Raw genomic sequence first — 44,787 nt, forward strand, 5'->3', positions numbered from 1 at the left:
AACCCGGCCGGGTCGGAGATGAACCCGAACTGCACGTCGCGCTCTTTGCCGGAGTCTTTGACCCGCTTGCGCGCCCCGGGATCGTGTTTCTCCACGATCGCGTCGATGGCCGCTTTGGTCTTGTTCGCCGACAGCGCACCCCACCGGGTGATCTGGGCGGCCAGTTCGGCATCGACGGCGGCCATCAACGCCGGGTCTTTGATCAACGACGTGCGGTCCACGACCGCGCGGACCAGCAGATCGTTGATCAACCCCTCCGCGAACAGGGCGGCGACCTGGGGCAGCCGGTCGTTGAGAGCGACCGCCCGGTGGGTCTGGAACATCGCCAGCGCTTCGGTGATGTTCTGCGCCGCGGCAATCTCACTGACCGCGCTGGCCTCCGGATCGACGAACCAGCGGTTGCGATCGGTGGCCGTCTCGCAACCGGTGCGGCGGCGGAACATCTCGGCCATCGCGGCCATCTTGTGCGCGGCGGCCGCCGACTCGGTGCGAGCCCATCCGGCGACAGCGGCGATCAGCGCAGCATCGCTGAGCCCCCGCATGTCCCCGATCTCGGGCAACGAACCATCGCACATACCAATGACTCTCCGGAACACCCCGACAAGAGCGCCGTCCCACCCGCCGAAAACCCCACGCCTGTGGATGAATTCGCCGCTGGGGATAACTTGTCACGGAGTGGGGGCGGCGAGGTGCCAACAATGGGAGCGACGAGTCAGCGCATGCGTTTGGCGGTGATGAACACCGTGCCCGCGCCGATATCGGTGTCGCCGTGATGACCGCAGCGCCCGTACCGTGTCATCAGATCCTGAGCGCTGAGCGTGGTGACCTGCCAGTCGCGCGCGGTCAACCAGTCCGCCACCGCGGTCCCGAGCACTTCGACGGCCAACCGGCTACCGGGCGGGCTCAGCTCGTGAATACGGTCGAACAGCAGGTGCGGCCCGTCGGGGACATAAGGAAGCAGCCCCTCGACCGCCCACGCTGTCGGCTCAGAAGTATCGAATCCCGCGTCCTGCAACGCATCTGGCCAGCCGCCGTCGTAAAGGTCGGCCGGCACCGGCACATAGCGCGACACCGTCGGACTGTCCCCGTGCTGCTGCAGCGCCTCGTGCTTGAACGTCAAGACACCCGGGTGGTCGATCTCGAACACGGTCGTGCCGTTCACCCACGGCAGCCGCCACGCCCGCGCATCCAGCCCGGCCGCGAGGATCACCATCTGCTCGACCCCGTGGGCACCGGCGGCGATGAAGTACTCGTCGAAGAACTTCGTGCGCGACGAGGCGTAGTTTGCGAGGCTGTCCATCTCCCGGGACCCCTCGACCAGTGGGAGCTGACAACCCCGGCTCACGGCCGCGTCGATGAACACCTGCGCGTAGGGATCGTTGAACAGGGGACAGTCAGCGTGGGACTCACTCTGCCTGGCCTGCGCGACGGCCAGTGCGCTCACGATGCCGTCAGGGGTCGTCATGGCCGCGGGGTTCCCCATCCGCGGTCGTTTCAAGCATTTCGTCCCTGGTCAGCAGGTCGTCCCGGATGTTCTGCTCGCGGTAGGCCAGCGACCCGACGCGGTTGGCGATCACCGGGGCGGTGATGACCGTGAAAAGCCCGGCGAGGATGAGCATTCCGACGTCGGCGTTGCCGCGCAGCCGCAGCCCCGCGCCGGCGAGCACCAGCAGCAGACCGAGCACCTGGGGCTTGGTCGCGGCGTGCATCCGCGACAGGGTGTCCGGGAACCGGACGATGCCGATCGCGGCGGTCAGCGCCAGCGTCGAACCGCCCAGCACCAGCACGCTGGCGATGATGTCGAAGACGGTCACGGCGTTCTCCGCCTCTTGGTGGACTTCACGTCGGGCACGCGGAAACGGGCGACGCTGACCGACCCCACGAAGCTGATCAACGCCAGGGCCGTCAGGCTGTAGGTGACGGTGGTGTTGAGGCTGTACGCCGCCCACGTGCCGATCGCGCACATGGTCACCGCCACCAGGGTGTCCAGCGCGACGAGCCGGTCGAGCGTGCTCGGGCCCGACAGCAGACGGAACATCGTCGCGGCCGCGGCCATGCTCAGCATCACGCCCGCGATGATCCACACGGTATTCATGCGGGGTCGGCCTCCTCATCGCTCGACGGTTGCCAGTCGACGTCGCGTTCGAATGCCGCGATCAACAACCGCTCGAATTGCCCGATCTGACGGTAGAACCGGCTCAACGTCCGTTCCGAACCGACGTCGATGACGTGGACGTAGACCATGCGCCGCGACTGGTCGATCTCGAGCGCGATGGTGCCCGGCGTCAGGTTCACGATGTTCACCGCCAGCGCCAGCACCAGATCCGACTTCACCGCGAAGTGCGCCCGCAGCACGGCGGTCAGCGGCGGCGGGCCCGGTTTGATCGCCAACCACGCCACCTGCACCGACGACACCAGCAGGTAGTACGCCACGGTGGCGATCAGGCGGAGCAGCGACAACAGGTGCACCCGGCCCTCGACCGGCACCGGGGGCAGCGGCAGCAGCAGCGTGACCAACAGGGCGACGGCCAGACCGCTGAGGATGTTGGCCGCAGACAGCGTGCCCCACAACAGGATCCACACCAACGTCAGCCAGACCAGGATCCATGCGCGCAGGGCCAGTCGCCGCGGCGACCATTTCATCGCGTCGACTACCTTCATGGCCGCTCACCCACTACCGCGGTGATGTAGGTGTCGCGGTGGATGATCTCGTCTGCCGCCCGCCCGCTGTAGGCGAAGATCGGTCCCGCGGCGACGGTCAGTGCCAGGCCTACCGCGATCAGCACGCCCGTCGGCATCACCATGCCCGCCGGCATCCGGCCCACGTGATCGCGGTCCACGAACTGGATGTCGTCGGACTCCTCGGTGTCGTCGAGCAACGCCGCGGGCGCGGTCGACGCCAGGTGCCCCTCCGGCGCGTCCTCCCGCGACCGCCAGAACGCCTTCGTCCACACCCGGGCCACCACGTACAGCGTCAGCAGGCTCGTCACCACACCGCCACCCACCAGCACCCAGGCCAGCGGGGTGTCGTTGGCCGCACCGGCCTCGAGCAGCGCGACCTTGCCGATGAAGCCCGAGAACGGCGGGATGCCACCGAGATTCAGTGCCGGGACGACGAACACGAACGCCAGCAACGGACTGGCGGCGGCCAGGCCGCCCAGCCGGTTCATCGTCGACGCTCCGGCCTGCCGTTCGATCAGACCCACCACCAGGAACAGCGTGGTCTGGACGACGATGTGGTGGGCCACGTAGTAGATGGCGCCCGCCATCCCGAGGTCGCTGGACAGCGCGATCCCGAACACCATGTAGCCGATGTGGCTGACGAGCGTGAACGACAGCAGACGCTTGATGTCGCTCTGCGCGATCGCGCCGAGGATGCCGACGATCATCGTCAGCAGCGCCGCCCACAGCAGCACCTGGTCCATCCCGCCGCCCGGGAACAGCAGCGAGTGGGCGCGGATGATCGCGTACACACCGACCTTGGTCAGCAGGCCGGCGAACACCGCGGTCACCGGTGCGGGTGCGGTGGGGTAGGAGTCGGGCAGCCAGGTGGACAGCGGGAACACCGCGGCCTTGATGCCGAACGCGACCAGCAGCACCGCGAACAACGCCATCCGGGTGCCGTCGGAGACGTCGTCGAGGCGTACGGCCAGCTCGGCCATGTTGAGCGTGCCGGTCGCGGCGTACACCAACCCGATGCCGAGCAGGAAGATCAGCGACGACACCATCGAAACCATCACGTACGAGATGCCCGCGCGCACCCGTTCGGCGCTGGCCCCGATGGTCAGCAGCACGAAGCTCGCGGACAGCAGCACCTCGAACCCGACGTACAGGTTGAACAGGTCACCGGCGAGGAACGCCGTGCACACACCGGCCGACAGCACCAGGTAGGTGGGCAGGAAGATCGACACCGGCTGACGTTCGTCGCCGTCCCGGATGCCCTGCCCGATGGCGTAAGCGACCACCGCCAGCAACACGATCGACGAGACCATGAGCATCAGCGCCGACAACCGGTCGACGACGAGCGTGATGCCGAGCGGACCCATCCCGGGGATGCTCTGACTCCACCCGCCGACGTGGACGGCCATGGTGCCGTTGCGGTCGGTCAGGTAGACCAGCACGCCGCACACCGCGACGACGGCGACGAGTGCCGCCTGCGCGATCACCCGTTGCAGCACGGCCCGGCGACCGGCGAACAGGGTCAGCGCCGCGGCGATCGTGGGGATGAGCACCGGCAGTGGCGTGAGCACCGCGCCCAGCGTCACCGGGAGCCCTCCCGGCCGGGAAGTGCGTCGAGTTCGTCGGGCAGATCGGTGTCCCGCGTGGGATCCGCCTCGGCCGGCCGGTCCTCGTCGAGGGCGACGGACTCCTTGGTGGCCATCTCCGACACCCGCGCGTCCTCGGGGTCGTCGCCGACCTCCTCCACGGTGGTCAGGCGGTAGGACCGGTAGGTCAGGGCGAGGACGAACGCGGCGATGCCCATGCTGATGACGATCGCGGTGAGGATCATGCCTTGGGCCAACGGATCCGCGGTCGTCGTCTCCCCGGCGCTGGTGCGGCCGCGGACCGGGGGGTTACCCGACGGGCCCGCCACCGTGAGGATGAGCAGGTTGATGGCGTTGCCGATCAGCAACAGCCCCAACAGCATTCGGGTCAGGTTGCGCTCCAGCAGCAGGTACACCCCGACGCTGGTGAGCCCGCCGATGAGGATGAGGGGGACGAGATAGGTGGTCATCGCGCACCCACCTTCGCCGCCGACCGACCCGAACGCGGGGGCTGGGACAGCTCCACGTCGACCCGGGCGCCGAGGCTGCGCAGTACATCGAGGACCAGGCCGACGACGATCAGATACACCCCTAGATCGAAGAACAATGCGGTCACGAGTTTGACGGTGCCGAGCAGCGGCAGGTCGAATTCGAAAACGGCCGAGGACAGTGCGGGCGCCCCGAAGAACAGTGAGGTCACCGCGGTGCCCGCGGACAGGAAGAGGCCGACGCCGAGGATCTTGCCCGCATCCAGTGGCAGCGTCTCACCGAGTTCGTACCGGCCACCGGCGAGGTAGCGCAGCACCAGCGCCAGCCCGGCCGTCAACCCGCCGGCGAACCCACCGCCGGGGGTGTTGTGGCCGGCGAAGAAGAAGTACGCCGACAGCACCATGATGAGCGGGAAGATGACGCGGGTCGCCACCTCCAGGATCAGCGACCGGTGCCGCGGGTCGCGCAGTTCGCTGCCCCGCAGCCATGTGATGTCACCGGCGGCCGGGCTGTTGGTGAAGTTGCCGATGCGTCCGATGTCGGGCTGGCCGGCATCGGCGACGCGCGGGGCGATGCCGAAGCGGCGGTTGCGGAACACCAGCGACGCGACGCCGGTCGCGGCGACGAGCAGCACCGAGATCTCGCCCATGGTGTCCCAGGCGCGGATGTCGACCAGCAGCACGTTGACGGTGTTCGAGCCGTGGCCGCGGTAGTACGCCGCGTCGGGGAGCAGTTCCGCGATACCCGCGCGGCTGCGGGCCGCCATCGCGTACACCGCGAGCGACGTCACCGTGACGCCGACGGCCAGCGACAGCACCGCGCGCGGCAGCCGCTTGTGGTTGATGTGGGCCTTCTCCGCCTCGGCGGGCAGCGTGCGCAGTACCAGCACGAAGATCACCAGCACCAGCGTCTCGACGAGGAACTGGGTCAGCGCCAGGTCGGGCGCACCGTGCAGCGCGAAGATCGCCCCGCAGCCGTAGCCGGTAACGCCGATGAGCAGCACGGCGGCCAGTCGGTTACGCATCACCGCGGCGCCGAGCGCGGCGGAGAGCATGAGCAGCCCGATCACGACCTGCCACGACGAATCCCACGGCGCGAACTCCGGCCGGTCCCGCGCGCCGAGCGCCAGCGTCGCCGCGGGCAGCACCACCAGCGTGCAGAGGATCACCGACTGGGTGGCCGGGATGGAGCCGCGCTGCGTGGTCGCGGTGAGCCGCACCGACACCAGGTCCAGCCAGCGGATCAGCGCGTCGTACACATGGTCGGCGTTGCCCAGCGGCAGGTAGGCCACCCGCGCGCGGCGCAGCCGGGACCGCTCGAAGAACGCGGCGATACCGGTGCCGATCACCACCACCGACAGCAGCAGCGGCAGGTTCACGCCGTGCCACAGCGCCAGGTGGTAGTCCTCCCCGCCGGGCACGGTGTCGGCGTAGTCGTGCAGCACCTTGTCCAGCGGTGCGGGCCACAGCCCCGCGAGCAGGCCGGTCGCGGCGAGGACGGCGGGTGCGGTGAGGAATGCGACCGAGGGCCGGTGCATCTCGCGGACGCGGACGCTCGGCTCGCTCTGGCCCTTGCGGCTGAACGCACCCCACAGGAACCGGAGGCTGTAGATGGTCGTGAACACCGAGCCGAGCGCGATGCCGGCCAGTACCCACGGTGCGAAGGGGCCGAGAGCCTCACTGTGCAACACGGTCTCGAAGTCGGCCTCCTTGGCGATGAAGCCGAGGAACGGCGGCAGCGCTGCCATGCTCGCCGCGGCGCCGACGGCGATGATCAGCAGCGGTTTCTGCCGGTCACCGAGCCAGGCCAGGCGCCGGATGTCGCGGGTGCCGGTGGAGTGGTCGATGACGCCGACGACCATGAACAGCGACGCCTTGAACATCGCGTGTGCGACGAGCATGGCCAGCCCGGCCAGCATCATGTCCTTGCCGCCGGTGCCCACCATGATCGTGATGAGCCCGAGCTGGCTGACCGTGCCGAACGCGAGGATCAGCTTGAGGTCGTATTCGCGGACCGCACGCCAGCCGGCCATCAGCATCGTGGCCAGGCCGAGGACGATGATCATCGGCCGCCACACTGGGGAGTCCGCGAACCCCGGGGTCATCCGCGCGACCAGGTAGACGCCGGCTTTCACCATCGCCGCGGCGTGCAGGTACGCGCTGACGGGGGTGGGCGCGGCCATCGCCCCGGGGAGCCAGAAGTGCAGCGGGACCAGGGCCGATTTGGACAGCGCGCCGACCAGGATCAACGCCACGCCCACCGCGGCCGCGACCCCGGTCGGCGGTGCGGCGACCAGTTCGGACAGCAGGTACGTGCCGGCCAGGTTGCCGAGGATGATGATGCCGACCAGCATCGCCAGCCCGCCGAAGGTCGTGACCAGCAGCGCCTGGGTGGCGGCGCGGCGGCTGGTGGCGCGTTCGGCGTAGTGGCCGACCAGCAGAAACGACAGCACCGTCGTGGTTTCCCAGAACACGTAGAGGATCAGCGTGTTGTCGCTGACGACCAGGCCGAACATGGCGCCGGCGAAGGCGACCATCTCGGCGGCGAAGCTGGGCAACCGGTTCTCGATGCGACCGTCGCGGTGGTGGAAGTACGTCCCGCAGTAGAAGAGGACCAGCGCGCCGATCGCGAGCACCAGGACGCTCATGATCGCCGCGAGCGTGTCGAACCGCAGCGTGATGTCCATCGACAACTCGGGCAGCCAGACCAGGTTCACGGTCGTGGCGGTCCCGGGTTGCGGCCAGTTCAGCCCGACCCAGACCAGGGAGACCAGCGGGACGAGCGCCAGCGGATAGAAGGCGATGCGACCCCATCTGGCCACCAAGAGGGGCGCCAACGCGGTTGCGACCGCGTGGGCACAGAGGATGGCCAGCATGGCACTCCGATCTTGATTGGGGTCGGGGTGTCAGCCGTAGCTGCTTTGGATTGTATCCATTCTACGTGGGCCACCGACGGCGTCGGCGGCCCACTGCGGACCGCCCCGTTCAGAAGTACCGCAGCCACACGTACACCCAGGCCAGCGCCGTGCTGAGCAGCGTAACGAGGATTCCGTAGCGGGTGAACCGCCAGAAACTGATCGGATGCCCGGCCCTGGCGGCGATGCCGATGGCGACCACGTTCGCACTGGCCGCGATCGCGGTGCCGTTACCGCTGAAGCAGGCGCCCAGCGCGAAGGCCCACCACAGCGCCTGACCGGTGACGGGGTCGGGGGTCTGACCCACCATCGACTCGACGACCGGCGTCATGGTCGCGGTGTAGGGGATGTTGTCGACGAACGCCCCGAAGATCGACGAGCCGAACAGCAGTGCCGTCGCCGCACCCAACCAGTTGTCCCCGAACGCCGACTCGGCCACCGACCCCAGCGCGCCGATCACCCCGGTGTGGGTCAGCCCGGCCACCATCACGAACAGGCCCATGAAGAACACCAGCGTCGGCCACTCCACCTCGGGCAGCACCTCGGCCACGTCGATGTCGGTGACGAGCAGCATCGCGCCCGCCCCGAGCAACGCCACCACCGACGGGGCCACGTGCAGCACCGAGTGCAGCGCGAACCCGACGATGACGACGTTCAGCACGAGCAGCGACCGGACCAGCAGCCTGGTGTCCTTGATGGCCCGGCGCTCCTGCAGGGCCATCACCTCGTCGGTGTGCATGGCCCCGTCGCGCAGGTCTTTGCGGAAGAGGAACCGCGTGAAGACCACGAACAAGATGAAGATCAGCGCCACGATCGGCGCCATGTGGATGAGGAAGTCGTTGAACGTCAGGCCGGCCCGGCTGCCGATGATGATGTTGGGCGGGTCGCCGATCAGGGTGGCCGCACCGCCGATGTTCGACGCCAGCACCTCGGCGATCAGGTACGGCTGCGGCGCGATCCGCAGCCGGTCGCAGATGACCAGCGTGACCGGTGCGATCAACAGGATGATCGTGACGTTGTCGAGCACCGGCGACGCGAGCGCGGTGATCAACATCAGCATGACCATCAGCCGGTACGGGCTACCGCGTGAGCGTTTGGCGGCCCAGATCGCCAGGAAGTCGAACAGGCCGGTCTGCTTGACGACGCCGACGATGACCATCATCCCGAGCAGCAGGAAGATGACGTTCCAGTCGATGCCCTCGTGTTCGGAGTAGAACACCTGCTCGCCGGGGATCAGCCCGAGCAGCGCCATCAGCCCGGCGGCGACCAGCACGGTCTTGACCTTGTCCGCCCGTTCGGTGGCGATGAAGAAGAAGGCGACGACGAAGATCGCCAGGGCGAGCAGCGGGGCCAGCGAGGACATCACGGTCGGAGCTGCTGACACGTGCTCGCCGGGCTCAGGGTCAGTCGCCCGGACCCGCGACAGCCAGACTGGTCAGCAACCGTTCGAGGGTCACCGCACCGGTCAGGCGGCCGGCGCTGTCGACGATCGCGATGAGCGGGCTGCGCTTGGTCGCCATCACGGTCGCGACCTCGAGCAGGGTGGCGTCGGGTGCCACGGTCGCGGGCTTGGCGACGGGCGTGGGCAGGCAGTCGCCGACGGTGAGACGTCCCGGCCCGTGCCAGAACAGGTCGGCGTGGATCTCGTCGACGGTGCGGACCAGGGCCGGATCGTCGCGGTAGGTCTCGGGGATGGTCAGCCGCAGCACCTGGGTGCCGGGCAGCACCGCGACCGGGCGGCCGGCGTCGTCGACGACGACGAGGCCCGGCAACCGGTTGACGACCATCAGCTGCACCGCCTTGGACACCGGGTCGTCCATGCGGACGGTCGGGGGCGACACCGCGATCTCATGTGCTTGCATGGCGATTTCATTCCATCGGGTGGCTGCCGTTACCGTCATGATCCCCGTTCTCCGATCAATGCGTCGACCCGACGTTCCAGCGTCCGGACCCGATCGGCGATCGGTCGGCTGTGCAGGATCTCGGCCAGCCCGTCGGCTTCGTCAGGAGCGAGCAAGACCTCCGTCGCGGGTTCGTCCTTCGCGTCGTCGTAGACGAACACCTGACGGTCGCCGTCACGGCCGACCAGAACGGCCAGCCGAATGCCACCGCGGGTGACGATGTGGTGCAGCGTCCCGCTGCCGGGCACCGTCGTCCGATCGATGTGCATCGCAGCTCCTTGCAGGTCATCTCCAGCGTTCACGCCGAAGGGGCCCGGCACCATCGGGGCTGACACCCATTTCGCGGGGGTGGCGGCGTGTATGGACATCGGCCGATGGGAACGCCACGCTGTTGGTATGAATCGGGCGCGCACCCCCGCGGCCGCACTGTTTCGCCGGGTCTTCCTGATCAACGGCCTCATCTTCACGCTCGGAACCCTGATCCTGGCCCTGTCACCCGCCACGGTGTCCTCGCGCATCCGGCTCACCGAGATCCCGGTCCTGCTCGTCGGGTTGGCGATCATGTTGGCCACCAACGCTTTCCTGCTGCGTTCGAGCCTCGCCCCGCTGGACCGCCTCGCCGCCTCGATGCGGCGGGTCGACCCGCCGCGGCGCAGCGACCGCGTCGACGGCCGGGGCAGCGGTGACCTGCAGGAGGTGATCGAGTCGTTCAACAGGATGCTCGACCGGTTGGAGACCGAGCGGACCACGGCCAGTGCGTCCGCCCTGGCCGCGCAGGAGAACGAACGGCAGCGCATCGCCAGGGAGTTGCACGACGAGATCGGGCAGACGCTGACGGTCGCGCTGCTGACGCTCAAACGTGCGGTGGACCGGGCGCCCGCCGAGATCCGCGGCGAGTTGGAGCTCACCCAGGAGACCGTGCGGGCGAGCCTCGACGAGGTGCGCGACATCGCGCGCCGGCTGCGGCCCGACGCGCTCGAGGATCTGGGGCTGCAGAGCGCGATCAACGCGCTGTGCAGCGATTTCGCGCAGGCCACCGGGCTGCCGGTGGTCAAACACGTCGCGCTGCCGACCGCCCGGCTGGCCCCCGACGTCGAACTGGTCTGCTACCGCGTCGCCCAGGAGTCCCTGACCAACATCGCCCGCCACGCCGAGGCGGGCAAGGTGTGGGTCGACCTGCACGTCGCAGGGGATCAGGTGACGCTGCGCATCGCCGACGACGGTAAGGGCGGTGCGGGTGCGGCCGGGGAGGGTGCGGGGATCAGCGGGATGCGCGAACGTGCACTGCTGGTCGACGCCGTGCTGGCGATCGCGTCGCCGCCGGGGGAGGGCACCGAAGTGCGGTTGACGATCCCCTACCGGGAGGGGTCATGACTCCCGCCCGGATCCTGCTGGCCGACGACCATGCGCTGGTGCGCAGCGGACTGCGGCTGATCATCGACGCCGAACCCGATCTGCAGGTGGTGGCCGAGGCCGCCGACGGGCACGAGGCGCTGGAGGCGCTCGAGGGCACCCCGGCCGAACTGGCGATCCTCGACATCGCGATGCCGCGGATGACCGGGCTGCAGGCCGCCCGCGAGATCAGCCGCATGCATCCGAACGTGCGGATCCTGATCCTGTCGATGCACGACAACGAGCAGTACTTCTTCGAGGCGCTCAAGGCCGGGGCGTCGGGATACGTGCTCAAATCCGTCGCCGACCGCGATCTGCTGGCGGCGTGCCGGGCCACGCTGCGCGGGGAACCGTTCCTCTACGCCGGGGCGGTCACCGCGCTGATCCGCGAGTACCTGCACCGGGCGCGCAGTGGCGACGAGTTGCCCGAGACGATCCTCACGCCGCGCGAGGAGGAGGTGCTCAAGCTGATCGCCGAGGGTTATTCGACGCGGGAGATCGCGGGCACGCTGAGCATCAGCGCCAAGACCGTCGACCGGCACCGGGCCAACATCCTGGCCAAGCTGGGCCTGCGGGACCGCCTGGCGCTCACCCGATACGCCATCCGGGCGGGGCTGATCGAGCCGTGAGCCTCCCGCATACCGATCCGCCGACGTAGCGCATCGGGACGGCATGGCCCAGCAGGCCGAGTCCCGCGCCGAGGATCGGCCAGACCGGCCAGAAGTACCAGGACCCTGCGGTCAGTCCGACGGCCAGCCACACCGTCAGCACGATGACGACCATGGTCAGGTAGCCGGCCAGATGCCACTGCACGCTGCGGCGGGCGGCGCGGCGGCGTTGCGCCTGCCGTGCGGGATCGTTGCGCCGCAGGGTCGCGACCGGGAGATCCGCGGTCAGCGCCTGCAGTTCGGTGGTGGTCTGAGCGGTGTACGCCGACTCCATGCGCTGTTCGTAGGCGGGTAGGTCGAGGTAGCCCTGGGTCAGCGCGAGGCCGAGCAGGGTCGCGGTGCGGGTGCGGTCGTCGTCGCCGACGCGGACCGCGATGGGGACGGTCATCGTGCCTCCCGAGTGATCTAGGCAGTGGCTAGTTCGATGTCTCGACTGTCCCACCGCAACTAGGCACTGTCAAGATTTATCGGCGAAGGCGCGCAGCGCGTCGACCTGCATCGGATCCAGCGACGGACGCACCGCCTGCCGGGCGGCCTCCACGTCGGCGGCGGTGACGTCCGCGGCGTCGATCGAGCGCCGCATCGCCGTCATCGCCGCCTCGCGCAGCAGGGCCACACAGTCGGCGGCGCTGTAGCCGTCGAGTCCGGCGGCCAGCGCGTCGAGGTCGACGTCGTCCGCCAGCGGCACCGATTTGCCTGCTGTGCGCAGGATCTCGCGGCGCGCCTCGGCGTCCGGCGGTTCGACGAACACCTGCCGCTCGAGCCGGCCGGGCCGCAGCAGTGCGGGGTCGATGAGGTCGGGCCGGTTGGTGGCCCCGAGCACCACGACGTTGCGCATGGGTTCGATGCCGTCGAGTTCGGTCAGCAGCGACGCGACGACCCGGTCGGTCACGCCGGAGTCGGTGCTCTGCCCGCGCCGGGGGGCCAGCGCGTCGATCTCGTCGAGGAACACCAGCGACGGCGCCGAGTCACGAGCGCGCCGGAACAGTTCACGCACCGCCTTCTCCGATGCGCCGACCCACTTGTCCATCAGCTCGGCGCCCTTGACGGCGTGCACCGACAGCCGCCCCGAACTCGCCAGTGCGCGCACCACGAACGTCTTCCCGCAGCCCGGCGGGCCGTACAGCAGCACACCGCGCGGGGGTTCGATGCCGAGCCGTTCGAAGGTGTCGGGGTGTTGCAGTGGCCACAGCACCGTCTCGGTCAGCGCCTGTTTGGTCGCGGCCATGTCGCCGACGTCCTCGAGCGTCACCGAGCCCACCGAGACCTCCTCGGTGGCCGACCGGGACAGTGGGCGGATCACGGTCAGCGCGCCGGTGAGATCGGCCTGGGTGAGCTTCGGGGGTGCGCCGTCGGCGCTGGCCCGCGCCGCCGCGCGCAGCGCCGCCTCACGGATCAGTGCGCACAGATCGGCGACCACAAAACCCGGTGTGCGCCCGGCGATTTCGTCGAGTTGCAGATCGTCGGCGGGAACGTCGCGCAGCAGCACCTCCAGTAGTGCCTTGCGGGTGGCGCCGTCGGGCAGGCTCAACCCGAGTTCGCGATCGCAGAGGTCGGGTTCGCGCAGCCGGGCATCGATGTTGTCGGGCCGGGCCGACGTCGCGACGAACGCAACACCGGGAGTGGCGACCGCCGTGCGCAGTTCGGTGAGGATCAGCGTGCCGACCGGTTCGGCGGTCGCGGGCAGCAGCGCGTCGATGTCGGTGATGAGCAGCACGCCGCCGCCGTCGCGCACCGTCGAGACCGCCGCCGACACCCTCCTCAACCGGTCCTCGGCGTGCAGGGCGCCCACCTCCGGACCGTCGAGTTCGACGAGCCTGCGCTGCGCGCAGACCGTCCGGACCAGGGTGGCTTTGCCGACCCCGGCGGGACCCGACACCAGAACACCGAGATTGGCCGTGGCGCCGAGTTTTTCGAGCAACGACGGTTCGTCGAGCGAGAGCTTGAGCCATTCGGTGAGCCGGCCGGCCTGGGTGTGACTGCCCTTGAGGTCGTCGAACGTGATCGCGGGCCGTTCGGTCGACGGTGGGGTGACGGTGGCCTCCCCGATCGGTGCGCTCACCGTCGCGTCTGAGCTTTCCATGGGCCCGGGCACTGGCCCGTCCCCCCAGGTGACCGACGAATTGGGTTGCACGCTCACGGTTCCGCTGGGGTCGACGCCGGTGACGGTGAGCAGTTCGGAGGTCCAGGTGATCCCGACCGACGACGCCAGCGCGGTGGTCGCCGCGGATGTCGACGTGCCGGGACCGAGGTCGCGGGGGAGCAGCGACACCGTGTCCCCGACGGACATCACCTTGCCCAGCAGCGCCTGCCGCAGTGTCGCCGGGGAGATCGAGTTGGTGGCCAGCCTGGACCCCGACACCGTCACCGACCGCGCCCCGTAGACGGTTACCGGCGCCACGAGGACCGTGCTGTTCTCCCGCAGCCCCGCGTTGGACAGCGTCACGTCGTCGAGCAGCGCGGTGCCGGTCGGGGTGCCCGGCGGGGCGGTGCCGACGACGGCGGCGGTGGTGCGGGAGCCGACGAGCGACACCGCATCCCACTCGCGGATGCCGAGTGCGGCGATGACCTCGGGATGCAGCCGCACCACCCCGCGCCTGGCGTCCAGCGCGGACGTGTTCAGCCGCGCGGTGAGCCGCAGATGGCTCAGGTTGGGTTCGTCGGCGTACACGTCGGCTTCGGTCATGTCACCTGCCGGGTTTGCGCAGCCCCAGCCGCGCGACCGAGCGGCGGTGCGGCTGGGTGCGCCGGATCTGGCGGACTTCGCGTCGGGTGGCGCGGCGGATCGCCCGGCGCTGGCGCGGTTTGTCCTCCCACGTCTCCGGGTGGGCGGCCAGCCAGCGGTTGGTCCGCACCGCGAACGGGATGTGCAGCACGTAGGCCAGGATGATCAGCAGGATCACCATGTAGCCGTAGAGGATCGAGGCGGCCACGCCGATCGCCAGCAGCGCCAGCAGGGGCGCGACCATGTTCGGCGACACCGAGAACGTGTGGATCTTGCGCATCGGGATCGTGCTGACCACCAGCAGCGAGACGCCGATCATCCAGACGACGACCGCGATCTCCGAGGTCCACCAGCCCTCGCCGAACTGCATCTTCGCCGCCAGCGGGCCGATCGCCCCGATCGCGCCCGCGGGCGCGGGCATCCCGACGAAGAACTCCTTGGTGTAGGCGGGCAGGTCCTCGGCGAGCATGGCATTGAACCGGGCCAGCCGCAGCACGATGCACACCGCGTAGAGCAGCACCACGATCCAGCCGATCCGCGATTGCGACAGCAATGTGCCGTAGACGATGAACGCCGGCGCGACACCGAAGTTCACGGCGTCGGCGAGCGAGTCGATCTCCTCGCCCATCTTCGAGGTGGCATTGAGCATGCGGGCGGTGCGGCCGTCGAGGGCGTCGAGGATCGCGGCGATCGCGAGGAACGCCATCGCCTCGGTCGGCCGGTCGTCGAGCGCGAACTTGACCGAGGACAGGCCCAGGCAGATCGCCGCGACGGTCATCGCGCTCGGCAGCAGGCGCAGGCTGACGACGCTTCGGCGGATGCGGGGCTGGATCACGACAGCTCCGCGAGGATCGTCTCGCCCCCGACCGCGCGCTGCCCCGGCAGCACTTTGATCTCGGTGCCCTCGGGCAGGTAGGTGTCCAGCCGCGAGCCGTAGCGGATCAACCCGTAGGTGTCGCCGATCGTCACCTTGTCGCCGGCGCTCAGTTCGCACACGATGCGGCGCGCGACCAGTCCCGCGATCTGCACGGCGATCACCTCGGCGCCCGACGGGGTGCGGATGACCACGCTGTTGCGCTCGTTGTCCTCGCTGGCGGCGGCCAGTTCGGCCGACCCGAACAGTCCGGGGCGGTGCTCGACGGCCACCACCTCACCGCTGATCGGGATGCGCTGGACGTGCGCGTCGAAGATCGACAAGAAGATGCTGACCCGAGGCACCGGCCGCGCGGGCAGGCCGAGTTCGGCGGGCGGTACGGCCTCCTCGACCAGGCAGATCAGCCCGTCGGCGGGGGCCACCACGACGCCCGGCCGCACCGGTGGCACGCGGGGCGGATGCCGGAAGAACGCGGCGTTGGCGCCTGCGGCGAGTAGCCCCGCGCCACGTACCCAGCGGTTGCGGCGGCCGGCGGCGGCGAGTGCCAGCCCGGCGCCGATGAACGGCAGCCCGGCCGGGTGCACCGGCGGCACGGTGGTCTTCACCAGCGCCATGAACCGCTCTGGGCCGGATTGCAGGTCGTCGGTGCGGGGGCGTCTGGCCATCGGCTGGATTCTACGTGCGGACGAGCTAGCCGAGGTCCCAGACGTCGAGTCGCGTCCCGGCAGGCAGCTCGGTGACGTCCTCGGCGATCTCGAGGAGACAGTTCGCCGACGCCAGCCAGCGCAGGTGATGCGAGGCCGGCGGGCCGTAGCTCATCACCTCGTCGGTGGTCGCGTCGAACACCCCGCGGCGGAACTGGCGCTTACCGCGCGGCGAGGTGAGGTTCTCGGTGAGCACGGCGCTGCGGCGCGGCCGCTGCGGTGTCGGGACACCCATCGCGGCGCGCAGCGGCGCCCGCAGGAACACCTCGAACGAGACCAGCGCGCTGACCGGGTTCCCGGGCAGCGTGACCACCGGCGTCCCGCCCACGCGCCCCGCGCCCTGCGGCATGCCGGGTTGCATGGCGACCTTGGCGAATTCGACCTCACCGGAGCCGCCGAGGGTGTCCTTGACGACCTCGTACGCACCGGCGCTCACCCCGCCGGTGGTGATGATCAGATCGGCCGTCCCGGCGTGTCGGTCCAGCGCCGCCCGGAACAGGCCGACGTCGTCCCCGCACATCGGGGAGGCGACGACCTCACCGCCGGCCTCGCGCACCGCGGCGGCCAGCATCACGGCGTTGGACTCGTAGATCTGCCCGGGCTGCAGCGGCGTGCCGGGGGCGACGAGTTCGGTGCCCGTCGACATGACCAGCACCCGCAGCCGGGGCACCACCGAGAGCTCACCGAGTCCGAGCGCGGCCGCCAGACCCAGCGCCGCCGGGGTCAGCGTGACGCCCGCGCGCAGCACCGTGGTGCCCGCGGTGACGTCCTCCCCGGCGGTCCGGACATGTTGGCCGGGCCGTACGGCGGCGCGGATCTCGACGGTGTCGATGGCCGCGTTCGTCGCCTCCACCGGGACGACGGCGGTCGCGCCGCGGGGCAGCGGTGCGCCGGTCATGATGCGGTGCGCCGTCCCCGGGTGCAGCACCAGCGGATCGGTGCGCCCGGCGGGGATGTCCTCGGCGACCGGCAGCAGCACCGGCCGGTCGGCGGTCGCGTCCGCGACGTCCTCGGCGACGACGGCGTAGCCGTCCATCGCGGAGTTGTCGAAACCCGGCAGCGACAGCGGCGCGACGATGTCCTCGGCCAACGTCAGCCCGAGGGTGTCGGCGATCGGCAGCCGGACGGCCGGGCGGCGTTCGATCAGCCCGGCGACCACCCGCTGGTGCTCTTCGACGGTCCGCATCGCTACACCGGGAACGTGACGCCGGTGAGTTCCTCGGACACCGTCCAGAGCCGGCGCGCGACGGCCTCGTCGCGCGAACGGCCGGACGAGCCCACGAGTTTGGGGTGCCCGCGCTGTTCGCCGACGCCGCTGGGGCCGTAGTACTGGCCGCCGCGCACCGCCGGATCGGTCGCCGCGCGCAGCGTCGGCAGCGCCCCCATCTCGGGCGACTGCGAGATCAGCCCCCACACCAGTTCGATGGGCATCCGCGCCACCGGCCACAGATTGCGGGTCAGCTCCGTACTCGAGGTGCCGGGATGGGCGGCGACGGCGATGGTGGGCGCACCCTTGGCCGTGAGCCTGCGGTCGAGTTCATAGGTGAACAGCAGGTTGGCGAGTTTGGCCTGGCCGTAGGCGTTGGTCCGGCTGTAGCCGCGTTCGGACTGCAGATCGTCGAAGTTGATCCGCCCCATCTTGTGGGCGTTGCTGCTGATCGTCACCACCCGCGAACCCTCGACCGGCAGCAGGTTGTCGAGCAGCTGTCCGGTCAGCGCGAAGTGGCCGAGGTGGTTGGTGCCCAGCTGCAGTTCGAAACCGTCCTTGGTGACGCCCTTGGGGGTCATCATCACCCCGGCGTTGTTGATGAGCAGGTCGATGCGCGGATAGTCGGCGCGCAGCTCGTCGGATGCCGCGCGGATGCTGTCCAGCGACGTCAGGTCGAGTTCGCGGACCGTCACGTCGGCGTGCGGCGTTGCGGCCCGGATGCGTTCGGCCGCCGCACGGCCCTTGTCGGTGTTGCGCACCGCGAGCACCACGTGGGCGCCCTTGCCCGCCAGTACCGCGGCCGCCTCGTAGCCGATCCCGGTGTTGGCGCCGGTAATGACCGCGACACGGCCCTCCTGGTCGGGAACGTCGGTCGCAGTCCATGTGGTCATGGGAGAAACCCTACCGAGATGGGCCATGCTCGAAGCATGGACAGTGTCATCCTGACCGATCCGCCCAACCGTCCGAGCGCGAAGGCGCCCCTGCTGTGGGCGGTTTCGGCAGCGGTGCCCTGGCTGGTGGCCGCGGTGGCGCAGATCGCGTGGTGGGCCGTCGATCCGCGGCCGGGGTGGGCGCACGCCGCCGCGGCGGTGGCCACGGTGGCCGGCCTCGCGCTGTTCGTCGGCGTCGTCCCGGTGTGGCGGTATCGGGTGCACCGCTGGGCGATCGACATGCAGGCGGTCTACACCCGCACCGGATGGCTGGTGCAGGAACGCCGGATCGCGCCGATCTCCCGGGTGCAGACCGTCGACACGCTGCATGGGCCGCTGGACCGGCTGTTCGGTCTGGCCACCGTGACGGTGACGACGGCGTCGTCGGCGGGTGCGGTGCGGATCGTCGCCCTTGACGCCGCGGTGGCCGAACAGGTGGTGGCGCAGCTGACCGATATCGCGGCGCTCGGCGAACAGGATGCGACGTGACCGCACCGGATATGCAGTGGCAGCGGCTGAGTCCGCGCATGCTGCTGGTCCACCCGGTGCACGAGGTGCTGCGGCAGGTGCCCGTGCTCATCGGGTCGGTGGTGGTGGGTTCGGCGACGGGCAACCCGCTGTGGGCGGTCGCCGCGCTGGTCGCCACGGTCGCACTGGGGGTCGCGCGCTGGTTCACCACCACCTACCGCATCGATGCCGAGGAGGTGCAGCTGCGTGCGGGGGTCCTGCAGCGCCGCGTGCTGTCGTTGCCGCGCAACAGGATTCGTTCGGTGTCGACCGAGGCGCGGCTGCTGCACCGGATGCTCGGGCTGACCGTGGTGCGGGTGAGCACGGGTCAGGCGGCGCAGGGGGACACCGCGTTCGCGCTCGACGCCGTACCGGCCGAACAGGTGCCGCGGCTGCGGGCGGAGTTGTTGTCGGGCATGCCGAACGCCGTGGCGGAGCAGGCAGCGCGGGGGCGGGTGCTGGCGCGGTGGCAGCCGGCGTGGCTGCGGTACAGCCCGCTGAGCTTCACCGGGCTGGCGATGATCGTGGCGGCGGCGGGTCTGCTGTACCAGGCGGGGGCCGGTGCGCTGCTGCGGAATTCGGAGCTGTCCTCGGGCGGCCGTGAGGTGGCCGAGCGGTTCGGGGTGACCGCCGTCCTCGCCGTGACCGCGCTCGGCGTGCTGATCGCGTCGGTGGTGCTGTCGGTGCTGCGGTCGCTGCTGACCTACGGCAACCTCCTGTTGGCCAGGGACGCGGACGTCCTGCACCTCGAGTACGGTTTGCTCCGGCGGCAGGAACACACCTACGACATGCGCCGGTTGCGCGGCGGCACTCTGCGGGAACCGCTGCTCGTACGCGCCTTCGGCGGGGCGCGACTCGATGCGGTGATGACCGGGGTGGGCGGTGCGGGCGAGGCGTCGCTGCTGTTGCCGCCGTGCCCGGCGCCGACGGTGCGGGCTGTGCTGCGCGACCTGATCGGCCGCGACGCCGAGGTCAGCGGACCGCTGCGCACGCACGGCCCCGCCGCGGCCCGGAGGCGGTGGACCAGGGCGCTGGCCGTACCCGCGGTGGCGGCCGTCGCGCTGGTGGTGGCGTCGGTCATGGCGGCGGCGCCGGTCTGGCTGTGGGCGGTGTGGGTGGTGCTGACCGTGTGCTGTGCGCTGCTGGCGGCCGACCGGGTGCGCTCGCTCGGGCACCGGGCGGGCGACGGCTGGCTGGTCGCCGGTGCGGGCAGCCTCGAACGGCGCCGGGACTGCATCGCCGGGCCCGGGATCATCGGATGGACCGTGCGGCAGACGTTCTTCCAGCGGCGCGCAGGGGTGGCGACGCTGATCGCCGCCACCGCCGCGGGCACCAAGGCCTACCGGGTCATCGACGTCCCCGCCGACGTGGCGTGGTCGGTTGCCGCCGCGGCGTCCCCGTGGGTGGCCGAACTGCCGTGGGCGCGGCGTTAGCCGGGTCCGAGTTGCGCGTCGTACCCGGCGGTTTACTGTCGGCGCATGGCAATCGGTGCAGTCCTGTTCGACATCGATGGTGTGCTGGTGACGTCGTGGCGCCCCATCGACGGCGCCGCCGAGACGTTGCGGGTGCTCGCCGACCACCAGGTCGCCCGGTCGTATCTGACCAACACCACCACCAAGACCCGCACGCAGATCGCGGACCTGCTCACCGACGCCGGAATGGACGTCACCGCCGACGAGGTGATCACCGCGGCGGTGCTGACCGCCGAATACGTCCGCGACCGATACCCCGGCGCCCGCTGCTTCCTCGTCAACAGCGGCCGCATCGGCGAGGACATGACCGGGGTCGACCTGGTGTACTCCGGCGAGTACGGCCCGGACCACATTCCCGAGACCCCGGACGTCGTACTGCTCGGCGGCGCGGGCCGCGAATACGACCACCTCACCCTCAGTTGGGTCTACGACTGGATGGCCCGGGGTGTTCCGGTGGTCGCGATGCACCGCAGCACGTCGTGGACCACCGACCACGGTCTGCGGATCGACACCGGCATGTACCTGATCGGGATGGAGGAGACCTCGGGCCGCAAGGCGACCGCGGTCGGCAAACCCGCACCCGAGGGGTTCCTGGCCGCCGCGGGCCGCCTCGGCGTCGACCCTGACGAGATGTACATGGTCGGTGACGATTTGAACAACGACGTGCTGGCCGGTCAGGTGGTCGGGATGACCGGCGTGCTGGTGCGCACCGGGAAGTTCCGGCAGGACACCCTGGACCGTTGGGCCGCAGACGAATTCGCGATGCAGCCGAACCACGTCATCGATTCCGTCGCCGATTTGCCGAATCTGCTCGGGTTGTAGCGCCCGCGACCATTCCGGCTGCGCGAGAGGATCTCAACCGTTCGGTTGAGGCGCGGAACCCTTTGCTGATGGTTGGGTTGAACCCTGACGCCGATCAGGGAGGAGCGATCGATGCCGAGAATCGGTCAGCATGCGGTGGTCTGCGGGGCGAGTATGGCCGGTCTGCTGGCGGCCCGCGTTCTCACCGACCATTACGACAGGGTCACCGTCATCGAACGCGACACCCTGGTCGACGAACCGGTGGCCCGTCGCGGTGTGCCGCAGGGCTGCCAGCCGCACGCCCTGCTCGCCCGCTGCGCCGTGATCCTCGATGACCTCTTCCCGGGCTTCCTCGACGAACTGGTCGCCGAGGGCGCACACCGCTGGGATGACGGGGACATGTCGCGGTTCGACATCAGCTTCGGCGGCCATAACCTCCTGCGCACCGGCAGGATGCCCGAACCCGAAAGCCTCGTTCAGCACTATTCGAGCCGGCCGCTGCTCGAACACCTCGTGCGGCGCCGGGTGCGTGCGCTTCCCGAGGTGACGATCCTGGACGGCCGCCACGTCGACACCTTGATGACGGAGGGGTCGCGGGTCACCGGCGTGGTGGTCAGCGGAAAAGAGGATGCCTCAACGCAACTCGCGGCCGATCTGGTCGTCGACGCGTCGGGACGCGGCTCGCGCACACCTGCCTTCCTCGCCGAACTGGGCTACGGACGACCGGAGGTCGAGGAGCTGACGATCAGAGTCGCGTACGCGAGCATGCCGGTGCGTCTCCCGCAGGAGGGGTTGCGGGAGAACATGATCGTTCGGATGTTCGAACCCGGACGGCCGCGGGGATTCGTCATGTTCCGCTGTGAGGGGGACGTCTGGTTGATCGCCGCTGGAACCCTGGGGGCGATCCGGCCACCGACCACAGCTGCCGAACTGCTCGACTTCGGCGAGGGTATCGCTCCCGCCTATGCGCTCGCCGCCGCCAGGGCGGCCGAACCGCTGGGCCCGGTGGCGGTGCACCAGTATCCGAGTAACCGCTGGCGGCGCTACGACAAGATGAAGCGGATGCCCGACGGATTCGTGGTGGTCGGGGACGCGGCGTGCAGTTTCAATCCGATCTACGGGCAGGGCATGACGATCGCGGCGATCGAGGCGACGGTGCTCGGAGACTGCCTGCGCTCAGGCGACGCCGATCTGCCGCACCGCTTCCACCGCACCGCGGCCAAATCGATCCGGGTGGCGTGGCAGACGGCGGTCGGCAGCGACCTCGCGCTGCCCGAGGTGCCGGGGCGGCAGTCGTTGTCGATGCGGATGACGAATCTCTACACCGACCGCGTGCTGCGGGCCGCCGAGGTCGACGCCCTGGTGACCCGCGACTTCCTCCGAGTGGTGGGGATGCTCGCCCCGCCCGCACAGTTGATGCACCCGGCGTTCGTGGCGCGGGTGATCCGCGGTCAGCGCCGCCGGGCGGCCACGGGTGCGGCCGCTGAAGCGGCACTCACGGCAACAGGGCGGTGAGAAGGCGGACCAGTTCGGCCTGCCGGTGGGTGTCGGTCTTGTCGAAGACGTGCTGCAGGTGGGTCTTCACGGTGGCGACCGACACCGACAGTTCCTCGGAGATCGGTGCCAGCCCCTGACCGTTGGCCACCCGCAACGCGACGTCGGCCTCGCCGTTGGTGAGCCCGAACAGGTTGCGCAGCATGGCCTTCGGTGGCTGTGGTCGGTTGTCCGGGTCGACGACCACGAGCAGCGCCCTTGGCTCACCTTCGCCGTGGTGGTCCCGGTTCGGAAACGGGAATGCGTGCGCGACGTACGCGCGCCCGCCTGAGGGCCGTGGGCACAGCACCGAGGTGCCGCTGCGCGCGCCCGTTTCGTTGTGCCCGAGCGCATCGGCCACCGCGCGCTGCAGCGCACAGTCCACATCGGGCCGCAACGCGCACAGCTTGCCGCCGCGCACCTTGAGCCCGTCGGCCTGGTGCAGCAGCCCGTCGCCGGCCAGATTGCAGTGCAGCACAATGCTGTTCGCGCCCACCACGAGCACGGCCTGACGCATGCTGTCGATGGCCCCGGCGAGATCGGCGGCGTCGCGCTTGAGGTCTTCGAGGTGTTTCTCGGTGCGCAGGGCGTGTTGGAAGTGGGGGATGAGGGCCGCGGTGAGTTCCGCGCGTTCGGTGGTGACGAACGGTTCGTCGCGGCGCGGATCGGCGAGGATGAAGCACGCCGGGTGGTCGCTGGCGGTCAACCGGACGAACAGACCGTCGTCCATGTGGTTTGGGGCGACCCAGTCGTTGTTGAACTCGGACTTCGGGTCGATGTCGATGAGTTGACGACCTCCGTGGATGTGCCCGACCGGACCGCGTTCGACGGCTTCGAGCACATAGTCGATCTGGTGGTAGTACTCGCGATAGGTGCGGTGGGCGTCCGGCGGCAAGCTGGCCCTTTCGGCGGAGCGCCCGACATCCTCGGCGATCAGCATGGCTCCGGTGATCGCGTTGAGGGAGTGCCGCACCTCGTCCATCGCGTTCACCCACTGCGCCGGGGTGACCGCCGCGTCGTGGATCGCGGTGACTAGGCGGGAGAACTCGCCGAGCGTGACCATCGCCGGTACCCCGTGCGGACAACGAACAACATCGCGACCCCCGTCTGTGTGTACACCGACTGTAATTCGCGAACCGCCCGGTCACAGCGCTCATGAAGCGCAGTGCTTACGTGATCAAAAGGCGTGGGGCCCTCACGCCTTGAGGGTGCGGACCGCCTTGATGCGGGCCTGCAACTGATCCGACGTCGCTGCGGCCACCGGTGGGCCGCCACAGATGCGGCGTAATTCGTTGTGGATCCACCCGTGCGGTTTGTTGAGCCGGTGGTGGGCCAGCGAGACCAGCGTGTTGAGCTCCTGGCGCAGTTCGCGGAGCTGACCGTAGGGCGTCACCGGTGGCGGCTCACCGGATGCGGTGCGCCGGGTCAGCTGTTCTTCCTGCCTGCGCCGCAACAGATCCCGCATCTGTTCGGCGTCCAGGAGCCCGGGAATCCCGAGGTAGTCGGCCTCCTCGTCGCTGCCCGCGGGGGTGGCGGTGCCGAACGACGCCCCGTCGAAGATGACCTGGTCCAGTTCGGCGCTGGCGCCGAGGGATTCGAATCCGCGATCCTCCTCGGAGGGCTCGGTGCGGCGGCGTTCGACGAGTTCCTCGTCGCCCATGGACTCCCGATGGGGTTTGCCGAGCACATGGTCGCGCTGGGCCTCCATCTGGCTGGCGAGGTCGAGCAGCGTGGGCACCGAGGGGACGAAAATGCTGGCGGTCTCGCCGGGTCGCCGCGACCGCACGAAGCGGCCGATCGCCTGCGCGAAGAACAACGGGGTCGAGGCGCTGGTGGCGTACACCCCGACCGCGAGACGCGGCACGTCGACGCCCTCGGACACCATTCGGACCGCGACCAGCCACGGACTGGTCCCGGCCGAGTACTCGGCGATCCGCGCCGAGGCGCCCGGATCGTCGGAGAGCACGACCGTCGGCTCCTCGCCGGTCATCTTCGTCAGCAGCTTCGCGTACGCCCGGGCGGCGGTCTGATCGGTGGCGATGATCATCGCCCCGGCGTCCGGGATACCGCCTTCGCGCAGCTGGCGCAGCCGGGTGTCGGCGGCCTTGAGCACCGCGGGAATCCACTCGCCGTTCGCGTCGAGCACGGTGCGCCACGCCCGGGCGGTCTGCTCGGCGTTCAGGGGTTCGCCCAGGCGGGCCGCGTGCTCCTCACCGGCGCTGCTGCGCCACCGCGCCTCACCCGAGTAGGCCAGGAAGATGACCGGGCGGACCACCCCGTCGGCCAGCGCGTCGGAGTAGCCGTAGGTGTGGTCGGCCTCCGAGCGCAGCAAACCCTCGGCGTCGGGCACGTAGGACACGAACGGGATCGGGCTGTCGTCGCTGCGGAACGGGGTGCCGGTCAACGACAGCCGGCGGGTGGCGTCGCTGAACGCCTCCCGCATCGCCTCACCCCACGACTTCGCGTCACCGCCGTGGTGGATCTCGTCGAAGATCACCAACGTCCTGCGGTTCTCCGTCCGCACCCGGTGCCGGGTCGGGTGACTGGCCACCTGCGCGTAGGTGATGGCCACCCCGTGGTAGTCCGACGACGTCTGGGAGTTCGAGTTGCTGAACTTCGGGTCGAGCGCGATGCCCAGGCGCGCGGCCGACTGCGCCCACTGGATCTTGAGGTGTTCGGTCGGCACCACGACGGTGACCTGCTCGACGGTCCCGTCGGCCAGTAGCTCGGCCGCGATGCGCAAGGCAAACGTGGTCTTACCTGCACCGGGGGTCGCGACGGCCAGGAAGTCGCGCGGCTTGGCGGCAAGATACCGCACCAAAGCCCGACGCTGCCAGCCTCGCAAAGCCTGGGTGTCGGGCGCTGCATATGCCCGCACCCAAGACTCCTCACTGATCGGACTGCAGTCTAAAGCAACGGATTCCGGCGACGCACATCCGCTGGGCGCGTCGTGGGAATCCGGTGTGTCGCCCGCGTGGGAGGGTCCGGCCGGGCCCCGTGACCGTCGACCGGACGCCGCCGCGGCGCGCCGAGGCGCAGGTGGAAGCAGCAAACGGCCGTATCGTGGGTACCCTGCTTCGCACCATGACCGCATCCGCCGCACCGCCGTCCGACGAGCACGACCCGTTTGTGCGAGTGTTCGGTACGCGGGTGCACAACCTCAAGGGTGTCGACGTTGCCGCACCGCGGGATGCGCTGGTCGCGTTCACCGGGATCTCGGGTTCCGGCAAATCGTCGCTGGCGTTCGGCACGATCTACGCCGAGGCGCAACGCCGGTACTTCGAGTCCGTCGCACCGTACGCGCGGCGGCTGTTGCTGCCCGCCGGCGCGCCCAAGGTCGACGACATCACCGGGCTGCCGCCCGCGGTCGCGCTGCAGCAGCGGCGGGGGACGGCCACGTCGCGGTCGACGGTCGGCACGGTCACGACGCTGTCCAATCTGCTGCGGATGCTGTTCTCGCGGGCGGGCACCTATCCGCGCGGCGCCACCGAACGGCTGGACTCCGATGCGTTCTCCCCGAACACCGCTGTCGGCGCGTGCCCGCAGTGCCACGGTCTCGGCCGGCTCCACGAGGTGACCGAGCAGACCCTGGTGCCCGACCCGTCGCTGACCATCCGGGAGGGCGCCGTCGCCGCGTGGCCGGGGGCCTGGCAGGGGCAGAACCTGCGCGACATCCTCATCACGCTCGGCTACGACATCGACAAACCGTGGCGCAAACTGCCGAAACGGCACCGGGATTGGATCCTGTTCACCGACGAGCAGCCGACCGTCGAGATCGACCCGGGGCAACACCCCGTCACCGCCGACTACTACTACAACGGGACCTTCTCCAGCGCCGAACGCCACGTGCGGCACACCCTGGCCAACTCGCAGAGCGCAACGATGCGCCGCCGCGTGCTGCAGTACGTCAACACCGTCGAATGCGATGTGTGCGGCGGATCGGGGTTGCGGCCGGAGGCGCTGAAGGTGACGTTCGCCGGGCGCACCATCGCCGACTACGTGGCGATGCCGCTGGCCGACCTCGCCGCCACGCTGCAGCCCGTCGCGGAGCGCACCGACGCCGTCGCGGCCTACGAGTCCACGGCCTCCGGGGAGCAGACCGAGGTGGCCACGATGATCGCCGCCGACCTGGTGGCCCGGATCCAGGTGCTCATCGATCTGGGCCTGGGGTACCTGACGCTGAACCGCCGTACCCCCACTGTGTCGCCGGGTGAACTGCAGCGCCTGCGCCTGGCCACCCAACTGCGCGCCGGCCTGTTCGGGGTGCTCTACGTCCTCGACGAACCGTCGGCCGGGCTGCACCCAGCCGATGCCGAACCACTGCTCGACGTGCTGGATCGCCTTCGCAGAGCGGGTAATTCGGTGTTCGTCGTCGAACACGACATGGACGTCGTGCGTCGCGCCGACTGGGTCGTTGACGTCGGGCCCGGCGCAGGTGAGCTCGGCGGCCGGATCGTCTACAGCGGACCCGTCGCCGGTCTTGCGGAGGAGGGCGAATCCGTCACCGGCAGATACCTTTTCGACGCCGCGCCGCGGGCGAAGCGGTCCCCGCGCACCCCGTCGGACTGGTTGCGGCTGCGCGGTGTCTCATCGCACAACCTGCGCGGCCTCGACGTCGACCTGCCGCTCGGCGTCTTCACCGCGGTGACCGGGGTGTCGGGTTCGGGGAAGTCCACGCTGGTGGTCAAGGTGCTCGGCGACGTGGTCAACCGGCACCTCGGCCGTGCGGTGGACGCGCCGGAGTCCGACAGCGCCGACGACGATCCCGACGCCGAGATCGCCGACCTCGACCACGATGCGTCGGTCGGGGTGAGCGCCGAGGGCGTCGAGACCATCACCCGGTTGGTGGTCGTCGATCAGCGCCCGATCGGCCGCACCCCGCGCTCCACGCTGGCCACCTACACCGGGTTGTTCGACGCGGTCCGGCGGGAGTTCGCCGCGACCCCAGCGGCCCGCCGACGCGGGTGGACTGCGGGCCGGTTCTCGTTCAACGTCGCCGAGGGCCGCTGCCCGACATGTCAGGGCGAGGGTTTCGTCTCCGTCGAATTGCTGTTCCTGCCAGGCACTTACGGTGTCTGCCCGACGTGCGGCGGTGCGCGGTACAACGAAGCGACGCTCGCCGTGCGATACCGCGACCGCACCATCGCCGAGGTGCTCGCGATGACCGTCGACGAAGCGTCGGAGTTCCTCGCCGACATCGCAGGCGCCGCACGGAGTCTGACGACGCTGCGCGAGGTCGGGCTCGGGTACCTGCGGCTCGGCCAGCCCGCGACCGAACTGTCCGGCGGGGAGGCGCAGCGCATCAAGCTGGCCTCGGAGCTGCAGCGGCCGCGGCGCGGGCACACCCTGTACGTGCTCGACGAACCCACCACCGGGCTGCACCCGTCGGATGTGGACCTGCTCGACGCGCAGTTGCACCGCCTCGTCGAGGCCGGTAACACCGTGGTGGTCGCCGAACACGACATGCGGATGGTCGCGGGCTCGGACTGGGTCGTCGACCTGGGACCCGGCGCGGGCACCGCGGGCGGCCAGGTGGTCGCCGCCGGCACCCCGGCGGACGTCAGCCGCGCCGAGGGCAGCCGCACCGCGCCCTACCTGGCCGCGCGGCTGGCTCACTCGACCCAGTAGTTGTCGTTGTTGACGAACCACTCACGGCGTTCGTCGTCGGTCATGTCGCCGAGCTGCGCGAGGCCTTCGAAATAGTGCTCACGCGGTGCCCCGGGCGCGAACAGCATGAGAATCGATGCGGGTTCGTCGGCCTCGTTACGGAAGCCGTGGACGCCGCCCGGCGGCACGTACAGGAAGTCGTTTCGGCGTCCGTCGACCCAGTCAGCGCCGTCGTACAGCCGGATGGTGCCGTCCAGCACGAAGAACGCCTCGGACATCGCGCGGTGGAAGTGCGGCCCCGGCCCGCCACCGCGCGGGGCGATCTGCACGCGGTAGAGGCCGTAGTCGCCGTCGGTCGCGTTCTGGTCGGCCAGGTAGTGGTACCGGACGAGTCCGAAGGAGTCGTAGTCCGGCGGCTCGTCCCCGCGTTTGAGCCACGCGCTCGCCTCCGGTTTGTCGGCGGTGTAGCGCGGTGGCGGATACGGCGGCACGACCAGCGACACGGTCCGAGCCTAGAGCGGGAACACCACGCCGGTGAGCTGTTCGGACACCGTCCACAGCCGGCGCGCCACCGCCACGTCGTGCGATTTCGCGCTCGACTCGATGAGCTTGGGATAGCCACGGATCTCGCCCAGTCCGTCGGGACCGTAGTACTGCCCACCTTGGACGTGAGGATCGGTCGCGGCCCGCAGCGTCGGCAGCGCTCCCATCGCGGGGCTCTGGGTGACCAGGCCGATCAGCGGGTTGAACGGGGACGGCAGATGCAGGTGCCGCATGAGTTCGGTGTTGGAGATCCCGGGGTGGGCGGCGACCGCGATGGTGTCGCGGGTGTCGAGGCGGCGCTGCAGTTCGTAGGTGAACAGCAGATTTGCCAGTTTGGACTGGCCGTAGGCGCCGACGCGGCTGTAGCCGCGCTCCCACTGCAGATCGTCGAAGTGGATGGCGGCCTGGATGCGGTGTCCCTGGCTGCTGACGGTCACCACCCGCGAACCCGGGACGGCGAGCAGGTTCTCGAGCAGCAGCCCGGTGAGCGCGAAGTGCCCGAGGTGGTTGGTGCCGAAGGTCAGCTCGAAACCGTCCTCGGTGGTCTGCTTCGGCGGATACATCACCCCGGCGTTGTTGATCAACAGGTCGATGCGGGGGAACTCGGCCTTGAGCGCCTCAGCGGCGTCGCGTACCGAGCGCAGCGACCCGAGGTCGAGGCTCTGCACGCGCACCGCGGCCGCCGGGTGGGCGGCGGCGATCTCGTCGGCGGCGCGTTTGCCCTTCTCGGTGTCGCGAACCGCGAGCACGACGTGGGCGCCACGTTCGGCGAGCGCCTTCGCGGTGGCGAGGCCGAGGCCGGTGTTGGCTCCCGTGACGACGGCGGTGCGACCGGACTGGGCGGGGATGTCGGCGGTGGTCCATCTGGTCATCGGGTTCTCCTACAATGTAAGCGGAACGGACGCTCCGGTTGACAGTCACTATACGGAACGTGCGCTCCGTTTCAAGGATTCCTGACAGATCGGAGCGAAATGGCCGGGAACGCGGCGGGGGAGCGGCCGCTACGGGCGGACGCCGCGCGCAACCGCGACCGCATCCTGGAGGTGGCGTACGAGACGTTCGCCGTCGACGGGTTGACCGTCCCCATCGACGAGATCGCCCGTCGCGCCGGGGTGGGTCCGGGCACGATCTACCGCCACTTCCCGACGAAGGAGGCGCTGTACACCGCCGTCGTCGAACACCGCCTGCACGAGATGACCGACCGGGGTAGGCGCCTGCTGGCATCCCCCGACCCGGGGGAGGCATTGTTCGCGTTCCTGCGCGCGATCGCGCTGGAGGGGTCCTCCGACCGCGTGCTGATCGACGGGCTGGCGGGCTGGGGGATCGACGTGCACACCGTCGCCCCGGAGGCCGACGCCGCCGCGCGCGCGATGCTCGGCGACCTGCTCGCCGCAGGTCAGCGGGCGGGTGCCGTGCGCGCCGACCTGACCGTGCTCGAACTCAAGTCGATCCTGGTCGGTTTGCAGGCCATCGGCGCGTACGACGCCGCGGTCGCCGCCCGCGCGACAGCCGTGGTGATGGACGGTTTACGCCCCCGCTGAAGGACCGGTGATGCCTTGCACTCTCACTGGTCGAGTGCTAAGAATGCAATTGGCACTCGCGACCGGTGAGTGCTAGGTCGGGACTGTGAGGCGAGGGTCCGCACCTGCGGGGCACACCCAAGCCGTCCGTCGCGGGCACTGGGTCCGACCGATGAGAACGTGCATCCGTTATCGGAGGAACACTTCGCAATGGCCAAGACAATTGCGTATGACGAAGAGGCCCGTCGCGGCCTCGAGCGGGGCCTCAACAGCCTCGCCGACGCGGTAAAGGTGACGCTGGGCCCCAAGGGTCGCAACGTCGTCCTGGAGAAGAAGTGGGGCGCCCCCACGATCACCAACGATGGTGTGTCCATCGCCAAGGAGATCGAGCTGGAGGACCCGTACGAGAAGATCGGCGCTGAGCTGGTCAAGGAAGTCGCCAAGAAGACCGACGACGTCGCAGGCGACGGCACCACCACCGCCACCGTGCTCGCCCAGGCGCTCGTGCGTGAGGGCCTGCGCAACGTGGCCGCCGGCGCCAACCCGCTCGGCCTGAAGCGCGGCATCGAGAAGGCCGTCGAGAAGGTCACCGAGACTCTGCTGAAGTCCGCCAAGGAGGTGGAGACCAAGGAGCAGATCGCTGCTACCGCCGGTATCTCCGCCGGTGACCAGTCCATCGGCGACCTGATCGCCGAGGCGATGGACAAGGTCGGCAACGAGGGTGTCATCACCGTCGAGGAGAGCAACACCTTCGGTCTGCAGCTCGAGCTCACCGAGGGTATGCGCTTCGACAAGGGCTACATCTCGGGTTACTTCGTCACCGACGCCGAGCGTCAGGAAGCGGTCCTCGAGGATCCCTACATCCTGCTGGTGTCGTCGAAGATCTCGACCGTCAAGGATCTGCTCCCGCTGCTGGAGAAGGTCATCCAGTCCGGTAAGCCGCTGCTGATCATCGCCGAGGACGTCGAGGGCGAAGCCCTGTCGACCCTGGTGGTCAACAAGATCCGCGGCACCTTCAAGTCCGTCGCCGTCAAGGCCCCGGGCTTCGGTGACCGCCGCAAGGCGATGCTGCAGGACATGGCCATCCTCACCGGTGGTCAGGTCATCAGCGAAGAGGTCGGCCTGTCGCTCGAGACCGCCGACATCTCGCTGCTGGGCCAGGCCCGCAAGGTCGTCATCACCAAGGATGAGACGACGATCGTCGAGGGTGCCGGCGACGCCGACGCCATCCAGGGCCGGGTCGCGCAGATCCGCGCCGAGATCGAGAACAGCGACTCCGACTACGACCGCGAGAAGCTGCAGGAGCGCCTGGCCAAGCTGGCCGGCGGTGTTGCGGTGATCAAGGCCGGCGCCGCCACCGAGGTGGAGCTCAAGGAGCGCAAGCACCGCATCGAGGATGCCGTGCGCAACGCCAAGGCCGCCGTCGAGGAGGGCATCGTCGCCGGTGGTGGCGTGGCTCTGCTGCAGGCCGCCCCGTCGCTCGAGGAGCTGTCGCTCACCGGTGACGAGGCCACCGGCGCCAACATCGTGCGCGTCGCGCTCGAGGCCCCGCTGAAGCAGATCGCCTTCAACGGTGGCCTGGAGCCGGGCGTGGTGGCCGAGAAGGTCCGCAACTCGGACAAGGGCACCGGCCTGAACGCCGCGACCGGTGAGTACGAGGATCTGCTCGCCGCCGGCGTTGCCGACCCGGTGAAGGTGACCCGTTCGGCGCTGCAGAACGCAGCCTCGATCGCGGCGCTGTTCCTCACCACCGAGGCCGTCGTCGCCGACAAGCCGGAGAAGGCCGCCGCACCCGCCGGCGACCCGACCGGTGGCATGGGCGGTATGGACTTCTAAGTCCTGTTTCGAGGAGGCCCCGGCTCGCTTGGCGAGCCGGGGCTTTCTCGTGTCTTGCGTCGCCGTCGCCGACTGTGCGGTTTCATACGCGACGCGCCGGGCTGGGCGTATCAGTCCGCACACTCGACGCCCGGTGGTTGTGGATAACCCGTCGGCGAGTAGGCCGGATCGTCGGAGGCCGTTGCGACGGTGCGCTCATGCAGCACATCAACGGTCCGTTCCTCGCGCGCGAGGCGCTTGACGACGGCCTCCTCACCTTCCGCGAACTGCGGCGCTTCCACCGCGCCGACTTCCCCGGCGTATGGATGCTCCGCGGTAGCGACCTGCCGATGGATCAACTGGCCCGCGCGGCATGGCTCTGGTCCGACCGCAAGGCGGTGGTCGCAGGTTTGGCGGCTTCGGCGCTGCACGGTGCCAAGTGGATCGAACCCGACGTCCCGGTCGAGCTCATCCACACCAATCGACGTCCGCCCGCCGGCATAGTCGTTCGCACCGAAAGCCTTGCCGCCGACGAGATTCGGCGAATCGGATCACTTCCCGTCACCTCGGCGAGCCGCACGGCCTTCGATCTCGGTAGACGTCTGCCCCTCAGCGACGGTGTCCAACGCATCGACGCGCTCCTGAACGCCACCGATGTCAAGATCGCCGACGTCGAAGCGGTGATCGCCAGACACCCCGGCGTCCGCGGCCTTCGGCAATTGCGTGAGACGCTCCCCCTCGTCGACGGGGGCGCCGAGTCACCCTACGAATCGCTCACTCGACTCATTCTCGTCCAGGCCGGCTTCCCGCCGCCGGAGACGCAGATCCGGGTTTGCGACGAGTACGGGTGCGTCTTCGCGCGCATCGACATGGGCTGGCGGGATTACCTCGTCGGCGTGGATTTCGAAGGCGCGCAACACTGGACGGACCCGCGGCAGCGGACCGGCGACGTGGTGCGCTACACCCGTCTGGCAGAAATGGGATGGATCGACGTCCGGTTGACCAGCGGCATCCTGCATACCCGACGTCAATGGTTCCTCGACCAGGTCGGCGCGGCCCTCGAATCCCGCGGATGCCCGAAGACTTGGTGAGTGTGCGGATCGATACGTCGGCAGCGGCGTGTCGCGTATGAAACCGCACAGTCGGCGAGCGGGAGGCGGCGCTCGAATCCCGCGGATGCCCGAAAACGTGGTGAGTGTGCGGATCGATACGCATGCAGCGGCGTGTCGCGTATGAAACCGCACAGTCGACGAGCGGGAGGTCGGCGCGGCCCTCGAATCCCGCGGATGCCCGAAGACTTGGTGAGTGTGCGGATCGATACGCATGCAGCGGCGTGTCGCGTATGAAACCGCACAGTCGGCGAGCGGGCGAGGCGAGCTGGCAGCCGCTAAGCCGGCGCCGGTTGCCGTCCGCGCACCAGCCGGCCCGGCCGCGCGTCGGTCGGCACGCCGTGTTCGGCGATCACCTCACCGCTGACCACGGTGGCGACGTAGCCGTCTGCGGTCTGGTCCAGCCGTTTACCGCCCGCGGGCAGGTCATGGACGACGACGGGCCGGTGCAGCCGCAGCGCCGCGTGGTCGATGACGTTGAGATCGGCCTTGTAGCCGACGGCGATCCGGCCGCGGTCGGCCAGCCCCGCCACCCCCGCGGGCACCGACGTCAGCTCACGCACCGCCTCGGGGACCTCCAGCCGGCCAGTGGGCCGGTCCCGCGTCCAGTGTGTCAGCAGGAACGTGGGAAAGCTTGCGTCGCAAATCATTCCGTAGTGTGCGCCGCCGTCGCCGAGGCCGAGCACCACGTCGTCGCGGCGCATCAGTTCTCCGACCGTGTCGAGCGAGTTGTCCTGGTAGTTGCCCAGGGTCACCAGCATCATCGCGTGGCCGTCGTCGTCGAGCAGGCGGTCGTAGGCCTCTTCCAGCGGCGTCACCCCGCGCGCGGCGGCGCGCGCGGCGATCGAGGTGGACGCCGCGGGCTCGTAGTCCGGATGCTCGCCGAGCGGGAAGATCCAGTTCCACGCCTGCACCATGAACATCAGCGGGTGTCCCGGCGAGGACGGGGTGTCGTTCAGGATGCGTTCGCGCACTTCGGGTTCGCGCATCCGGGCCACCCGCTCGGCCAGCGGCAGGTCGGCGATCTCCTGGTAGCTGGGGTACATGATGAACGGGTTTCCGCTCACCTCCAGGCCGATCACCATGCCGATCGGCCGGGGGAACATCTGCGCGGTGATGGATCCGCCTGCGGCGTTGAACTTCTCGACGAGGTTCATCGCCTGCGGCCACACCGGATCGCCGGTGTTGCCGGTGAGCAGTGAGAACGTCACGGGCAGACCGGTTTCGGTGGCGACCTCGAACACCTGGCGCAGTACGGTCTCGTAGCCGCCCGCGGGGATGTCGGGAACGAACTGCAGCAGCCCGCCGCCGCCGTCGGCCACCCCGGCGGCGATCGCCGCGATCTCGGCCTGCGCGGCGTCGTAGGTCGGGATCGGCGATCCGCTGGAGGTCTTGTGCAGTGCGAAGCGCGACGACGCGACGCCCAACGCTCCCGCCTCGACGGCCTCGCGGGTCAGCGCCCGCATCCGCGCGAGGTCCTCCTCGGTGGCCGGTTCGCGGTCGGCGCCACGCTGGCCCATCGTGTACACCCGCAGCGGCGAATGCGGCAGATAGGCCGCCACGTCGATGTCCCTGCGCCGGGCCTCCACCGCGTCGAGGTACTCCGGGAACGTCTCCCAATCCCACGGCAACCCGTCGACCATCACCACGCCGGGTATGTCCTCGACGCCTGCCATCACGTCGACGAGCACGTCGTGGTCCTCCGGACGGCACGGGGCGAAACCGACCCCGCAGTTGCCCATCACCGCCGTGGTCACCCCGTGCGCCGACGACGGCGTCATCCGCTCCGACCAGATCGCCTGCCCGTCGTAGTGGGTGTGCAGATCGACGAAGCCGGGGGTGACGAGCAGCCCGGTCGCGTCGATCTCGCGTGCTCCGCGCTCGGCGACGGCGCCGACCGCGGCGATGACGCCACCCGACACCGCGACGTCCCCGACGTACGGTTGCCCGCCCAGCCCGTCGACGATCGTGCCGTTGCGGATAACGAGATCGAATGTCATAGGCCGACCCTACGATGACGGGGTGATCGATCACTTCGGAATCAACTGCGCAGACCTTGAGAAGTCAAAAGAGTTCTACGACAAGGTGCTCGGCGTGCTGGGCTACACCCGCCAAATGGATTTCGGAGTGGCGGTGGGCTACGGCGCCGACGGGCATCCGGCGTTCTGGATCGCCGACATGACCGCGGGCAACGTGCCGGGCCCCAACCGCGAGATGCACGTCGCGTTCGCGGCCAAGGATCCCGAGAGTGTGCAGGCCTTCTACCGCACCGCGCTGGCGCTCGGCGTCGAACCGCTGCACGAACCGCGGCTGTGGCCGGAGTACCACGACAAGTACTACGGCGCGTTCGTCCGCGATCCCGACGGCAACAACGTCGAGGCGGTCTTCCACGGCGGCGGTCCGCGCATTTGAGCTTCCCTCGGTAGGTTGGCCGTATGACCGACTCGGATGCGGCTGCCGCCCGCGAACTGCTGCGTGATGCGTTCACCCGCCTGATCGAGCACGTCGACGACCTGACCGACGGTCTGACCGACGAGGTGGCGCTGTACCGGCCGACGTCGACGGCCAACAGCATCGCGTGGTTGCTGTGGCACAGCGCCCGGGTGCAGGACGCGCAGCTGTGCGACATCGCCGGCATCGAACAGGTCTGGACGCGGGACGGCTGGGTGGACCAGTTCGCCCTTGACCTGCCCCGCGACGACACCGGCTACGGGCACAGCCCCGAGGACGTCGGCAGGGTCCAGGTGTCGGCCGATCTGCTGGCCGGCTACTACCACGCCGTGCACAAGGTGACGCTGTCGTACGTGGCCTCGGTGACGCCCGAGGACCTGGCCCAGATCGTCGATCGCCGGTGGGATCCGCCCGTGACGGCGAGCGCCCGGCTGGTCAGCATCATCGACGACTGCGCCCAGCACCTCGGCCAGGCCGCCTACATCCAGGGGATCGCGCGCTGAGTACTCGGACGGCGCTGCGGTGGTGGCCGGTGATCGCCGTGGTCGGGCTCTTCGCGCTCGGCTGGGCGGTCGGTAAGGGGTCCACCCCGCTCGACGACCGGTTCTTCCAACTGCACCTGCCGGACTGGCTGGGCGACTTCGTCGAGGCGCCGGTGCAGGCGGCGGTGCTCGGCGCCGCCGTCGTCTACGCCATGTGGCGCAAGCGTTGGCGGTTGGCGGCGGTGGTCGCGGTGTGTCCGCCGCTGGCCGTGGCCACCGCGCAGCTGCTCAAGCAGTTGTTCGGCCGGGACAACGACGGCGGCCTCGCCTACCCCAGCGGACACGTCACGGGCCTGGTGTCGATCGCGGGCATGGTCGTGCTGGTCTCGGGCTGCCGGCTGTGGGCGGTGGTCTCGGCGGCGGTGGTGGTGCTGGTCGGCATGGTCGTGGTCGGGACGTCGTTCCACTACTTCACCGACACCGTGGGCGCGCTGCTACTCGCCAGCGCGTACGTCGCGGTGGCCGCCCTGCTGGTCGCGCCGCGTCGACGCCGCCGCGTGACTTGACAGGTGTCAACCCGGGTGCGACCTGCGTCACACAGCGTGGTTAACATAGCGCTATGACCGCGACGCCAGAAGTTGATGCGCTCGACAACAGCACCATCCGCAACCCCGCGACCGGCGCCGTCGCCGGCCAGGTGCGCTGGACCGAACCGGCCGACGTCTCCAGGATCGCCGCCGGTCTGCGCACCGCGCAGCGGGAGTGGGAGGCCCGCGGCGCCAAGGGCCGCGCCAAAGTGCTGGCGCGCTACGCCGTGTGGCTGGGGGAGCACCGCGCCGAGATCGAGGACCTGCTGATCAAGGAGACCGGCAAATCCGCCGTCGACGCGGCGCAGGAGGTGCCGCTGATCCTGATGATCACGTCGTACTACGTGCGCACGATGGAGAAGGCGCTGGCGCCCGAGTCACGGCGCGCGGCCCTGCCATTCCTGTCGATCAAGAAGATCTCCGTGCACTACCGGCCCCGTCCGGTGGTCGGGATCATCGCGCCGTGGAACTACCCGGTCGCCAACGCGCTGATGGACGCGATCGGCGCCCTGGCCGCGGGCTGTGCGGTGCTGCTCAAACCGTCCGAGCGCACCCCGCTGACCGCCGAACTACTGCTGCGCGGCTGGCAGGACTCCGGCGCCCCCGAGGTGCTCGCGCTCGCCCAGGGCGCCCGCGAGGTGTCCGAGGCCGTGATCGACAACTCCGACTACATCCAGTTCACCGGATCCAGCGCCACCGGCGCGAAGGTGGCCGAACGCGCCGCCCGCAGGCTCGTCCCGGTCAGCCTCGAACTCGGCGGCAAGGATCCGATGATCGTGCTCGAGGACGCCGACGTGGAACTCGCCGCGCACGCCGCGGTGTGGGGTGCGATGTTCAACGCCGGCCAGACGTGCGTGTCGGTGGAACGGGTCTACGTGCTCGAACCGGTCTACGACCAGTTCGTCGACGCCGTCGTCCGGGACGTGAAGAACCTCAAGATGGGCGCGGGCGACGGGTACGACTTCGGCGCGATGATCGACGACGGTCAGGTCTCGGTCACCGAACGCCACGTCCAGGACGCGATCGCCAAGGGCGCCAGGGCGCTGACCGGCGGTGAGCGCCGCAACGGCCCCGGCAGCTTCTACGAGCCGACCGTGCTCGTCGACGTCGACCACTCGATGGCGTGTATGACCGAGGAGACGTTCGGTCCGACGCTGCCGATCATGAAGGTGAAGTCCGTGGAGGAGGCGGTCCGGCTCGCCAACGACAGCCCCTACGGTCTCTCGGCGGCGGTGTTCTCCAAGGACGTCGAACGTGCGCAAGATGTTGCGCTGCAACTGGATTGCGGTGGGGTCAACATCAACGACGTGATCTCCAACCTGATGTGCACCACCGCTCCGATGGGTGGCTGGAAGACCTCGGGCATCGGCGCGCGGTTCGGCGGTCCGGAGGGGCTGCGCAAGTACTGCCGCATCGAGACCGTCGTCGCGCCTCGCACCAACGTCGGCGCGGGTGGCAACTACTACAACAACTCGCCCAAGGCGCTCAAGCGGATGAACACGATGATGACCAAGCTCGCGCTCATCCGCCCGCGCCGCGTGGCCAAGTAAGGCGTGCGCTTCGTTCTGACAGCCCTGCTGTGGCTGCTGACCACGGCGCTGCTGGCGGTCGCCGTACCCGCGATGTGGGCGCAGCAGAACATCATCAGCGAGCAGGGGTACGCCGACCTCGCCGCGTCGGCGGCCACCGACACGCAGCTGCGCGACGCGATGGCCGACGAACTCACCACGCAGATCGTCGCGCTGGCGGCCGACCGCGGGTACGGGCTGAACGAGACGCTGGTGCACCAGGTGACGTCGTCCTATACCGGCAACGCCGGGTTCCCCGGTCAGTTCGCCCAGGCCAACCGCATCCTGCACCAGTGGGAGTTCTCCGGCGACATCCCGCAGGCGAACGCCGAGAACCAGTGGCTGATCGACATCGCGCCGATGGTGGCGGATCCGTCGGTAGCGGCCACCCTCGGCGATCTCGACCTCGACGTACCCGACGAGTTGCTGGTGCCGGTCACCGTTCCCGATCCGCAGCTGCGGCCGGGGCGGTTGCAACCCGTCGCGACGTGGGGGCCGTGGATCAGCATCGGCGCGGCGGTACTCACCGCGCTGTTCGCGCTGCTGACGCTGGCGGCGTCCCGGTCACGCGGTAAAGGCCTTGCCGGCCTCGGCGTCTCGGCGCTGTTGGTGGGTGCGGCCGGGTGGGCCGCCCTGGAGGTGGCGCAGGGGCCGATCGACCGGGCACTCGACCACGCCGAAGGCAACTTCCGCCGCATCGCCGCCGAGATGGTGGCCCACGCGGAGGCGAGCCTGCACCACTGGCTCAACATGACGCTGGTGGCGGGTGTGGGGCTGGTGGTGGTCGGTGTGGTGGTGTCCATGCTCGGTGGGCTGCGGCGCCAGGAATAGCGCAGTTTGACACCGGGATGGCCGGGGAAACGCATGACTCATGGGAGCGAATGGGCATCAACTGGCCGGGGCGCGGGCCGTCGCGACGCTGGCAGACCTCGGATCGGCGTCGATCGCGGCTGGGGTGATCGCGCGCCGTAAACCCGCGGTGCGGGCGGTCGAGACCATGCAGGCCGATGCCAGGGCGGTGCGCCGCATGCAGCAGCTGCGCGACGAATTCGGTTCGGGTCCGGTCGAATTGGTGCTTCCCGGCAGACGCATGGTCGTGATCCTCGATCCCGCCGACGTCGCCCGGGTGCTCGACGGGGCGCCGGATCCGTTCCATCCGGCCAACCGTGAGAAGCGCAAGGCGCTCGAGTGGTTCCAGCCGCACGGGGTGCTGATCTCTCGAGGCCCGATCCGCCAGCAGCGCCGCGCACTCAACGATTCCGCGCTCGACTCGGGCGCCGACATGCACCGGCTCGCCGGGGCGTTCGGCGACGTCATCACCTCGGAGGCGCGGGAGCTGGTCGATGCGGTGCTCGCGCGGGGCGGTATGGACGCCGACCAGTTCATGAAGGCGTGGTGGCGGATTGTGCGGAGGCTGGCGCTGGGGGACCGGGCCCGCGACGATGAGGAGATCACCGACGCGCTGCTTCGGCTGCGGCGGGCGGGCAACTGGTCGTTCCTGTCGCTGCCGCACTACCGCAAGCGGGCGAAGTTCCTCGAGCGGCTGTACGACTACGTGGAGGATCCGCAGATCGGGACGCTGGCCGCCGCGGTGGCCGAGGTGCCGGCCGCAGGCGCCGTCGACCCGGTGGGGCAGCTGCCGCAGTGGCTGTTCGCCTTCGACGCCGCGGGCATGGCGCAGTTGCGCGCGCTGGCCGCGCTGGCCACCCACCCGGCCGCGATGGTGCGCGCGGTCGAGGACGCCGCCGAACCCGATCAGCTGCGGCTGCGGCCGTTCCTGCGGGCCTGCCTGCTCGAGTCGGTGCGGCTGTGGCCGACGACGCCGACGATTCTGCGCGACACCACCGAGGACACCACGTGGCGCGACGGTACGGTCACCATCGAGAAGGGTGCGGGGCTGATGATCGTCACGCCTGCCTTCCACCGCGACCCCGACCTGCTGCCGTTCGCGAACCAGTTCGTCCCCGACATCTGGCTCGACGGCCGCGCCCGCTCCTACCCCCAGCTGGTGCCGTTCTCCGCGGGCCCCGCCGAATGCCCGGGACGCAACCTGGTCCTGTTCGCGACCAGTACGCTCATGGCGAACCTGTTGAGCGCATTGGACTTCCGGCTCACCTCGACCCCGAAGCTGTCGCCGGATGAACCGCTGCCGGTGACGCTGAACCAGTACGGGGTTGAGTTCGCGGTCGCTCCGGTCACCGGACCAGAGTTGCGCCCCCATCGAGCCGGATCTGCTGGCCGGTCATGAACCGGGACTCGTCGGCGAGCAGGTACAGCGCGGCGTAGGCGCTCTCCCACACGGTGCCCCGGCCCATCTTGAGTTTCACCACCTCGTTGTGTCGGGCGGTCGCCTCCTCGGCGTCGAGGCCGAACAGTGACTGCGAATCCCGGTTCGCCAGAACGGAGTTGATCGGTCCCAGCATCAGCGTGTTGACGCGGATACCCACCTCGGCGTACTGCACGGCGGCGAGTTCGGTGATCTGGTTGAGCCCGCACTTGCCCAGGGCGTAGGGCATGATGCCGATGTTGAGCCCGAGCTCGTTCTTCACGCTGGCGATCGACGAGATGTTGATGATGCTGCCCGTGGTGTCGCCGTCGTTGCGCGCCATGGCTTCTGCGGCGTAGAGGTTGCAGTGGTAGCAGCCCAGCATGTTGACGTTGATGCCGTGGTTGAAGTTCTCGACGGTCATCGAGTTGGTCTCGAAGTCGAACGGCGGATTGGTCGCCACGCTGTAGACCATGCCGTCCACCCGGCCGCTGGTCTCGATCGCGGTGTCGAAGATGCGCCTGCAGTCGTCCTTGTCGGAGACGTCGGCCTCGATGGCGTAGGCGCGGCCCCCTTCGGCGACGATCATCTCGACCGTCTCTTTGACCGCGGCCGGATTCAAGTCCACCGCAACGACTTCCGCGCCGTGGCGCGCGGCCATGATCGAGATCGCCCGGCCGTTCCCCATTCCGGGGCCGGGGCTCTGTCCGGCGCCCACCACGACGACGACCTTGCCGGTCAGGTCGAAGGCGGTGCGGTTCTTGCGGTCGAAGTCAGTGGACATGGTTCTCCTCGGTGATGTGGATGGCGCGTTCGGGGCAGCCGTCGACGGCTTCGCGCACCGCGGCCTCGAGTTCGGCGGGGATGTCGGATGCGGTGGCCTCGGCGTAGCCGCCGTCGGTGATGACGAAGACCGACGGGCACACCGCCGCGCAGACGCCGTGGCCACGGCAGAGATCGTCGTCGACGGTGACCCTCATCGAGCGGTCCTGACGTGCAGTGCGGTCAGCCCGCGCAGGATGTAGGTCGGCACGTAGGTGTACCGGCGGGCGTGCTTCGGACCGTGGACGGCCTCGTCGACGCCGACGTCGGTGGTGCGTTCGAGCAGGCGTTGGATCAGCACTCGGCCTTCCGCGCGGGCCAGGGGCGCGCCGATGCAGCTGTGCTCGCCGCGGCCGAATCCGATATGGCGCCGGGCATTCGGGCGGTCGGGGTCGAAGGTGCCGGGGTTGTCGAAGATGCGGGGGTCGCGGTTGGCGGCGCCCAGATGCACCATCAGCGTTGTACCGGCCGGGATCTCGACGCCGCCGACGGTGGTGGTGGCCCTGGCCAAGCGGAAGTCGCCCTTGATGGGGCTCTCGAAGCGCAGGCATTCCTCGATGAAGTTGGGAATGTCGGCGGGGGTGGTGCGCAGGCGCGCCTGGAGTTTCGTGTCCTCGGCGAGCAGTTGGAGTGCCGTCGAGAGCAGTCGGACGGTGGTTTCCTGCCCTGCCGAGAAGAGGTTGGCGGCCACACGGACGACGTCGATGACCTCGGAGGTCGCGCCGTCCGGGAACGTCGCGAGCGCCATCCCGGTCATCACGTCGTCGCGGGGCGCGTTGCGCCGGTCGGCGATGTAGTCGGTGAAGCGGGCGTAGAGGTGTTCGAGCGGGGTATGCGCCATGACGGCGTCGTCGGTGCTGCCGAGCGCCATGTCGCCGGTGAGTTCGGCGGTCAGCGCGGCGTGGTCCTCCTCGGGCACGCCCAGCAGGTCGGCGACGACGAGCAACGCGAACCGGGTCGCCACCTCGCTGATGAACTCACCGCCGCCGTTCGCCAGGAACGGGTCGAGCACCCGATCGGCGAGCGTCCACATGAACTCCTCGTTCTCCTTGAGCCGCTTGGGCGTGATGAGGCGGGAGAGCAGGGAGCGGTGCGCGGTGTGCTTGGGCGGGTCGAATGAGGGGAGTTGATCGCTGAAGGGCAGTTCGTCGCGGTGGCGGTCGATCGCCGCGCGGACCTCGTCGTCGCTCAGACCCTCGAGCGGAACGGGGAAGCCGGGGATGGGGCCGGTCACGGAGGTGCAGGAGGAGAACGTGTCGGGGTCGCTGACGACGGCCATGGCCTCGTCGTAGCCGGTGACGATCATGACGCCGTGCACCGGTTCGCGGAGCACGGGGTCGATCTTGCGCATCTGGTCGAGCACGGGGTAGGGGTCTGCGATCAACGCGTCGTCGTGGAAGAAGTCGAGCGTTTCGAGAGTCGTCACCTGACCAAACGTACAGGAGATTCCTGTACGAATGGTCAGGTAGAGTGCGCAGTGTGAGCGGTCGTACACAGGGCGAACCGACCCGGCAGCGCCTCATCGACGTGGCGATCGAGCTGTTCCAACGGCACAGCGTGGCCGGCACGTCGCTGCAGATGATCTCCGATGAGCTCGGCCTGACGAAGTCCGCGATCTACCACCATTTCCGCACCCGTGACGAACTGTTGAGCGCGGTGATGGAACCGGTGATCGCCGAGGTGACCGCACTTCTCGAGGCCGCCGAGGCGCGGTCCGGGCCGCGCGCACGGGCCGCACACCTGCTGGCCGGCTACGCGGCACTGGCCGCGTCTCGCCGGGAGCTGATCCCGCTGTTGACCGGCGACCCTGGTGTCGTCGCGCTGCTGCGCATACGCGAGGACTGGGGTGCGGTGGTGGCGCGGCAGATGGCCGTGTTCGCCGCCGTCGAACCCGGTCTGGGTGGCCAGGTGAAGGCCGCGCTGGTCATGTCCGGGATCGCCTCGGCCGCTGGGGTCGATTACGGCGGTGTCGACGAGGCGGAACTACGTGACGCGCTGATTGCGGCCGGACGGCGCACGCTCGGACTGCGCACGCCGCACGGCCGTTCGGATTAACTGCGCTGTCTGATCACTCCCGGTCCCGGAAGGCCTCCAGGAGCCGATTCCGGAAGGCGGGGTCCAGGTTCTCGTCCCGGGCCTGCCCCAAGGTGGCGACGGTGGCCCGGAACTGCTGCAGGTAGTTGGTACAGCCGTCGCACTCGAGCAGATGCAGGTCCAACCTGGCGCGTGTCTCGGGATCAAGCGACCCGTCGAGGTAGGCCGTCACGAGCTCGACGAGTTCGTTGCAGTTCATCGGTGCGGTCGTCACGTCATGTCCTTCATGTAGTCCTCGAGTACCTGCCGCACGGCCGAGCGGCCGCGATGGAGCAGTACCCGCTGATTGGCCACGCTGAGGTCCAGAAGCTCCCGCACCTCGTCGGATTCGAAGCCGAGCATGTCGCGCAGGGTCACGACCATCCGTTGCCGCTCCGGCAGCCCGTCGAGCGCGTGACGCGCCACGTCGGTCAGTTCGTGGCCCAGCACCGAGCCCTCGGGTGTGTCGGGGAAGGGGGCGGGTGCCTCGTGCTCGCGCCAGTGACCCTCCCACCGATCACCGGCCGGACGGAACCGGGCCGGGTCGACCGAGCCGCCGTCAGACGCGAGGGCCATCGTCTCGCCGTCGCGCCTCTCGCGGATGCCGCGTGCCTTCGCGATGTTGATCAGGACGGTGAAAAGCCATGTGCGCAAGGAGGATCGGCCTTCGAATCCGTCGATGCCCTTGAGTAAGGCGATCCAGGTGTCCTGGACGACTTCTTCGGCGGTCTCGTGTGTCCGGACGTATCCGCGCGCCACCCGCAGCATCGATGGGGTGTGGTGGTCGACCAGTTCGGCGAACGCCGCCTCATCGCGGTGTCGTAACGCCGCGATGAGGTCGGTCTCGTCGTATCGGGTCATCCGCAGCGAGCGTATGCCTCGGCACGTCGACTAGCGGCGCTTCAGCGCATCGGTCAACGTCCATACCGCCGCACCGAGCAGGACGACGTCCTTGATCAGGAACTGGCCGGTGGTCGACAGCAGCGGGAAGCCGCCCTGTGAGGCCTCGAAGACGCCGGGCGTGGTGAACAGGAAGCTCAGAGTGGCGACGAACAGCCCGATCGCGATGACACTGCCGATCGCGGAGACTCTTGGCCACCAGGGCTTGACCGCCAGTAAGACCGCGGCGGCGACTTCGACGACACCGAGCAACACGGAGAACGTGGTGACTGAGAAGAAGACGTACATCCAGCTCATAAAGGGGCTGTTGGCGACCAGCGGCTCGATGCCTCTGGCTTCGAAGGCGGTGAACTTCATCAGCCCGATCCACGCGATGACGAGGACGAGGCCGTACCGCAGGACGGTCGCCCCGATGCGGTCGGTGACCGGCAGGGCCCTGGTGGACAAGGTGGCGGGTGCGTGGAATGGGGTCATGATCGGTCCTCTCGAATGGCGGTGCAGTACACGCTGTAGTGCGTCGCCACCCGCCACCCGTTACACGGGCGATCGGCCGAGTTCGAATTGCGCACGCCGCAGGGCCGTTCGGAATCTCCGCGTCAGAAGGGTGGGGGGTCGTCGCCGCCGGGTGGCGGCTCGGGGGCCGGTTGTTTGGCGGGTTTT

45 protein-coding genes are annotated in these 44,787 nt (G+C 69.4%); 17 read left to right on the forward strand and 28 right to left on the reverse strand.

The window, feature by feature from the left end:
• From AU194_RS22765 to AU194_RS22815, 11 genes are all read right to left on the reverse strand, one after another.
• Positions 1-575: DUF222 domain-containing protein (locus tag AU194_RS22765; protein WP_157576439.1), on the reverse strand; the 575-nt coding region annotated here is incomplete at its 3' end.
• A gap of 137 nt (positions 576-712) precedes the next feature.
• On the reverse strand, positions 713-1,465 hold the full coding sequence (locus tag AU194_RS22770; RefSeq protein ID WP_059091539.1) for an SAM-dependent methyltransferase: 753 nt from the start codon (positions 1,463-1,465) through the stop codon (positions 713-715).
• Positions 1,452-1,814, reverse strand: coding sequence for a monovalent cation/H(+) antiporter subunit G (mnhG, locus tag AU194_RS22775; protein ID WP_059091540.1), 363 nt, complete (start codon positions 1,812-1,814; stop codon positions 1,452-1,454). The genes AU194_RS22770 and mnhG overlap by 14 nt, the downstream gene beginning before the upstream one ends.
• Positions 1,811-2,095: a monovalent cation/H+ antiporter complex subunit F gene (locus tag AU194_RS22780; protein WP_059091541.1), complete on the reverse strand. Its 285-nt coding sequence runs from the start codon at positions 2,093-2,095 to the stop codon at positions 1,811-1,813. The genes mnhG and AU194_RS22780 overlap by 4 nt, the downstream gene beginning before the upstream one ends.
• On the reverse strand, positions 2,092-2,661 hold the full coding sequence (locus AU194_RS22785; protein WP_059091542.1) for a Na+/H+ antiporter subunit E: 570 nt from the start codon (positions 2,659-2,661) through the stop codon (positions 2,092-2,094). Before AU194_RS22785 ends, AU194_RS22780 begins: the two co-directional genes overlap by 4 nt.
• Entirely contained in the window at positions 2,658-4,265 is a 1,608-nt protein-coding gene (locus AU194_RS22790) for a Na+/H+ antiporter subunit D (RefSeq protein ID WP_059091543.1), read from the reverse strand. The genes AU194_RS22785 and AU194_RS22790 overlap by 4 nt, the downstream gene beginning before the upstream one ends.
• A complete protein-coding gene (locus tag AU194_RS22795) occupies positions 4,262-4,735 on the reverse strand; it encodes a Na(+)/H(+) antiporter subunit C (protein WP_059091544.1) in 474 nt (157 codons plus the stop codon). The genes AU194_RS22790 and AU194_RS22795 overlap by 4 nt, the downstream gene beginning before the upstream one ends.
• Positions 4,732-7,629 (reverse strand): Na+/H+ antiporter subunit A, encoded by a 2,898-nt coding sequence (locus tag AU194_RS22800; RefSeq protein WP_059091545.1) that lies wholly within the window; start codon positions 7,627-7,629, stop codon positions 4,732-4,734. The genes AU194_RS22795 and AU194_RS22800 overlap by 4 nt, the downstream gene beginning before the upstream one ends.
• Positions 7,630-7,738: 109 nt before the next feature.
• The gene (locus AU194_RS22805) at positions 7,739-9,031 is read right to left on the reverse strand and encodes an SLC13 family permease (protein ID WP_157576446.1); all 1,293 of its coding nucleotides are present in this window, start codon (positions 9,029-9,031) and stop codon (positions 7,739-7,741) included.
• Positions 9,032-9,071: 40 nt separating this feature from the next.
• On the reverse strand, positions 9,072-9,530 hold the full coding sequence (locus AU194_RS22810; protein WP_059091547.1) for a CBS domain-containing protein: 459 nt from the start codon (positions 9,528-9,530) through the stop codon (positions 9,072-9,074).
• 35 nt (positions 9,531-9,565) lie between these two features.
• On the reverse strand, positions 9,566-9,838 hold the full coding sequence (locus AU194_RS22815; RefSeq protein ID WP_059091548.1) for a hypothetical protein: 273 nt from the start codon (positions 9,836-9,838) through the stop codon (positions 9,566-9,568).
• Between the two features lie 127 nt (positions 9,839-9,965).
• Between AU194_RS22815 and AU194_RS22820 the strand changes: the two genes are divergently transcribed.
• On the forward strand, positions 9,966-10,943 hold the full coding sequence (locus AU194_RS22820) for a histidine kinase (RefSeq protein WP_059091549.1): 978 nt from the start codon (positions 9,966-9,968) through the stop codon (positions 10,941-10,943).
• Entirely contained in the window at positions 10,940-11,590 is a 651-nt protein-coding gene (locus tag AU194_RS22825; RefSeq protein ID WP_059091550.1) for a response regulator transcription factor, read from the forward strand. Before AU194_RS22820 ends, AU194_RS22825 begins: the two co-directional genes overlap by 4 nt.
• Here AU194_RS22825 and AU194_RS22830 read toward each other — a convergent pair.
• From AU194_RS22830 to AU194_RS22855, 6 genes are all read right to left on the reverse strand, one after another.
• On the reverse strand, positions 11,550-12,017 hold the full coding sequence (locus AU194_RS22830; RefSeq protein ID WP_059091551.1) for a DUF1707 domain-containing protein: 468 nt from the start codon (positions 12,015-12,017) through the stop codon (positions 11,550-11,552). The two genes, AU194_RS22825 and AU194_RS22830, sit on opposite strands and share 41 nt — an antisense overlap.
• A gap of 69 nt (positions 12,018-12,086) precedes the next feature.
• Positions 12,087-14,315 carry an AAA family ATPase gene (locus tag AU194_RS22835; protein WP_059091552.1) on the reverse strand — a complete coding sequence of 743 codons (2,229 nt, stop codon included), beginning with the start codon at positions 14,313-14,315 and terminating at the stop codon, positions 12,087-12,089.
• A 1-nt stretch (position 14,316) separates the two neighbouring features.
• Positions 14,317-15,189: a CDP-diacylglycerol--serine O-phosphatidyltransferase gene (gene pssA / locus AU194_RS22840; RefSeq protein ID WP_059091553.1), complete on the reverse strand. Its 873-nt coding sequence runs from the start codon at positions 15,187-15,189 to the stop codon at positions 14,317-14,319.
• Entirely contained in the window at positions 15,186-15,893 is a 708-nt protein-coding gene (locus AU194_RS22845; protein WP_059091554.1) for a phosphatidylserine decarboxylase, read from the reverse strand. The genes pssA and AU194_RS22845 overlap by 4 nt, the downstream gene beginning before the upstream one ends.
• Positions 15,894-15,918: 25 nt before the next feature.
• Entirely contained in the window at positions 15,919-17,118 is a 1,200-nt protein-coding gene (gene glp, locus AU194_RS22850; RefSeq protein ID WP_059091555.1) for a gephyrin-like molybdotransferase Glp, read from the reverse strand.
• Between the two features lie 2 nt (positions 17,119-17,120).
• Entirely contained in the window at positions 17,121-18,032 is a 912-nt protein-coding gene (locus AU194_RS22855; protein WP_197417717.1) for an SDR family NAD(P)-dependent oxidoreductase, read from the reverse strand.
• An 18-nt stretch (positions 18,033-18,050) separates the two neighbouring features.
• Here AU194_RS22855 and AU194_RS22860 point away from each other — a divergent pair, with 18 nt between their 5' ends.
• The 4 genes from AU194_RS22860 to AU194_RS22875 all read left to right on the forward strand — a co-directional run bounded on the left by AU194_RS22860 (position 18,051) and on the right by AU194_RS22875 (position 22,366).
• Positions 18,051-18,560: a PH domain-containing protein gene (locus AU194_RS22860; protein ID WP_059091578.1), complete on the forward strand. Its 510-nt coding sequence runs from the start codon at positions 18,051-18,053 to the stop codon at positions 18,558-18,560.
• Positions 18,561-18,571: 11 nt separating this feature from the next.
• Positions 18,572-20,011, forward strand: a complete 1,440-nt coding sequence (locus tag AU194_RS22865) for a PH domain-containing protein (protein WP_059091579.1) — start codon at positions 18,572-18,574, stop codon at positions 20,009-20,011.
• A 45-nt stretch (positions 20,012-20,056) separates the two neighbouring features.
• Complete coding sequence (locus AU194_RS22870; protein ID WP_059091557.1) at positions 20,057-20,872, forward strand: HAD-IIA family hydrolase; 816 nt, start codon at positions 20,057-20,059, stop codon at positions 20,870-20,872.
• Positions 20,873-20,983: 111 nt separating this feature from the next.
• A complete protein-coding gene (locus AU194_RS22875) occupies positions 20,984-22,366 on the forward strand; it encodes an NAD(P)/FAD-dependent oxidoreductase (protein ID WP_059091558.1) in 1,383 nt (460 codons plus the stop codon).
• Here the strand turns inward: AU194_RS22875 and AU194_RS22880 are convergent.
• Both AU194_RS22880 and AU194_RS22885 read right to left on the reverse strand, forming a co-directional pair.
• Positions 22,347-23,447: a helix-turn-helix transcriptional regulator gene (locus AU194_RS22880; RefSeq protein WP_059091559.1), complete on the reverse strand. Its 1,101-nt coding sequence runs from the start codon at positions 23,445-23,447 to the stop codon at positions 22,347-22,349. The genes AU194_RS22875 and AU194_RS22880 overlap by 20 nt on opposite strands.
• A 132-nt stretch (positions 23,448-23,579) precedes the next feature.
• Entirely contained in the window at positions 23,580-25,262 is a 1,683-nt protein-coding gene (locus AU194_RS22885; RefSeq protein WP_059091560.1) for a DEAD/DEAH box helicase, read from the reverse strand.
• Positions 25,263-25,468: 206 nt separating this feature from the next.
• On the opposite strand from AU194_RS22885, the gene AU194_RS22890 reads away from it, so the two are divergent.
• Positions 25,469-28,012, forward strand: coding sequence for an excinuclease ABC subunit UvrA (locus AU194_RS22890; protein WP_059091580.1), 2,544 nt, complete (start codon positions 25,469-25,471; stop codon positions 28,010-28,012).
• Here the strand turns inward: AU194_RS22890 and AU194_RS22895 are convergent.
• Both AU194_RS22895 and AU194_RS22900 read right to left on the reverse strand, forming a co-directional pair.
• Positions 27,997-28,494: a cupin domain-containing protein gene (locus tag AU194_RS22895; RefSeq protein WP_059091561.1), complete on the reverse strand. Its 498-nt coding sequence runs from the start codon at positions 28,492-28,494 to the stop codon at positions 27,997-27,999. The two genes, AU194_RS22890 and AU194_RS22895, sit on opposite strands and share 16 nt — an antisense overlap.
• A gap of 9 nt (positions 28,495-28,503) precedes the next feature.
• Positions 28,504-29,406 (reverse strand): SDR family NAD(P)-dependent oxidoreductase, encoded by a 903-nt coding sequence (locus AU194_RS22900; protein WP_059091562.1) that lies wholly within the window; start codon positions 29,404-29,406, stop codon positions 28,504-28,506.
• A gap of 99 nt (positions 29,407-29,505) precedes the next feature.
• On the opposite strand from AU194_RS22900, the gene AU194_RS22905 reads away from it, so the two are divergent.
• The 3 genes from AU194_RS22905 to AU194_RS22915 all read left to right on the forward strand — a co-directional run bounded on the left by AU194_RS22905 (position 29,506) and on the right by AU194_RS22915 (position 32,960).
• On the forward strand, positions 29,506-30,075 hold the full coding sequence (locus AU194_RS22905) for a TetR/AcrR family transcriptional regulator (protein WP_059091563.1): 570 nt from the start codon (positions 29,506-29,508) through the stop codon (positions 30,073-30,075).
• Between the two features lie 189 nt (positions 30,076-30,264).
• Entirely contained in the window at positions 30,265-31,890 is a 1,626-nt protein-coding gene (groL, locus tag AU194_RS22910; RefSeq protein WP_059091564.1) for a chaperonin GroEL, read from the forward strand.
• 197 nt (positions 31,891-32,087) lie between these two features.
• Complete coding sequence (locus AU194_RS22915; protein ID WP_059091565.1) at positions 32,088-32,960, forward strand: hypothetical protein; 873 nt, start codon at positions 32,088-32,090, stop codon at positions 32,958-32,960.
• A 296-nt stretch (positions 32,961-33,256) separates the two neighbouring features.
• Here the strand turns inward: AU194_RS22915 and AU194_RS22920 are convergent, their stop codons facing one another.
• The gene (locus AU194_RS22920) at positions 33,257-34,978 is read right to left on the reverse strand and encodes an amidohydrolase family protein (RefSeq protein WP_059091566.1); all 1,722 of its coding nucleotides are present in this window, start codon (positions 34,976-34,978) and stop codon (positions 33,257-33,259) included.
• A gap of 22 nt (positions 34,979-35,000) precedes the next feature.
• Between AU194_RS22920 and AU194_RS22925 the strand changes: the two genes are divergently transcribed.
• Genes AU194_RS22925 through AU194_RS22950 form a run of 6 tightly spaced genes read left to right on the forward strand, consistent with a single transcriptional unit; the run spans position 35,001 to position 40,314 of the window.
• Positions 35,001-35,390, forward strand: a complete 390-nt coding sequence (locus AU194_RS22925; protein ID WP_059091567.1) for a VOC family protein — start codon at positions 35,001-35,003, stop codon at positions 35,388-35,390.
• A gap of 23 nt (positions 35,391-35,413) precedes the next feature.
• Positions 35,414-35,932 (forward strand): mycothiol transferase, encoded by a 519-nt coding sequence (locus AU194_RS22930; RefSeq protein WP_059091568.1) that lies wholly within the window; start codon positions 35,414-35,416, stop codon positions 35,930-35,932.
• Between the two features lie 29 nt (positions 35,933-35,961).
• Complete coding sequence (locus tag AU194_RS22935) at positions 35,962-36,477, forward strand: PA-phosphatase (RefSeq protein ID WP_231743548.1); 516 nt, start codon at positions 35,962-35,964, stop codon at positions 36,475-36,477.
• Between the two features lie 53 nt (positions 36,478-36,530).
• A complete protein-coding gene (locus AU194_RS22940; RefSeq protein ID WP_059091569.1) occupies positions 36,531-38,048 on the forward strand; it encodes an aldehyde dehydrogenase family protein in 1,518 nt (505 codons plus the stop codon).
• A 3-nt stretch (positions 38,049-38,051) separates the two neighbouring features.
• On the forward strand, positions 38,052-38,897 hold the full coding sequence (locus AU194_RS22945; protein WP_059091570.1) for a hypothetical protein: 846 nt from the start codon (positions 38,052-38,054) through the stop codon (positions 38,895-38,897).
• 40 nt (positions 38,898-38,937) lie between these two features.
• A complete protein-coding gene (locus AU194_RS22950; protein WP_059091571.1) occupies positions 38,938-40,314 on the forward strand; it encodes a cytochrome P450 in 1,377 nt (458 codons plus the stop codon).
• Here the strand turns inward: AU194_RS22950 and AU194_RS22955 are convergent.
• The 3 genes from AU194_RS22955 to AU194_RS22965 are packed head-to-tail and all read right to left on the reverse strand — an operon-like array spanning position 40,262 to position 42,580.
• Positions 40,262-41,116, reverse strand: a complete 855-nt coding sequence (locus tag AU194_RS22955) for an SDR family NAD(P)-dependent oxidoreductase (protein WP_059091572.1) — start codon at positions 41,114-41,116, stop codon at positions 40,262-40,264. The two genes, AU194_RS22950 and AU194_RS22955, sit on opposite strands and share 53 nt — an antisense overlap.
• Entirely contained in the window at positions 41,106-41,312 is a 207-nt protein-coding gene (locus AU194_RS22960; protein WP_059091573.1) for a ferredoxin, read from the reverse strand. Before AU194_RS22960 ends, AU194_RS22955 begins: the two co-directional genes overlap by 11 nt.
• Positions 41,309-42,580: a cytochrome P450 gene (locus AU194_RS22965; protein ID WP_059091574.1), complete on the reverse strand. Its 1,272-nt coding sequence runs from the start codon at positions 42,578-42,580 to the stop codon at positions 41,309-41,311. Before AU194_RS22965 ends, AU194_RS22960 begins: the two co-directional genes overlap by 4 nt.
• A gap of 53 nt (positions 42,581-42,633) precedes the next feature.
• Between AU194_RS22965 and AU194_RS22970 the strand changes: the two genes are divergently transcribed.
• On the forward strand, positions 42,634-43,209 hold the full coding sequence (locus tag AU194_RS22970; RefSeq protein ID WP_059091575.1) for a TetR/AcrR family transcriptional regulator: 576 nt from the start codon (positions 42,634-42,636) through the stop codon (positions 43,207-43,209).
• A gap of 13 nt (positions 43,210-43,222) precedes the next feature.
• Here the strand turns inward: AU194_RS22970 and AU194_RS22975 are convergent, their stop codons facing one another.
• The 3 genes from AU194_RS22975 to AU194_RS22985 are packed head-to-tail and all read right to left on the reverse strand — an operon-like array spanning position 43,223 to position 44,601.
• The gene (locus AU194_RS22975) at positions 43,223-43,447 is read right to left on the reverse strand and encodes an anti-sigma factor (RefSeq protein WP_059091582.1); all 225 of its coding nucleotides are present in this window, start codon (positions 43,445-43,447) and stop codon (positions 43,223-43,225) included.
• Between the two features lie 11 nt (positions 43,448-43,458).
• Entirely contained in the window at positions 43,459-44,088 is a 630-nt protein-coding gene (locus AU194_RS22980) for an RNA polymerase sigma factor (RefSeq protein ID WP_059091576.1), read from the reverse strand.
• 30 nt (positions 44,089-44,118) lie between these two features.
• Entirely contained in the window at positions 44,119-44,601 is a 483-nt protein-coding gene (locus tag AU194_RS22985; protein ID WP_059091577.1) for a YkgB family protein, read from the reverse strand.
• Positions 44,602-44,787: the final 186 nt, after the last annotated feature.

The organism is Mycobacterium sp. GA-2829, from assembly GCF_001499965.1.
GTDB lineage: Bacteria > Actinomycetota > Actinomycetes > Mycobacteriales > Mycobacteriaceae > Mycobacterium.

Excerpts from the sequence above, each read along its gene's own strand:
- AU194_RS22905 (WP_059091563.1), top strand. The coding sequence starts at position 29,506 with ATGGCCGGGAACGCGGCGGGGGAGCGGCCGCTACGGGCGGACGCCGCG.
- AU194_RS22950 (WP_059091571.1), top strand. The coding sequence starts at position 38,938 with ATGGGAGCGAATGGGCATCAACTGGCCGGGGCGCGGGCCGTCGCGACG.
- AU194_RS22870 (WP_059091557.1), top strand. The coding sequence starts at position 20,057 with ATGGCAATCGGTGCAGTCCTGTTCGACATCGATGGTGTGCTGGTGACG.
- glp (WP_059091555.1), bottom strand. The coding sequence starts at position 17,118 with ATGCGGACCGTCGAAGAGCACCAGCGGGTGGTCGCCGGGCTGATCGAA.
- AU194_RS22835 (WP_059091552.1), bottom strand. The coding sequence starts at position 14,315 with ATGACCGAAGCCGACGTGTACGCCGACGAACCCAACCTGAGCCATCTG.
- AU194_RS22820 (WP_059091549.1), top strand. The coding sequence starts at position 9,966 with ATGAATCGGGCGCGCACCCCCGCGGCCGCACTGTTTCGCCGGGTCTTC.
- AU194_RS22825 (WP_059091550.1), top strand. The coding sequence starts at position 10,940 with ATGACTCCCGCCCGGATCCTGCTGGCCGACGACCATGCGCTGGTGCGC.
- groL (WP_059091564.1), top strand. The coding sequence starts at position 30,265 with ATGGCCAAGACAATTGCGTATGACGAAGAGGCCCGTCGCGGCCTCGAG.
- AU194_RS22865 (WP_059091579.1), top strand. The coding sequence starts at position 18,572 with ATGCAGTGGCAGCGGCTGAGTCCGCGCATGCTGCTGGTCCACCCGGTG.
- AU194_RS22780 (WP_059091541.1), bottom strand. The coding sequence starts at position 2,095 with ATGAATACCGTGTGGATCATCGCGGGCGTGATGCTGAGCATGGCCGCG.
- AU194_RS22785 (WP_059091542.1), bottom strand. The coding sequence starts at position 2,661 with ATGAAGGTAGTCGACGCGATGAAATGGTCGCCGCGGCGACTGGCCCTG.
- AU194_RS22975 (WP_059091582.1), bottom strand. The coding sequence starts at position 43,447 with ATGAACTGCAACGAACTCGTCGAGCTCGTGACGGCCTACCTCGACGGG.
- AU194_RS22875 (WP_059091558.1), top strand. The coding sequence starts at position 20,984 with ATGCCGAGAATCGGTCAGCATGCGGTGGTCTGCGGGGCGAGTATGGCC.
- AU194_RS22985 (WP_059091577.1), bottom strand. The coding sequence starts at position 44,601 with ATGACCCCATTCCACGCACCCGCCACCTTGTCCACCAGGGCCCTGCCG.
- AU194_RS22930 (WP_059091568.1), top strand. The coding sequence starts at position 35,414 with ATGACCGACTCGGATGCGGCTGCCGCCCGCGAACTGCTGCGTGATGCG.
- AU194_RS22795 (WP_059091544.1), bottom strand. The coding sequence starts at position 4,735 with ATGACCACCTATCTCGTCCCCCTCATCCTCATCGGCGGGCTCACCAGC.
- AU194_RS22815 (WP_059091548.1), bottom strand. The coding sequence starts at position 9,838 with ATGCACATCGATCGGACGACGGTGCCCGGCAGCGGGACGCTGCACCAC.
- AU194_RS22940 (WP_059091569.1), top strand. The coding sequence starts at position 36,531 with ATGACCGCGACGCCAGAAGTTGATGCGCTCGACAACAGCACCATCCGC.
- AU194_RS22855 (WP_197417717.1), bottom strand. The coding sequence starts at position 18,032 with ATGACCACATGGACTGCGACCGACGTTCCCGACCAGGAGGGCCGTGTC.
- AU194_RS22920 (WP_059091566.1), bottom strand. The coding sequence starts at position 34,978 with ATGACATTCGATCTCGTTATCCGCAACGGCACGATCGTCGACGGGCTG.
- AU194_RS22810 (WP_059091547.1), bottom strand. The coding sequence starts at position 9,530 with ATGCAAGCACATGAGATCGCGGTGTCGCCCCCGACCGTCCGCATGGAC.
- AU194_RS22800 (WP_059091545.1), bottom strand. The coding sequence starts at position 7,629 with ATGCTGGCCATCCTCTGTGCCCACGCGGTCGCAACCGCGTTGGCGCCC.
- AU194_RS22960 (WP_059091573.1), bottom strand. The coding sequence starts at position 41,312 with ATGAGGGTCACCGTCGACGACGATCTCTGCCGTGGCCACGGCGTCTGC.
- AU194_RS22770 (WP_059091539.1), bottom strand. The coding sequence starts at position 1,465 with ATGACGACCCCTGACGGCATCGTGAGCGCACTGGCCGTCGCGCAGGCC.
- AU194_RS22890 (WP_059091580.1), top strand. The coding sequence starts at position 25,469 with ATGACCGCATCCGCCGCACCGCCGTCCGACGAGCACGACCCGTTTGTG.
- AU194_RS22845 (WP_059091554.1), bottom strand. The coding sequence starts at position 15,893 with ATGGCCAGACGCCCCCGCACCGACGACCTGCAATCCGGCCCAGAGCGG.
- AU194_RS22900 (WP_059091562.1), bottom strand. The coding sequence starts at position 29,406 with ATGACCAGATGGACCACCGCCGACATCCCCGCCCAGTCCGGTCGCACC.
- AU194_RS22915 (WP_059091565.1), top strand. The coding sequence starts at position 32,088 with ATGCAGCACATCAACGGTCCGTTCCTCGCGCGCGAGGCGCTTGACGAC.
- AU194_RS22805 (WP_157576446.1), bottom strand. The coding sequence starts at position 9,031 with ATGTCCTCGCTGGCCCCGCTGCTCGCCCTGGCGATCTTCGTCGTCGCC.
- AU194_RS22860 (WP_059091578.1), top strand. The coding sequence starts at position 18,051 with ATGGGCCATGCTCGAAGCATGGACAGTGTCATCCTGACCGATCCGCCC.
- AU194_RS22880 (WP_059091559.1), bottom strand. The coding sequence starts at position 23,447 with ATGGTCACGCTCGGCGAGTTCTCCCGCCTAGTCACCGCGATCCACGAC.
- AU194_RS22955 (WP_059091572.1), bottom strand. The coding sequence starts at position 41,116 with ATGTCCACTGACTTCGACCGCAAGAACCGCACCGCCTTCGACCTGACC.
- AU194_RS22830 (WP_059091551.1), bottom strand. The coding sequence starts at position 12,017 with ATGACCGTCCCCATCGCGGTCCGCGTCGGCGACGACGACCGCACCCGC.
- AU194_RS22980 (WP_059091576.1), bottom strand. The coding sequence starts at position 44,088 with ATGACCCGATACGACGAGACCGACCTCATCGCGGCGTTACGACACCGC.